This is a genomic window from Pseudomonas siliginis, assembly GCF_024072275.1.
Lineage (GTDB): Bacteria > Pseudomonadota > Gammaproteobacteria > Pseudomonadales > Pseudomonadaceae > Aquipseudomonas > Aquipseudomonas siliginis.
This window is the reverse complement of sequence record NZ_CP099598.1, coordinates 3,100,806-3,158,476: the sequence shown is the minus strand read 5'-3', so window position 1 is coordinate 3,158,476 and position 57,671 is coordinate 3,100,806. Positions and strand designations below refer to the sequence as shown.

39 protein-coding genes and 1 tRNA gene (2 of these 40 cut by a window edge) are annotated in these 57,671 nt (G+C 60.8%); 27 read left to right on the top strand and 13 right to left on the bottom strand.

Features of this window, described 5'->3' with window-relative positions; all coding sequences use genetic code 11:
- Both NF676_RS14545 and pgm read left to right on the top strand, forming a co-directional pair.
- Positions 1-486 carry the 3' end of an aminotransferase-like domain-containing protein gene (locus tag NF676_RS14545; RefSeq protein ID WP_252886269.1) on the top strand. The gene continues 915 nt to the left of window position 1, outside the view, so 486 of the gene's 1,401 nt are visible here — the last part of the coding sequence; its start codon lies off the left edge, out of view; the stop codon is at positions 484-486.
- 108 nt (positions 487-594) lie between these two features.
- On the top strand, positions 595-2,241 hold the full coding sequence (gene pgm / locus NF676_RS14540; protein WP_252886268.1) for a phosphoglucomutase (alpha-D-glucose-1,6-bisphosphate-dependent): 1,647 nt from the start codon (positions 595-597) through the stop codon (positions 2,239-2,241).
- Between the two features lie 55 nt (positions 2,242-2,296).
- On the opposite strand, the gene NF676_RS14535 is transcribed toward pgm, so the two are convergent.
- On the bottom strand, positions 2,297-2,992 hold the full coding sequence (locus NF676_RS14535) for a pirin family protein (RefSeq protein WP_016774845.1): 696 nt from the start codon (positions 2,990-2,992) through the stop codon (positions 2,297-2,299).
- Positions 2,993-3,251: 259 nt separating this feature from the next.
- On the opposite strand from NF676_RS14535, the gene NF676_RS14530 reads away from it, so the two are divergent.
- Entirely contained in the window at positions 3,252-5,726 is a 2,475-nt protein-coding gene (locus NF676_RS14530; RefSeq protein WP_252886267.1) for a UvrD-helicase domain-containing protein, read from the top strand.
- Positions 5,727-5,776: 50 nt separating this feature from the next.
- On the opposite strand, the gene NF676_RS14525 is transcribed toward NF676_RS14530, so the two are convergent.
- Entirely contained in the window at positions 5,777-6,049 is a 273-nt protein-coding gene (locus NF676_RS14525; RefSeq protein ID WP_041480416.1) for a DUF1652 domain-containing protein, read from the bottom strand.
- 265 nt (positions 6,050-6,314) lie between these two features.
- On the opposite strand from NF676_RS14525, the gene NF676_RS14520 reads away from it, so the two are divergent.
- The 13 genes from NF676_RS14520 to NF676_RS14460 all read left to right on the top strand — a co-directional run bounded on the left by NF676_RS14520 (position 6,315) and on the right by NF676_RS14460 (position 27,972).
- Positions 6,315-7,127 (top strand): AraC family transcriptional regulator, encoded by an 813-nt coding sequence (locus NF676_RS14520; RefSeq protein ID WP_056789824.1) that lies wholly within the window; start codon positions 6,315-6,317, stop codon positions 7,125-7,127.
- 52 nt (positions 7,128-7,179) lie between these two features.
- Positions 7,180-8,586 carry an NAD(P)/FAD-dependent oxidoreductase gene (locus NF676_RS14515; RefSeq protein ID WP_252886266.1) on the top strand — a complete coding sequence of 469 codons (1,407 nt, stop codon included), beginning with the start codon at positions 7,180-7,182 and terminating at the stop codon, positions 8,584-8,586.
- 31 nt (positions 8,587-8,617) lie between these two features.
- Complete coding sequence (locus NF676_RS14510) at positions 8,618-8,962, top strand: cupin domain-containing protein (protein WP_095180089.1); 345 nt, start codon at positions 8,618-8,620, stop codon at positions 8,960-8,962.
- A 55-nt stretch (positions 8,963-9,017) separates the two neighbouring features.
- Positions 9,018-10,103: a polyamine ABC transporter substrate-binding protein gene (locus NF676_RS14505; RefSeq protein WP_150740902.1), complete on the top strand. Its 1,086-nt coding sequence runs from the start codon at positions 9,018-9,020 to the stop codon at positions 10,101-10,103.
- A gap of 463 nt (positions 10,104-10,566) precedes the next feature.
- Positions 10,567-12,012 carry a serralysin family metalloprotease gene (locus NF676_RS14500; protein ID WP_056789836.1) on the top strand — a complete coding sequence of 482 codons (1,446 nt, stop codon included), beginning with the start codon at positions 10,567-10,569 and terminating at the stop codon, positions 12,010-12,012.
- A gap of 91 nt (positions 12,013-12,103) precedes the next feature.
- Entirely contained in the window at positions 12,104-12,526 is a 423-nt protein-coding gene (locus tag NF676_RS14495) for an AprI/Inh family metalloprotease inhibitor (RefSeq protein ID WP_159894617.1), read from the top strand.
- A 179-nt stretch (positions 12,527-12,705) separates the two neighbouring features.
- On the top strand, positions 12,706-14,478 hold the full coding sequence (locus NF676_RS14490) for a type I secretion system permease/ATPase (RefSeq protein ID WP_252867671.1): 1,773 nt from the start codon (positions 12,706-12,708) through the stop codon (positions 14,476-14,478).
- Positions 14,475-15,824 carry an HlyD family type I secretion periplasmic adaptor subunit gene (locus NF676_RS14485; RefSeq protein WP_150635184.1) on the top strand — a complete coding sequence of 450 codons (1,350 nt, stop codon included), beginning with the start codon at positions 14,475-14,477 and terminating at the stop codon, positions 15,822-15,824. Before NF676_RS14490 ends, NF676_RS14485 begins: the two co-directional genes overlap by 4 nt.
- Before the next feature lie 2 nt (positions 15,825-15,826).
- Positions 15,827-17,197, top strand: a complete 1,371-nt coding sequence (locus NF676_RS14480; protein WP_252886265.1) for a TolC family outer membrane protein — start codon at positions 15,827-15,829, stop codon at positions 17,195-17,197.
- 602 nt (positions 17,198-17,799) lie between these two features.
- A complete protein-coding gene (gene eprS / locus NF676_RS14475; protein ID WP_431078006.1) occupies positions 17,800-20,745 on the top strand; it encodes an autotransporter serine peptidase EprS in 2,946 nt (981 codons plus the stop codon).
- 245 nt (positions 20,746-20,990) lie between these two features.
- Positions 20,991-24,068, top strand: a complete 3,078-nt coding sequence (locus NF676_RS14470) for an autotransporter serine protease (protein WP_252886263.1) — start codon at positions 20,991-20,993, stop codon at positions 24,066-24,068.
- Positions 24,069-24,126: 58 nt separating this feature from the next.
- Positions 24,127-25,815 (top strand): polyurethane esterase, encoded by a 1,689-nt coding sequence (locus tag NF676_RS14465; RefSeq protein WP_252886262.1) that lies wholly within the window; start codon positions 24,127-24,129, stop codon positions 25,813-25,815.
- A gap of 303 nt (positions 25,816-26,118) precedes the next feature.
- On the top strand, positions 26,119-27,972 hold the full coding sequence (locus NF676_RS14460) for a polyurethane esterase (RefSeq protein WP_252887968.1): 1,854 nt from the start codon (positions 26,119-26,121) through the stop codon (positions 27,970-27,972).
- 122 nt (positions 27,973-28,094) lie between these two features.
- Here NF676_RS14460 and NF676_RS14455 read toward each other — a convergent pair whose 3' ends face one another.
- Positions 28,095-28,319: a YgdI/YgdR family lipoprotein gene (locus tag NF676_RS14455; protein ID WP_016774830.1), complete on the bottom strand. Its 225-nt coding sequence runs from the start codon at positions 28,317-28,319 to the stop codon at positions 28,095-28,097.
- A 195-nt stretch (positions 28,320-28,514) separates the two neighbouring features.
- On the opposite strand from NF676_RS14455, the gene NF676_RS14450 reads away from it, so the two are divergent.
- The 4 genes from NF676_RS14450 to NF676_RS14435 all read left to right on the top strand — a co-directional run bounded on the left by NF676_RS14450 (position 28,515) and on the right by NF676_RS14435 (position 35,018).
- A complete protein-coding gene (locus NF676_RS14450) occupies positions 28,515-30,167 on the top strand; it encodes a VRR-NUC domain-containing protein (protein ID WP_252886261.1) in 1,653 nt (550 codons plus the stop codon).
- The gene (locus tag NF676_RS14445) at positions 30,164-32,494 is read left to right on the top strand and encodes an ATP-dependent DNA helicase (RefSeq protein ID WP_252886260.1); all 2,331 of its coding nucleotides are present in this window, start codon (positions 30,164-30,166) and stop codon (positions 32,492-32,494) included. The genes NF676_RS14450 and NF676_RS14445 overlap by 4 nt, the downstream gene beginning before the upstream one ends.
- Positions 32,487-34,406 (top strand): hybrid sensor histidine kinase/response regulator, encoded by a 1,920-nt coding sequence (locus NF676_RS14440; protein WP_252886259.1) that lies wholly within the window; start codon positions 32,487-32,489, stop codon positions 34,404-34,406. Before NF676_RS14445 ends, NF676_RS14440 begins: the two co-directional genes overlap by 8 nt.
- Positions 34,407-34,484: 78 nt before the next feature.
- The gene (locus NF676_RS14435; protein ID WP_016774826.1) at positions 34,485-35,018 is read left to right on the top strand and encodes a hypothetical protein; all 534 of its coding nucleotides are present in this window, start codon (positions 34,485-34,487) and stop codon (positions 35,016-35,018) included.
- Between the two features lie 234 nt (positions 35,019-35,252).
- On the opposite strand, the gene NF676_RS14430 is transcribed toward NF676_RS14435, so the two are convergent.
- The 5 genes from NF676_RS14430 to NF676_RS14410 form a co-directional block, all read right to left on the bottom strand.
- Complete coding sequence (locus NF676_RS14430) at positions 35,253-35,546, bottom strand: hypothetical protein (RefSeq protein WP_039761510.1); 294 nt, start codon at positions 35,544-35,546, stop codon at positions 35,253-35,255.
- 184 nt (positions 35,547-35,730) lie between these two features.
- Positions 35,731-37,074 (bottom strand): cation:proton antiporter, encoded by a 1,344-nt coding sequence (locus tag NF676_RS14425; RefSeq protein ID WP_252886258.1) that lies wholly within the window; start codon positions 37,072-37,074, stop codon positions 35,731-35,733.
- A 42-nt stretch (positions 37,075-37,116) separates the two neighbouring features.
- Positions 37,117-37,728, bottom strand: a complete 612-nt coding sequence (locus NF676_RS14420; protein WP_056786193.1) for a Yip1 family protein — start codon at positions 37,726-37,728, stop codon at positions 37,117-37,119.
- Between the two features lie 87 nt (positions 37,729-37,815).
- Positions 37,816-38,673, bottom strand: coding sequence for a glucose 1-dehydrogenase (locus NF676_RS14415; protein ID WP_016774822.1), 858 nt, complete (start codon positions 38,671-38,673; stop codon positions 37,816-37,818).
- Positions 38,674-38,901: 228 nt separating this feature from the next.
- Positions 38,902-40,056, bottom strand: a complete 1,155-nt coding sequence (locus tag NF676_RS14410) for a MalY/PatB family protein (RefSeq protein WP_252886257.1) — start codon at positions 40,054-40,056, stop codon at positions 38,902-38,904.
- Positions 40,057-40,376: 320 nt separating this feature from the next.
- Here NF676_RS14410 and fdnG point away from each other — a divergent pair, with 320 nt between their 5' ends.
- The 7 genes from fdnG (at position 40,377) to NF676_RS14375 (ending at position 50,045) form a co-directional block, all read left to right on the top strand.
- Complete coding sequence (fdnG, locus tag NF676_RS14405) at positions 40,377-43,442, top strand: formate dehydrogenase-N subunit alpha (protein ID WP_252886256.1); 3,066 nt, start codon at positions 40,377-40,379, stop codon at positions 43,440-43,442.
- A complete protein-coding gene (gene fdxH, locus NF676_RS14400) occupies positions 43,443-44,378 on the top strand; it encodes a formate dehydrogenase subunit beta (RefSeq protein ID WP_252886255.1) in 936 nt (311 codons plus the stop codon).
- Positions 44,375-45,040 carry a formate dehydrogenase subunit gamma gene (locus tag NF676_RS14395; protein ID WP_041480299.1) on the top strand — a complete coding sequence of 222 codons (666 nt, stop codon included), beginning with the start codon at positions 44,375-44,377 and terminating at the stop codon, positions 45,038-45,040. Before fdxH ends, NF676_RS14395 begins: the two co-directional genes overlap by 4 nt.
- Positions 45,041-45,043: 3 nt before the next feature.
- Positions 45,044-45,970 (top strand): formate dehydrogenase accessory protein FdhE, encoded by a 927-nt coding sequence (gene fdhE / locus NF676_RS14390; RefSeq protein ID WP_056786186.1) that lies wholly within the window; start codon positions 45,044-45,046, stop codon positions 45,968-45,970.
- Positions 45,971-46,618: 648 nt separating this feature from the next.
- Positions 46,619-48,031 carry an L-seryl-tRNA(Sec) selenium transferase gene (selA, locus tag NF676_RS14385; protein ID WP_252886254.1) on the top strand — a complete coding sequence of 471 codons (1,413 nt, stop codon included), beginning with the start codon at positions 46,619-46,621 and terminating at the stop codon, positions 48,029-48,031.
- Positions 48,028-49,944: a selenocysteine-specific translation elongation factor gene (selB, locus tag NF676_RS14380; protein ID WP_252887967.1), complete on the top strand. Its 1,917-nt coding sequence runs from the start codon at positions 48,028-48,030 to the stop codon at positions 49,942-49,944. Before selA ends, selB begins: the two co-directional genes overlap by 4 nt.
- A 5-nt stretch (positions 49,945-49,949) precedes the next feature.
- Positions 49,950-50,045 (top strand) — tRNA-Sec (locus NF676_RS14375).
- 330 nt (positions 50,046-50,375) lie between these two features.
- Here the strand turns inward: NF676_RS14375 and NF676_RS14370 are convergent.
- From NF676_RS14370 to NF676_RS14350, 5 genes are all read right to left on the bottom strand, one after another.
- Positions 50,376-50,735, bottom strand: coding sequence for a DUF6124 family protein (locus NF676_RS14370; protein ID WP_252886253.1), 360 nt, complete (start codon positions 50,733-50,735; stop codon positions 50,376-50,378).
- A gap of 508 nt (positions 50,736-51,243) precedes the next feature.
- Complete coding sequence (locus NF676_RS14365) at positions 51,244-53,589, bottom strand: hypothetical protein (RefSeq protein WP_252886252.1); 2,346 nt, start codon at positions 53,587-53,589, stop codon at positions 51,244-51,246.
- A 447-nt stretch (positions 53,590-54,036) separates the two neighbouring features.
- On the bottom strand, positions 54,037-54,396 hold the full coding sequence (locus NF676_RS14360) for a DUF6124 family protein (protein WP_056786177.1): 360 nt from the start codon (positions 54,394-54,396) through the stop codon (positions 54,037-54,039).
- 423 nt (positions 54,397-54,819) lie between these two features.
- On the bottom strand, positions 54,820-56,115 hold the full coding sequence (locus NF676_RS14355) for an OprD family porin (RefSeq protein ID WP_252886251.1): 1,296 nt from the start codon (positions 56,113-56,115) through the stop codon (positions 54,820-54,822).
- 200 nt (positions 56,116-56,315) lie between these two features.
- On the bottom strand, positions 56,316-57,671 hold the 3' portion of the coding sequence (locus NF676_RS14350; RefSeq protein WP_252886250.1) for an amidase. The gene runs 348 nt beyond the window's last position; only the last 1,356 of its 1,704 coding nucleotides appear in the window; the start codon falls outside the window, past its right edge; its stop codon occupies positions 56,316-56,318.

Sequence of the window (57,671 nt, the reverse complement as noted above, 5' to 3'; positions counted from 1 at the left end):
TTCGAGAAATTCATCGGCGCCGAAGCACCATTCGGCTTTGTCTTGTCGCGTCACTGGCGCGAGGAATTGCAGCGCCATTTTCTGCTGCGGGCGTTTCGCTTGTCGCCCATTCGCCAAAAGGCGATTGCGCGGCTGTTGAATGGCGGACGGCTTGATCAGCATTTATTCGTGTTGCGGCGAATGCTGGGTGAGCGGCGAGCCGTGTTGATCCAGACACTGCGCGAACGCCTGGGCGATACCCTGCAGATTGGCGAGCCGCCGGGCGGGGCGACGGTGTGGGTGCGTTCGTTACGCCCGGTCGACATGGCAAGCGTGTTTCATCGCCTGCTCAAGCAACAGATCATCGTGGCGCCGGGCGAGCTGTTCAGTCTGCAGGGCTTGCATGCGGATCATCTGCGTTTGAGCGCGCTGAACCATGGCGAGCGGGATTTGCCGAGTGTCATCGGCTTGCTCGGCGATGCCTTGCGCCTGTCGCCCGGCCAATAACGTTAAAAAACATCGGGCGAGTTTCGGATACATCCCGTCGCACAGTGGTCAAACTGCCAGTAAACTGCGCTGCATTTCCTGAACCACTCCGATTTCAGAGGTTTTTGCATGACACTCAGTCCTTTTGCGGGCAAACCGGCACCGGCAGAACTGTTGGTCGACATCCCGCGACTGGTTACGGCCTATTACACCGGCCAGCCTGATGCATCGATTTCTACCCAGCGAGTGGCGTTCGGCACGTCCGGCCACCGCGGCAGTTCGTTCGATTTGAGTTTCAACGAATGGCACGTTCTGGCCATCAGCCAGGCGATCTGCCTGTATCGCGAAGCCCAGGGCATCACCGGCCCGCTGTTCGTCGGCATCGACACCCATGCATTGTCGACCCCGGCCGGCGCCAGCGCACTGGAAGTCCTCGCCGCCAACGGCGTCACCGTGATGATCGCCGAAGGCGATGAGTACACGCCGACCCCGGCAGTTTCCCACGCCATTCTCTGCTACAACCGCGGTCGTACCTCCGGCCTGGCAGACGGTATCGTCATCACGCCGTCGCACAACCCGCCACAAAGCGGTGGCTACAAATACAACCCAACCAACGGTGGCCCGGCCGATACCCACATCACCAAGTGGATCGAAGCCAAGGCCAACGAGCTGCTGGCGAACAAACTGGCCGGGGTCAAACGCATCAGCTACGAGCAGGCGCTCAAGGCCAGCACCACCCATCGTCACGATTACCTGAACACCTATGTCGCCGACCTGATCAACGTCATCGACTTTGACGCCATCCGTGATGCCAAGCTGCGTCTCGGTGTCGATCCGCTGGGCGGAGCAGGGGTGCGCTACTGGTCGGCCATCGCCGAACACTACCGTCTCGACCTGGAAGTGGTGAATAAACAGGTCGATTCAACGTTCCGTTTCATGACCGTCGACTGGGACGGTCAGATCCGCATGGACCCATCGTCCAGCCACGCGATGCAGGGCCTGATCGGCCTGAAAGAGCGTTTCGACGTGGCGTTTGCCTGCGACCCGGATCACGACCGCCACGGCATCGTCACGCCGTCCGGTGGTTTGCTCGCGCCGAACAACTATCTGGCGGTATCCATCGACTACCTGTTCCAGAACCGTCCGCAATGGCGCGCTGATGCCGCCGTGGGCAAAACCGTGGTCAGCAGCGGCCTGATCGACCGCGTGGCCAAGCGCCTGGGCCGTCGCCTGTACGAAGTGCCGGTCGGTTTCAAGTGGTTTGCTGAAGGTCTGTTCGATGGTTCGCTGGGTTTTGGCGGTGAAGAGAGTGCTGGCGCCTCGTTCCTGCGCAAGGATGGCGGTGTATGGAGCACCGACAAGGACGGTCTGATTCCTGCCTTGCTCGCCGCTGAAATGACGGCGCGCACCGGGCGCGATCCAAGTCAGGCCTACCGCGCGCTGACCGACGAACTGGGCGAACCGTTCTCGGTACGCGTCGACGCCAAGGCCAACCCTGAGCAGAAGGCACTGCTGAGCAAGCTGGCGCCGGAGCAGGTCACCTCGACCGAGCTGGCAGGCGAGAAGATCCAGAGCATCCTCAGCCATGCACCGGGCAACGATCAGGCCATTGGTGGTCTGAAAGTCATGACCGAAAACGGCTGGTTCGCCGCGCGCCCTTCGGGCACTGAAGACATCTACAAGATCTACGCCGAAAGCTTCCTCGGCGACGACCACCTCAAGCAACTGGTGGCCGAGGCGCAAACTTTGGTAGATGGCGCCATTTCCAGCAAATGATGCGCACATGAAAAAGGGCAACCGTAATGGTTGCCCTTTTTTATTGCCTTGCCGATCAAGCCAGGTCGACCAGTACGATCTCGCTGTCCTCGATCGCCGTGACCGTCAGCACTTGCTCATGGGCTACCGCCACACCGTCACGCGCTTGGGCACGCAAGCCATTGACCTCGATCACGCCGGTGGCCGGAACCAGATAGGCGCGACGCCCTTCGTCGAGCCGGTATTCGGCGGTTTCACCGGCCTTGATGTTCGCCGCCACCAGGCGCGCATTGGCGCGAATGTGCAGGCTTTCATCGTCACCGTCCTTGCCGCTGGCCAAGGTGACAAAACCTTCGCGCTCGCCTTTGGGAAACGGCTTGGCTCCCCACGACGGCGGCGCACCGGTTTCGGTCGGCAGAATCCAGATCTGGAAGATCTTGGTTTCCTTGTCTTCGAGGTTGTACTCGCTGTGGGCGATGCCGGTGCCGGCACTCATCACTTGTACATCACCAGCTTCGGTGCGGCCCTTGTTGCCCAAATTGTCCTGGTGCGTGATGGCACCTTCTCGCACGTAAGTGATGATTTCCATGTCGCGGTGCGGATGCTGCGGAAAACCTGTGCCTGCAGCGATGATGTCGTCGTTCCACACGCGCAGATTGCCCCAGCTCATCCGCTGCGGGTCGTAGTATTCGGCAAACGAAAAGTGGTGATGCGCGTCCAGCCAGCCATGATGGGCGCCGCCCAGCGAGCTGAAGGGTCTGAGTTCAAGCATGATCGTCTCCTTAAATTAGGTTCGTCAGGGGGCGGGCCCCGTGGTTGATGACGACGATCATCTATCAGGTAAACATCGATAAAAAGCGCAAAAACTGCCGCATCATGATCAGTTTATTTGATGGGAATGTGCCTCGAAATCGTCTTATCCGACTTTCAATTCGTCGCCTAAACCGATGACCTGTAAGCATTTCGCTAGAACTCATCAGCAAATCCAGACACCATAGCCGCCACAGCCTCACACCCTGGAGTCCGTCAGCGTGGCGCAACACACCCCCGATCTTCCCCCTGAACTTCGTCCACTGGCCGAGATGCCTTGGTTCAAGCGTCTGGCCGCGCGATTCTTTGGTCACGGTCTGACCAAGCTGCGCGCGCAGCACCGGGCATCGTGGCTGCACGGGCAAGCTGACGGATTTCGCAGTGGCCACACAGCAGGCGTCGAGTACGGCTTCAAGGAAGGCAAGCTCGAGGGGCTGGAAGAGGGCCGCCAGGTTCTGCTGATTCGCGACAGCCGCAACACCGAGCATCGGCCGCCCAGCGTCGATAACAACCTGTTCGATGACTGGCGCCTGCCGCTCACCGCCGAATTGAAAAAACGCATCAAGGCTGACGTCGCTCGTTTGCTCCCGGCCCACGCCCAGCCCAGCGCCGCGCAATGGAAAATGATCTTCAGCGATACGCCGTCCACCTCGGTGGTCGCCGGTGCGGGCGCCGGCAAGTCGACCACATTGGTGCTGCGCATACTGTTGCTCAGCCATTATCTGGGTTTTGAGCTGGATTCGATGACTGTGGTGACCTTCACCCGTGAATCGCGCAAGGACTTCATCAACAAGCTCATCGAAATATTCACGCTGTGGGGTCAGCCGTTGAACCTCAAGCAGGCGCGCGAACTGGTGCGAACCTTCCACTCGCGCATCCTGCCGATGGTGCGCAGCCTGCCGGGTTTCGAGCGCTTGCAGGCCTTCGAAAACCTCAGCGACCGCCCGCAAAGTGGCGCAGAGGAGGTCGACAGCAATCCGTTTGACCTGCGGATCAACGACGCGCAACGGCAGCAACTCAATGCCTGCTACCACCGCTTGTTCAACGAGGATGAGCGTTTCCGTCAATTGATCCTGCCGCTGTCCCGTGCGGGTTTGCAATTAAAGGAACTGGAACGCGACCACCCCGATGTGCAGAAACGCATGGCGGTCACCGAACTGGCGGCCAAGCGCGATGAAGAGCTCTGCGATGTGATTGAAGATTTATGGTTTCGTGCAGGGGCGTGGCCCATTAAAGGCATCGAGCCGAATCGGCAGGCCTTCGAAATCAATGGCTCGAAGTTCCACGCTCACGGCTATATTCCCAGCCTCGATGCCTGGGTGGTGCTCGGCTTTGATCCCAGGGAAAACGCCCAGCTAACCCGACCCAACGCCAAGCTGAGTGTCCGCGCAGAATGGGCGGTCAAGCGCACCCTGTTTCAAGCTTTCTGCCGTAAGCCACTGATATGGCTGGATAGTTACGAGTCATCGAGGCGCGTTCTTGCGACGTTGGCCGGAGATGCCAGCGCCGGTCCCGGATTTGATTACAAGGTCAAGGGCGAGCTGGCATCGGCGCCATTGCTGGACTGTTTTGTCGCCGCGGCGGGCTTCATCGAAAACCTCGGCCTGGATGTGCCGGACGCGGTCAGCCGGATGAGCTTCGCCAAGGACGATCCTGATCGTTTTTTCTTTGAGGCCCTGAGCCTGTTCTGGCGCGCATTTGAAGATCACCTGCTGGATCAGAAACCGCCAGTGATGACCTACAACCGCATGTTCGCGTTGTTCAGCGAACACTCGCCGGACAACCTCAAGCTGCTCAGCGATGAGTTGCTGCGGCCGATGGCGCATTTGATGATCGACGAATTCCAGGACGTATCGCCGCAGATCGTTTCGTGGATTCGCGCCAGCCTCAATGAAATCCGCAGCCGTGGCCCGGCCATGCACGTTGGGCGAGGGGCGCAGCGGTCGTCGCTATTGTGCGTCGGTGATGACTGGCAGTCGATTTACGGCTGGCGCGGCAGTTCTCCGAGTTACTTCATGGAGTTCAACAAGGAATTTCCGTCGCCGAGCACCACGCGGGTCATGCTCAGTGACAACTACCGCAGCCACCAGCACATCATCGACGCCGCTGAACACATTGTCCGTGCAGCGCCGGCGATCGCAGGCAAGAAGGCCAAGGCCAGTGGTGAGCCCAAGCCGCTTCACCCGGTCAACGTGCTTGAGCGTGACGATGAAGCGTTGGGGCAGCGTCTGGCCGAGCATTACCGGCGGGGTGATTCAATCCTGATGCTTTATCGAAAAAGCAGCGATAAGGTATTGATTGAGCAGCATATTCAGCCTGTACTTAATGTGGATTCGAGCTTGCCCTATGATGCGCGGCGGCTGAAACAGCTGACCTATCACAGCGCCAAAGGCTTGCAGGCTGATGCGGTATTCCTGCTGGGTGATTGCCAGCATCTGACCAGTTCTCCGTACAAGAACCAGGTGTATCGCATGGCGGGATTGGGCAAAAGTGGCGATAGCGAGCCGTACGACAATGCGCAAAAAGACGAAATCCTGCGCCTTGCCTACGTTGGTATCACGCGCGCCGTCAGCCATTGCTACTGGTACGTCGAACCGCAGGAAACCCAAGCGGTAAACATGCCGAGGGCATCGGATCGAGTTGCCAAGGGCAAGCCGTTCTTCGTCGATCATCGAACCGAGAAGGCCAGCGCCTGATCAATAAAAAAGCCCGCATCGCTGCGGGCTTTTTGTTTTAAATCAGGTGGTTATGCGTAGTTCTTGAGAGATTCCGGAGGAGTGAAAGCTTCCAGCTCATCTTCGATGGCTTCGATGATGCGCTCGACGTCTGCCGCGTTCATCACCGTTGCGCAGGGAATGCCAGCAATGGCGATCATGGTTTCGCCGCTGGCACGATCAAACAGACGGGCGATCAGGCTGCCCGGCGCATCCATCGTCGCCTCGAAACCCATGGGATGAAAATGCCAGCGCATCAGCTGGCAAGCATTTGGAAAGGTGACTTTGCTGAACCCTTTATTCATGGTGTTGCCCGCCTGCTTCATCGAGCGCTTCCTTTTGCTCATGTTAGGTGGGAAGAGCCTTCATTGGCTCAACCAGTGCTTGAGCTTTAAAAGTAGCATCCGTGTGTGAAAAAACTGTGAGTTTTTTCAGTCCGTTTAGCGATTGATTCGCATTTTTTGATGTAAGTCACTGGCTCATCGATTATCGCCAAAACGCCACCATGGATTTTTCATTGAAGCGGCAGACGAAGTTGGGCAAGCTCGGTTCTTTTTCGCCGAGCCGCTTATGCACGCCGATGACGACGGCCCAGAACAGACCCAGGCCACGGCCGCCACGGTCATGCGCTATCACCTGAGCTGGAAACACCGGGATCTGGACAGCGTCATGGCGCTTTATCACGCCGATATCCAGTACAACGATTTCTTTCAGAATCGCGTACTCAGACTGGATGAGTTACGCGAGTACGTGCGCGTGAGCATGCCGCGAGAATCCGACGAACTGCTCGAGCATTGCGACCGCATTCGGGTGGATGGCAATACCGCGTTCATTCAGTACGAAGTGACCTTGCGTGGCGGCGATGGTTTGGTGTCGTTCCGTTCCAGCGAAGCGATCACGGTCAAGGACGGCCTGATATGGCGCGTCAATGAATACGCCTCGCTGGTGCGTACCCAAACCAACGGCAGTTCGGCACCGAGCCGTCCGGCGGTCAGTCGTCTCGGTCTGTCACCGCGCCAACTGAGCTTCATGGCCGAAGACCTGCAGCAGTATTTCGAGAAGCAGCAGCCTTATCTGGACCCTGAGCTTGACCTGCAAAGGGTGGCGAAGGAGTGCGGGTACAGCCGCAATCAGATTTCCTATCTGCTCAATCAGGTACTCGGGCAAAGCTTTTATCGCTACGTCAACCAGGCGCGCCTGCAGCATTTGCTGCGTGCACTGGACAGCGCCGCACCGCCATTGCGCGTCGACGAGCTGGCGTTTGCCGCCGGTTTCAATTCGCTGTCGGCGTTTTACAAATGCTTTCGCGAGCACACCGGCCAGTCGCCCAAGGCCTACGCCAAACAAATTTCTCTGCGGGCACGCGCGCAAGACATCCACTGAAGGCAGCCACTAGGATCGACGCCATCGAAGGTTTTCAGTGGCGGAGTCTGGCATGTCGGCGTGGCGCACGATCAGTTTGTGGATGGATCAGCTCGATGAACCGCTGCTGGCGCGCCCTGCGCTTGAGCGGGATCTAGATGTCGACGTGGCGATCATCGGCGCCGGTTACACCGGACTGTGGACGGCGTACTACCTGAAAAAACAGGCGCCCGGCCTGGATATCGCCATCATCGAGGCGCAAACCGCCGGGTTCGGTGCGTCCGGACGCAATGGCGGCTGGCTGATGGGTAACTTGCTGGGTGAGGATCGCTTGCTCGCAGGCTTATCGCCGCAGCAACGGCGGGCGTCGTTTGATCTGCTGCACAGCATTCCTGATGAAGTAGAGATCGTCGTTGAACGCGAAGGCATCGACTGCGATTACCGCAAGGGCGGGGTGCTGTATTGTGCCGCGCGCTACCCAGAGCAGGAAACCGTTCTGCGCGGTTACTTGAGCAAGCTGCATGCCCAAGGCCTGACTGACGACGATTACCGCTGGCTGAGTCCCGAGCAACTGGCCCAGCAGATCCGCGTAGCCAAGCCCTACGGCGGCATCTTCGCCCCCCATGTCGCGACCATTCACCCAGCGAAACTGGTCCGTGGCCTGGCGCGTACCGTGCAGAACATGGGCGTGAAAATCTACGAAAACAGCCCGGTTACCCACTGGCAATCCGGCAGTTTGCGCACTGCCAAGGCCAGCGTACGCAGCCGCTGGATCGTCCCGGCCGTGGAAGGCTATTCGGTGACGTTGCCGCCGCTGGGCCGCTATCAGCTGCCGGTGCAAAGCCTGATCGTCGCCACCGAGCCACTGTCCGCCGCGACCTGGGACGAAATCGGCCTCAATCGCGGCCAGGCCTTCAGTGAATTCAGCCGTCAGGTCACCTATGGCCAGCGCAGTGCCGACAACCGCCTGATTTTCGGCGCCCGTGGCGGCTATCAGTTCGCCGGCAAGCTGCGCCATGACTTCAACCTCACTCGCGATGAAGTCGAGTTGCGCCGCTATCTGTTCGGCGAACTGTTCCCGCAGCTGAAAAATGTGCAGATCACCCAAGCCTGGGGCGGCAACCTCGGCATGTCGCGGCATTTCAAACCGCACATGCTCTGCGACCGCGCCAACGGCATCGCGCTATCGGGCGGTTACGGCGGCGAGGGCGTCGGCGCCAGCAACCTTGGCGGGCGCACCCTGGCCGATCTGATTCTCGAGCGCGACAGCGAGCTGACCCAACAACCGTGGGTCCTGCCCGACGGTGGCATTCACGCGCTGCGTGCCTGGGAGCCAGAGCCATGCCGCTGGCTCGGCTACAACGCGATCATCAAAAGTTTCGTGCATGAAGACCAGACGCTGGCCAATCCGGCGACCGCGCCCTGGCGGCGCAAGCTCGCCAGCCAAGTCGCCGGGTTCATGGAAGGTTTCATGCACTAAACGCCGGTTCCCTCAATAAACAGGTCACGCCATGAGCATCACCCAATTCAAGAACACCGCCACGCTCGAACTCGATGAATCCAGCCCGGTCGCCGTGCCCCTCGGCGAGCGCGTCGCAATTGCCTCGACCACCAGCGTCGAGCGCGATGACGGCGTTGAAACCGGCGTCTGGGAATGCACCCCGGGCCGCTGGCGGCGGCAGATCACCGCGCAGGAGTTCTGCCATTTCATTTCCGGGCGCTGCACCTTCACCCCCGACGGTGGCGGCGAAACCCTGCACATACAAGGCGGCGACGCACTGATGTTGCCAGCCAACACGCTCGGGATCTGGGATATCCAGGAAACCGTGCGCAAGAGCTACGTGCTGATTTTCTGATTGTTCGATCCTTTGATTGCCTGCCAACAAAAAAAGCCCATACAGGAATCGCCCCATGATCCAGAAAACCCTCGCATTGGCGCCGCTGCTGCTGGCCGCTTCCGTCAGTCACGCGGCCGAGACGGTCAAGGTCTACAACTGGTCCGACTACATCGCCCCGGACACCACGAAGAATTTCCAGAAAGACACGGGCATCGGCGTCACATACGACGTCTACGACAGCAACGAAACCCTCGACGGCAAATTGATGACCGGCAAATCCGGTTACGACGTGGTCTTCCCTTCCAACCACTTCATGGCGCGGCAGATTCAGGGTGGGGCGCTGAAGAAACTCGACAAGAGTCAGTTGCCGAACTGGAAGAACCTCAACCCGGCACTGCTCAAAGCCTTGCAGACCAACGACCCGAACAACGAGCACGGTTTCCCTTATCTGTGGGGCAGCACCGGCATCGGCTACAACATCGCCAAGGTCAAAGCGGTGCTGGGCGACGACGCGCCGGTGGATTCCTGGGATCTGATCTTCAAACCCGAATACATGGAAAAACTGCAAAAGTGCGGCGTGGCGATCCTCGACAACGGCCCGGAACTGCTCCCGGCGGCACTTAACTACCTCGGCCTGCCGCACCACAGCAAGAATCCCGAAGACTACAAGAAGGCCGAAGCCCTGTTGATGAAAGTGCGGCCCTATGTCAGCTACTTCCATTCTTCCAAGTACACCAGTGACCTGGCCAACGGCGACATCTGCGTAGCAGTCGGCTTTTCCGGCGACATCCTGCAAGCGGAGAACCGCGCCAAGGAGGCCAAGAACGGCGTCGAGATCGGTTATGCGATTCCCAAGGAAGGCGCGGCCATCTGGTTCGACATGGTCGCCATGCCCGCCGACGCACCGGACGAAAAGGCCGGCTACGCCTTCATGAATTACCTGCTGCGCCCCGATGTCATGGCCGGCATCACCAACTACGTGCACTACGCCAATGGCAACGAACAGGCGGACACGCTCATCGATCCGGCGATCAAGAACGACACCAAGGTTTACCCGAGCGCGGAAATGATGGGCAAGCTGTTTGCGCTGGAAGCGATGCCGCTGAATATCGACCGGATCCGGACGCGGGTTTGGAACAAGATTCGCACCGGTAGCTGAGTTTTTTCAGGCCAACGTACAAGACCCCTGTGGGAGCGAGCCTGCTCGCGAAGCGGTTTGTCATTCGACACTTATGTTGACTGGCTTGGCGCCTTCGCGAGCAGGCTCGCTCCCACATTTGTTATTCAATGAATCAGCATAGTTGATATCAAAGCACTGGCACCGCTGACTGAAAGTGTGACTTGCCCAACAAATTCAAACTTAGCGATATTTAATATTTAAATAGAAAATCGTCAGACAATTTGCGCCCTCGCTACAACTAAAAACAATCTTTCCTCCCCGCACGCTTTGTTTACGGCAGTTTCCTGATACCACCAAATTGGATCGCAAAAAAATCCTTTACGACAGATTTCCAATTGTGTCAGGTTCGTTACGCCTTCATTGGGCGAGTGATAGGACGATCTCGCCAAAGATCGTCCTGTCGGACAAAAACTGTTCCATTGCTAAACAAGGAAGTGTGTTTATGTCGAAAGTTAAAACCAATGCTGTTGATTCCGCCGAACAAGCTTTCCAGCTGGCTGCCTTCAGCTCGGCGTACAACCAGATCAATAGCTTCAGCCATCAGTATGACCGTGGCGGCAACCTCACGGTCAATGGCAAACCCTCGTACACCGTCGATCAGGCGGCTACGCAATTGCTGCGTGACGGCGCTGCCTATCAGGACAAGGACAGCAGCGGCAAGATCGAACTCACCTATACGTTCCTGACCTCGGCCTCGAACAGCACGATGAACAAGCACGGGATCACCGGGTTCAGTCAGTTCAGCGCGCAGCAACAGGCGCAGGCCAAGCTCGCCATGCAGTCCTGGGCCGATGTGGCCAATGTCACCTTCACCGAGAGAGCCTCGGGCGGCGACGGGCACATGACCTTCGGTAACTACAGCGGTGGCCAGGATGGCGCTGCGGCGTTTGCCTATCTGCCGGGGACCGGCGCCGGTTATGACGGCACCTCGTGGTACTTGATCAACAGCGGTTACACGCAGAACAAGAACCCGGATCTGAACAACTACGGTCGTCAGACCCTGACCCACGAAATCGGCCATACCCTGGGCCTTGCTCACCCTGGCGACTACAACGCCGGCAACGGCAACCCGACCTACAACGACGCGACCTACGGCCAGGACACCCGTGGCTACAGCGTCATGAGTTACTGGAGCGAGAGCAACACCAACCAGAACTTCAGCAAGGGCGGCGTCGAAGCCTATTCGTCCGGCCCGCTGATGGACGACATCGCAGCCATCCAGAAACTCTACGGCGCCAACACCACCACCCGCACCGGCGACACCACCTACGGCTTCAACTCCAATACCGGCCGCGATTTCCTCAGCGCGTCGTCGTCGAGCGACAAAGTGGTGTTCTCGGTGTGGGATGCCGGCGGCAAGGACACCCTGGATTTCTCCGGTTTCACCCAGAACCAGAAGATCAACCTCAACAGCGCTTCGTTCTCCGACGTTGGCGGCATGGTCGGTAACGTGTCGATCGCCAAGGGCGCGGTCATCGAGAACGCGATTGGCGGTTCGGGCAGCGATCTGTTGATCGGCAACAGCGTGGCCAACGAGCTCAAGGGCGGTGCCGGTAACGACATCCTGTACGGCGCTGGCGGTGCCGACAAGCTGTGGGGCGGCGCCGGTTCGGACACTTTCGTGTTCGCCGCCAGCTCGGACTCCAAGCCAGGTGCGATCGATCAGATCCTCGATTTCGTCAGCGGTCTGGACAAAATCGACCTGACCGGCATCACCAACGGTGCGGGCCTGCACTTCGTCAACAGCTTCACCGGTTCGGCCGGCGACGCAGTGTTGACCTCGTCGGGCGGCAATAGCCTGTTGTCGGTGGATTTCTCCGGGCATGGCGTGGCTGACTTCATCGTCAGCACCGTTGGCCAGGCAGCGACCAGCGACATCGTGGCGTGATGTGAAAGGAAAGCGGCGCCTCGTGCGTCGCTTTCTTCGCTTGCATCGGCCTGATCCCCGAGCAAGGCTACGAGCGGAAGTGAAATTTCCTATGACTCGATACGTTTTAACTGACACGACGATGGCATGGCTGATGGCAGTCACGCTGATGATGACCGGAGCGACAAGCATGGCAAGCAGCCTCAGACTCGAAGAACCCTCGGCATTCGCCGGGCGCTGGCAGGCCACATTGACCGGTCACAACGACACACCCGAAACGCGGTCGTTGCAAGACAAGCCGTCGAACACATGCGTTGTCGATCTTGCGCCAGACAAGACCTTGGGCGAGGGCGCCGATTGTCTGGGCGCGTGGTTGAGCGAAGCCCCGATTGGTTGGTTTCCAGAACCCGATGGCATTGCCATCACTGGCAAGGATGGTTCGAAAATCGCCTTTTTCAGCCGCCGGGGGGATGGCTCTTACACAAGCAGGTTGAGTTCGCAATTGCTTATCTTGCTCGAACGCGTCGGGCACTAAGCGGTGGCTGGGTAGTTGCGCGAAGTTGATGTACTGCAATAACTGAGCGTTATAACCGCGAAGCCGATCAACTTGTTATGAAATTGTAAGCACTACTTGCAAATGATCTTTGGCAGGTACGCGAAATATCAATGGAATGCTCGTCCGCACCGACGAGACTATGAACTCAGGAAGAATCAATGAAGATGGCGAAGTCTCCGGCCGCTCCGTTAATCAAGGCATTGGGCGACTATAAAAGCATTCTGATCAGCGTCGGTTGTTTCACTGCGTTGATCAACGTGCTGATGCTGGTGCCGTCGATCTACATGCTGCAAGTTTACGACCGGGTGCTGTCGTCACAGAACGAAACCACTCTGGCGATGCTGTCGTTGATGGTGGTCGGGTTCTTCGCCTTCATCGGCCTGCTGGAAGTGATCCGCAGCTTTATCGTCATCCGCATCGGCAGCCAATTGGAGCGGCGCTTCAATCTGCGCGTCTATCAGGCCGCGTTCGAGCGCAACCTGTTCAAGGGTGAGGGTAACGCCGGGCAGTCGCTGGGCGACCTGACCCACATCCGCCAGTTCGTCACCGGCCCGGCGCTGTTCGCCTTCTTCGATGCGCCGTGGTTCCCGGTCTATCTGTTTGTCATTTACCTGTTCAACGTCTGGCTTGGCGTGCTGGCCACGGCAGGCGCGTTGCTGCTGATCGCACTGGCCTGCCTCAACGAATACATGACCAAAAAACCGCTGGGCGAAGCCGCCGGTTTTTCCCAGCAGTCCAGTCAGTTGGCTACCAGTCACTTGCACAACGCCGAAACCATTCAGGCGATGGGTATGCTCGGCTCGCTGCGCAAGCGCTGGTTCGGGGTGCATTCGCGCTTTCTCGGCTTGCAGAACCAGGCCAGCGACACCGGCGCGGTGATCAGTTCGCTGAGCAAGACCTTGCGTCTATGCCTGCAATCCCTGGTGCTGGGCCTGGGCGCGTTGCTGGTGATCAAGGGCGACATGACTGCGGGGATGATGATCGCCGGTTCGATCCTGATGGGGCGCGTACTGAGCCCGATCGATCAGTTGATCGCCGTTTGGAAGCAGTGGAGTGGGGCGAAGCTGGCTTACCGGCGCCTTGATGCGTTGTTGCAGGCGTTTCCGCCTAGCGACGAGGCGATGGCACTGCCGGCACCGAAAGGCCAGATCAGCTTCGAACAAGTCAGCGCCGGCCCGCCGGGGCAGCGTGCGGCCACTTTGCACATGGTCAATTTCAATCTGAGTGCTGGCGAAGTGCTCGGCGTGCTCGGCGCGTCTGGTTCCGGCAAGTCGACGCTGGCTCGAGTGCTGGTCGGCGTGTGGCCGGTTCTGGGCGGCACGGTGCGCCTCGACGGTGCCGATATTCACCGCTGGAACCGCGACCAGCTTGGTCCCTACATCGGTTACCTGCCGCAAGACATCGAATTGTTCAGCGGCAGCATCGCGGAGAACATCGCGCGCTTCAGCGAAGCCGACCCGCAAAAAGTCGTCACCGCCGCGCAACAGGCCGGTGTCCACGAGATGATCCTGCGCCTGCCGCAAGGTTACGACACGCAACTGGGCGAGGACGGCAGCGGCTTGTCCGGTGGCCAGAAACAGCGCGTGGCCCTGGCCCGCGCGCTATATGGCACGCCGAGTCTGGTGGTGCTCGATGAACCCAATTCCAACCTCGACACCGTCGGCGAAGCCGCACTGGCCAGCGCCATCGCGCAACTCAAGGCGCAAGGCACCACGGTGATTCTGGTCACGCACCGTTCTTCGGTGCTGGCTCAGGCTGACAAATTGCTCGTGCTCAACGATGGCCGCTTGCAGGCGTTCGGCCCGAGTCAGGATGTGCTCAAGGCACTGTCCGGCCAGCACGAACAGCAACGCGAAAAAGCCGCACAAACACCGGGCGGGCTCAGCATGAGCCGGCAGTATCAGCCCTCGACAAGGAATTCGGGTGTATGAGCAGCGCCAGCATGAACACTGAAAACGAAGCGAACATGGAACACGCCTACCTCACCGAGCGCCCGGAGCGCGATGCGAAATTCTTCGCGCGCATGGGCTGGATTCTGGCCATCGTCGGCGCTGGCAGTTTCTTCACCTGGGCGGCACTGGCGCCGCTGGATCAGGGCATTCCGGTGCAGGGCACGGTGGTGGTCTCGGGCAAGCGCAAGGCCGTGCAGTCGATGAGCAGCGGCGTGGTCAGCCGGATTCTGGTGCGCGAAGGCGAGATCGTGAAGCAGGGCCAGCCGCTGTTCCGCCTCGATCAGACGCAGGTTGCCGCCGATGTGCAATCGCTGCAGGCGCAGTACCGCATGGCTTGGGCCAGCCTCGCGCGTTGGCAAGCTGAGCGCGACAACCTCAAGCAAGTCAGCTTTCCGGCCGAGCTGAGCAACGACCCGGACCCGCGCCTGGCGCTGGTGCTGGAAGGCCAGCGGCAACTGTTCAGCAGCCGCCGCGAAGCGTTCTCCCGGGAACAAGCGGCACTGCGCGCCAATATCGAAGGCGCCACCGCACAACTGGCCGGCATGCGCCGCGCCCGCAGCGACCTCAATGCCCAGGCCAGTTCCCTGCAACAACAATTGAGCAACTTGCAACCGCTGGCCGACAACGGCTACATCCCGCGCAACCGCTTGATGGACTACCAACGGCAACTGTCGCAAGTGCAGCAGCAACTGGCGGAAAACACCGGTGAAAGCGGGCGCGTGGAGCAGGGCATCCTTGAGTCACGCCTGAAGTTGCAGCAGCACGGCGAGGAATACCAGAAGGAGGTTCGCACGCAACTGGCCGATGCCCAGCTCAAAAGCGTGACGTTGTCCGAACAGCTGACCTCCGCCGGTTTCGACCTGCAACACAGCGAGATCCTCGCCACCGCCGATGGCGTGGCAGTCAACCTCGGTGTGCACACTGAAGGCGCTGTGGTGCGTCAGGGCGAAACCCTGCTGGAGATCGTTCCGCAAGGCACCACCCTGGAAGTAGAGGGGCACTTGCCGATCAACCTGATCGACAAGGTCGGCACGCATTTGCCGGTGGACATTCTGTTTACCGCCTTCAACCAGAGCAAAACCCCGCGCGTGCCCGGCGCAGTCAGCCTGATCTCCGCTGACCAGATGGTCGATGAGAAAACCGGCGTGCCGTATTACGTGTTGCGCAGCAGCGTCAGCGATCAGGCCATGGAAAAGCTCAACGGTCTGGTGATCAAGCCCGGCATGCCGGCGGAAATGTTCGTGCGCACCGGTGAGCGTTCACTCCTCAACTATTTGTTCAAACCGCTGCTCGATCGCGCCGGTTCTGCGTTGACCGAGGAATAAGGATGTTCGGCTGTATGAAAAAGCTTTGCATACTGGGGGCCGCAATGACGCTGCTCGCGAGTCACTCGGCAATCGCGGCCATGGGGCCATTCGAGATTTACGAACAGGCGTTGCGCAACGATCCGGTGTTCCTCGGTGCAATCAAGGAGCGCGATGCTGGCTTGGAAAACCGCGCGATTGGCCGCGCCGGGTTGCTGCCACGGATCGGCTACACCTACAACAAGGGCCGCAACTCGTCCAAGGCTACGTCTCTGGATGATCGCGCGCGCAACCGCACCGATGAGCGCAACTACAACAGTTACGGCTCGGCGCTGACGGTGCAGCAACCGCTGCTTGATTACGAAGCTTACGCGGCGTATCGCAAAGGCGTGGCGCAGTCGTTATTTGCCGACGAAGCCTTTCGCGGCAAGAGTCAGGAACTGTTGGTGCGAGTGCTGGATAACTACACCAAAGCCTTGTTCGCCCAGGACCAGATCGACATCGCCCAGGCGAAGAAAAAGGCCTACGAGCAGCAGTTCCAGCAGAACGAACACATGTTCAAGCAGGGCGAGGGCACGCGCACCGATATTCTCGAAGCCGAGTCGCGCTATGAGCTGGCGACTGCCGAGGAAATCGAAGCGCGCAACGAGCAGGATGCCGCCTTGCGTGAGCTGGGCGCGCTGGTGGGCGTGCCGGCAGTGGACATCGGCGATCTGGCGCCGCTTGGTCAGCAATTTCAGACCTTCACGCTGCAACCGGCCAACTTCGACACTTGGCATGAACTGGCGATCAGCAACAACCCGAACCTCGCTTCGCAGCGTCAGGCCGTGGAAGTGGCGCGCTATGAAGTCGAACGCAACCGCGCCGGGCATCTGCCGAAAGTCAGTGCTTATGCCTCGATGCGCGACAACGAGTCCGAAAGCGGCAACACCTATAACCAGCGCTACGAAACCAACACCATCGGCCTGGAAGTCAGCGTGCCGCTGTACGCCGGCGGCGGGGTGTCGGCCTCCACACGTCAGGCCAGCCGCACCATGGAACAGGCCGAATACGAACTGGATGGCAAAACCCGCGAAACCTTGATCGAACTGCGCCGACAGTTCAGCGCCTGCCTCTCGGGCGTGAACAAATTGCGTGCTTATCAGAAGGCTTTGAAGTCGGCGGAAGCACTGGTGGTCTCGACCCGACAAAGCATTCTGGGCGGCGAACGCACCAATCTCGATGCGTTGAATGCCGAGCAGCAACTGTTCACCACCCGCCGCGACCTGGCCCAGGCGCGCTACGACTATCTGATGGCCTGGACCAAATTGCATTACTACGCCGGGACTTTGAACGAACAGGATCTGGCGCGGGTGGACGAAGCATTTATGGTCGCGCAACAGCCCTCACCCTAACCCTCTCCCAGGGGGAGAGGGGACCGATCCGGGGAGATTGGCGAGATGCACCGACTTGAACGAGCTGTGCTGAATCCGTAATCGACTGGTTTTCCAGGTCGCTGAATAACTGAAGACAACACGGTCGGCTCCCTCCCCCTTTGGGAGAGGGCTGGGGAGAGGGGACCGATCCGGGGAGATTGGCGAGATGCACCGACTTGAACGAGCTGTGCTGAATCCTTAATCGACTGGTTTTCCAGGTCGCTGAATAACTGAAGACAGCACGGTCGGCTCCCTCTCCCTTTGGGAGAGGGCTGGGGTGAGGGTAACGGGCGACACCGCAGGATCTGAGGCTTTGCACCGAGACGTTAATGAGCAGGATCTGGTGCGGGTGGACGAAGCATTTGTGGTCGCGCAACAGCCCTCACCCTGACCCTCCCAGAGGGAGAGGGGACTGACCGAGTGGCCTGCGATAGCTGCATCGACTTGAGCGACCGAGCAGACCGCAGGTTTTGACATCAACACAAATCGGCTCCCTCTCCTCGGGGAGAGGGCTGGGGTGAGGGGAACAGGCGACATCGCTATCAGCCCTGAACAAAACAACAAAAACGAGAATGATGACCATGGACGTACGCATCAAGCCGATTTCGCTCGGCACGCTATTGCTGGTGACCTCGGCAACGCAGGCGCAATACCTGGAACCCGGCCAGCCCGGCAATCCGGCCAGTTGGCGCAGCGCCGAGTTCTTGCGCGACTGGGGCCTGGAACGCATGCAGGCCGATCAGGCCTACGCAGCCGGCATCACCGGCAAGGGCGTGAAAATCGGCGCGCTCGATTCCGGTTTCGATGCCGCCCACCCCGAATTCTCCGCCGACCGTTATCACCCGGTAACCGCCAGCGGCAGCTACGTCGATGGCTCCGCGTTCAACGTCGACGGCACGCTCAACCCCAACAACGATTCCCACGGCACCCACGTGGTCGGCACCATGGGCGCCGCCCGTGATGGCAGCGGCATGCACGGGGTGGCGTACAACGCGCAAATCTACGTCGGCAACACCAACAAGAACGACAGTTTCCTCTTCGGCCCCAGCCCTGATCCGCGTTATTTCAAAGCGGTCTACGACAGCCTCGCCAATGCCGGGGTGCGGGCGATCAACAACAGTTGGGGCAGTCAGCCGCCGGATGTCAGTTACCGCACTCTCGCGGATCTGCACGCCGCCTACGCGCAACACTGGAACAAGGGCACTTGGCTCGACGCCGCTGCCGATGTTTCCCGGCGCGGCGTGATCAATGTCTTCAGCGCCGGCAACAGCGGCTACCCGAATGCCAGCGTACGTTCGGCGCTGCCGTACTTTCAGCCGGATCTGGAAGGTCACTGGCTGGCGGTGTCCGGGCTCGATCAGAGCAATCAGCAGAAATACAACCAGTGCGGCATCGCCAAATACTGGTGCATCACCACACCGGGGGCGAAGATCGACAGCACCATTCCCGGTGGCGGTTATGCGATCAAGTCCGGTACCTCGATGGCGGCGCCGCACGCGACCGGCGCCCTGGCGCTGGTGATGGAACGTTATCCGTACATGAACAATCAGCAGGCGCTCGAGGTGCTGCTGACCACCGCCACCCAGCTCGATGGCGCGGTCACCGACGCACCGAACGAGCGCGTCGGTTGGGGCGTCGCCAATCTCAATCGGGCGATGCGCGGGCCGGGGCAATTGCTCGGTACGTTCGACGCGAATCTGGGGGCAGGGCAGCGCGATGTCTGGAGCAATGACATCTCTGACAAGGCGCTGCTCCAGCGCCAGCGCGAAGACCTCGCCGAGCACAGCGCCTGGCAGCAAACCCTGCAGGACAAAGGCTGGGAGAACGGTGTCCCGGCCGGCGCCAGTCAGCAGGACCAGACCGATTACGCCATCGGCATGCTGCGTGATGCGGCAGCGGCAAACCGGGTGTATGAGGGCAGCCTGATCAAGTCCGGCGCCGGGCAATTGCTGCTCAGTGGCGCTAACACCTATCGCGGCCCGACCACCGTCAACGGCGGTCTGCTGACCGTGAACGGTTCGCTGACCTCAGCGGTCACCGTCAACGACAGCGGCACCCTCGGCGGCTCCGGACGCATCGGCGCGTTGACCGCCAACAGCGGCGGCCGGGTCGCACCGGGCAATTCCATCGGCACATTGAACGTCGCTGGTGATGTGACACTCGCCCCGGGCTCGACTTACGCCGTCGAGCTATCGCCCACAAGCAGTGACCGCATCGTTGCCGGTGGCACGGCAACCGTCAGCGGCGCCAGCGTCAGCCTGGCGCTGGAAAACAGCCCGACCTTGCTCAGCAGCGCCGAAGCGCAAAGCCTGCTTGGTCGCCAGTACAACATCCTGCAAGCGGCCGGCGGCGTGCAGGGGCAGTTCGCTGCAGTAGTGCCGAACTACCTGTTCATCGGCGGCGCCCTCGACTACGCCGCAACCGGCATCCAGCTGAATATCCAGCGCAATGCCACAAGCTTCGCCAGCGTCGGGCAAACGCCGAACCAGCGTTCGGTGGCCGCTGCAGTTGAAGGTCTGGGCGCCGGCAATTCGGTTTACGAAAGTGTGCTTCGTGCACCGACTCAGGCCTCGGCGCAGCAAGCCTTCCAGCAACTGAGCGGCGAGATTTATCCGGCGCTGGGGACGATGCTGATCAATGACAGCCGCCAGTTGCGTGATGCGGTTGGCGAGCGGCTGCACGATGAATCGGCGACACGCAGCAATGGCTGGATCAAAGCACTCGGCGCCTGGGGCAGTACCGATTCGGGCCACGACACGGCGGGCTACAACACCTCGATCGGCGGCCTGCTGGCGGGGGTCGACGGCGCGCTGGACGAGCAGACCCGCATCGGTCTGGTCACTGGCTACAGCGACAGCTCCTTGAACATGGGCTCGGGCACGCATTCTTCGGCGAAAGTCGACAGCTATCACCTCGGCACTTACGCCGCACACGATCTCGGCGCCTGGCGCTTGAGCACTGGCGCGGCCTACAGCTGGCATCGCGGCGATGTGAAGCGCGATCTGCAATACGACGAGGTCAGCGCCAAGCAGAAAGCCAAAGTTGACGCGACCACCACCCAAGTCTTCGGCGAAGCGGCGTATCGCTTGCAGCTGCAAGCGCTGGCGCTGGAACCGTTCGCCAACCTGACCTACCTGCATCTGGACACCGAAGGCTTCACCGAAAAGGGCGATGCCGCTGCGCTCAAAAGCTCTGGAGATCGACGCGATGTGGCGCTGAGCACCTTGGGCGTGCGGGCGAGCAAAACCTTCAACCTTTCGAACCAGCAAGCGCTGGACGTCAGCGCGCGTCTCGGCTGGCAGCACAGCCTCAGCGATATCGAATCAGAGCAGCATTTGCGTTTTGCCAGCGGCGGCACGCCGTACTCAGTGGAGAGTTCGGCGCTGGTACGTGATGCCGCACTGGTCGGCGTGCAGGCCAGTCTGGCATTGAGCAAGGACGTGCGGGTCAACCTCGATTACAACGGCCAACTGGCCAGCCGCGAGAAGCTGCATGGCGTAGGGCTGAGTCTGAACTGGCAGTTCTGATTACATGGGTTTGAGCCACAGTGGCGAGGGGATTTATCCCCGCTCGACTGCGCAGCAGTCGCAAAACCTGATCGTTCCCACGTGCAGCAAGGGAATTGATCGTCCCCACGCTCTGCGTGGGAACGCCTCCAGGGACGCTCCGCGTTCCAATGGGACGCAGAGCGTCCCGGGCTGCATTCCCACGCGGAGCGTGGGAACGATCAAGGCAACCGGATTCTTCGCAACATCACTAAGGAAGGTCGTGGATGGATAACAACAATACCCCCGCGCAATCGGGTGGCCGCTTTGCCCTGAAAACCCTGACAGTCGCCATGCTCTGTGCCAGTGCGCTGGCGCAGGCAGCGCCTTACGTTGAGAACGGCCGCAGCGGCGACCCGTCGAGCTGGCGCAGCAATGAATTCAAGGCTGACTGGGGCTTGGGCGCGATCGGCGCGGATTACGCCTACGCCGCCGGCTACACCGGCAAAGGCGTGAAGCTGGGCATCTTCGATCAGCCGGTCTACGCCGCACATCCGGAGTTCTCCGGCAGCAACAAAGTCGTCACCCTGGTCACCAGCGGCATTCGCGAATACACCGACCCTTACATCCCGGTAAAGGCCGGCGATGCGTTCCTCTATGACGGTTCACCCTCGGTCGGCTCCAACGGCAAGCTCGGCGCCCATGGCACGCACGTCGGCGGCATCGCGGCGGGCAGTCGCGACGGCGGGGTGATGCACGGTGTTGCATTCGGTGCGCAGATCATCAGCGCCGATAACGGCGACCCAGGCCCGGAAGACGGCATCGTGCGCGGCAACGACGGCGCGGTGTACAAGGCCGGTTGGGATGCGCTGATCGCCAGCGGGGCGCGGATCATCAACAACAGCTGGGGCATCGGCATCACCGACCGCTTCGACCTCGGCGGCCGCGATCCGGCGTATCCGCACTTCACCGTCAACGACGCGCAATTGCAATTCAACGAAATCCGCACGCTGCTCGGCACCAAACCCGGCGGCGCTTACGACGGCGCCATCGCCGCCGCTCGCAGCGGCATCGTCACCATTTTTGCCGCCGGCAACGATTACAACCTGAACAATCCCGACGCCATTGCCGGCCTGGGTTATTTCGTCCCGGACATCGCGCCGAACTGGATCACCGTCGCCGCGTTGCAGCAGAACCCGGACACCGCCAGCGCCAATCCGTACGTGATCAGCACGTTCTCCTCGCGCTGCGGCTATACGGCGAGTTACTGCGTCTCGGCGCCGGGCACCAAGATTTATAGCTCGATCATCGAAGGCACCAACGCCGGCAACCTGACCACCAGCTACGCCAACTACAACGGCACCTCGATGGCGGCGCCGCATGTCGCTGGTTCCATCGCCGTGCTGATGGAGCGCTTCCCGTATATGTCCGGCGACCAGGTCGCCAGCGTGTTGCGCACCACTGCGACCGACCTCGGCGCACCGGGCATCGACGCCTTGTACGGTTGGGGCATGATCAACCTGCGCAAGGCCATCGACGGCCCGGCGATGTTCGTCACCGAGCAGGACATTCCCGAGGAGTTTCGCGTGCAGGGCGCTTACGGCTCCGGCCAGTTCGTGGCTGACTTGCCGGGCATCGGTGCGATCATCGATCAGGGCAAACCCACCAAACGCGTGTGCATCGATATCACGTGCGGCCTCGACACCTGGCGCAACGACATCGGCGGCCACGGCGGTCTGACCAAGCAAGGCATCGGCACCCTGGTGCTGACCGGCAATAACACTTACAGCGGCCCGACCCTGGTCAATCAGGGTCGACTGGCCATCAACGGTTCGCTGCAATCGGCGGTCACTGTCAACAATGGCGGCATCCTCGGCGGCAATGGCCGCATCGGCGCGCTGGCAGTGAACAGCGGCGGTACGGTGGCGCCGGGCAACTCCATCGGCACCTTGAACGTCGCCGGTGACGTGACCTTCGCGCCGGGTTCGACCTACGCCGTAGAGCTGTCGCCAACCAGCAGCGATCAGATCGTTGCGGGCGGCAAAGCCATCATCGACGGTGCCACGGTGAGCCTGTCGCTGGAAAACAGCCCGACCTTGCTCAGCACCGGCGAAGTGCAAAGCCTGCTCGGCACCCGCTACAACATCCTGCAAGCGGCAGGTGGCATTGAAGGGCGCTTCGGTCAGGTCTTGCCGAATTACGCCTTCCTTGGCGGAACACTGGATTACTCGGCGGGCGGCATTCAGCTGGCGGTGGGACGCAATGAGGCATCGTTCGCCAGCGTCGGTCTGACGCCGAACCAGCGCGCCGTCGGTGCCGCCGCCGAACGTCTGGGGGCGGGCAATGCGCTGTTCGAAACCCTGTTGCTGTCGCCCAACCCGGCGTCGGCGCAGCAGGCCTTTCAACAGTTGTCCGGCGAGATTCACCCGGCCATCGGCACGCTGCTGATCAACGACAGCCGCTACCTGCGCGAAGCCGTCGGCGAGCGCCTGCGTGAGCGTGATCTGTTCAACGCCGATGCGCCGACTGATGATCGCAGCAACGTCTGGGTCAAGGTCCTCGGCTCGTGGGGCGAGAGTGACGGCGGACACGACAATGCCGATTCCAACAGCTCCATCGGTGGGCTGCTGGCCGGTGTCGACGGTCTGATTGCTGAAGATACCCGTCTCGGTTTCGTCACAGGTTACAGCGACAGTTCGTTGAGCATGGGCAGCGGCACGCATTCGTCGGCGTCGGTCGACAGCTACCACTTGGGTGCGTATCTGGGCCATGAAATCGACGCGTTGCGCCTGACCGTCGGCGGCGCCTACAGCTGGCATCGCATCGACGTCAAACGTGATCTGCAGTTCGGCGACGTCAGCGGCAAACAGAAAACCAAACGTGACGCGACCACCGCGCAAGTGTTCACCGAGGCCGCATACGATCTGGGCCTGCAACCGATGAACCTGGAGCCGTTCGCCAATCTGTCCTACGTGCACCTCAACACCGACAGCTTCACCGAAAAGGGTGACGCTGCCGCGCTCAAGGGTGGTGAAGACAATCGCGACGTGGTGCTGTCGACCCTCGGCGTGCGCGCCAAGCGCAGCTTCGCTGTGTCGGACAAGCATCAGCTGGAACTGGGCGCAAGCCTCGGCTGGCAGCACAACCTGAGCAGCGTCGATGCCGACAGCCATCTGGCCTTCGCCAACGGCAACAGCGCGTTCACCGTGCAGAGCGTGTCGATGGATCGTGACGCCGCTGTGGTGGGCGTGCGCGCCGGGCTGGCGCTCAATCGCGACGTGCGGGTCAACCTCGACTACAACGGCCTGATCGGCTCGAACGAGAAAGATCACGGCGTCGGTCTGACTCTCGACTGGCAGTTCTGAGGCGTAACCGGCAGCGCTTCTCGGGCTGCCGGTTTTTCAAGGAAAAGGAGCGCTGCACATGGGATTGTTCGATTACAAAAATGCCGACGGCAAAGGGTTGTACAGCGACGCCATCGCACTGACGCTGTATGCCTACACGCCCACCGGCAAACCGTTGCCGGCCACCGCGTGGGCACCGGTCGCCGCGACGGCGCTGGGCTATCAGGGCAAGGTCGGCGTGCAAGGCACGTTCTTCGGGGAACAGGATGGCTTCACCAGCGCCGAGGCGGAAGTGCTCGGCAAGTACGACGCCGCTGGCAAATTGATCGGCCTCGGCATTGCCTTTCGCGGCACCGGCGGGCTGGGTTACAGCGACACTTTCGGTGATCTGAAAAACAATCTGCTCGCGGCGGTCGGGCCGTCGGATTACGCGAGCAATTACGCGAAAAACGCGTTCGACAATCTGCTCAAGGCCGTCGCCGCTTTCGCGATTGCCAACGGTGTTGCTGCCAAGGACGTATTGATCAGCGGCCACAGCCTCGGCGGGCTTGGGGTAAATAGTGTTGCTGAATTGAGCGGGGACAACTGGGGCGGCTTCTACAAGGATGCCAATTACATCGCCTTCGCGTCGCCGACCCAGAGCAGCACCGGCCCCCAGGTGCTCAACATCGGTTTCGAAAATGATCCGGTGTTTCGCGTACTCGATGGCACCACGTTCAGCACGGCGTCGATGGGCAAGCACGACAAGCCTCACGAATCGACCACCGACAACCTCGTCAATTTCACCGACAACTACGCCTCCACGGCGCAGAACCTGGTGCCGTTCAGCATCGCCAATCCGCTGAACTGGTCGGCGCACAGTTCACTGGGCTACGCCGATGGCTTGAATCGGGTAATCGATTCGGCGTTCTACGATCTGACCGAGCGCGACTCGACGATCATCGTCGCCAATCTCGAAGAGGCATCGCGGAGCAAGACCTGGGTCGAGGACCTGGGCCGCAGCGGCGAGCCGCACAGCGGCAGCACCTTCATCATCGGCACGCAGAGCAGCGACTGGCTCAAGGGCGGGGCGGGTAACGACTTTCTTGAAGGACTGGGCGGCGACGACCGTTTTCGTGATGACGGCGGCTACAACGTCATTTTCGGCGGGCAGGGCCATAACACCTTCGAACTGCAGAAACCGTTGCAGAACTTCAGCTTCGCCAACGACGGCGACGGCACGCTGTACGTGCGCGACGCCTACGGCGGCGTCAGCCTGACCCGCGACATCGGCGCGCTGGTCAGTAAAGAGGCCGGTTCGTGGTGGGGCAGCAAGGAGATCACCTGGGGCGTCACCGCCAAGGGCCTGAGCAACGGCAGCGAACTGACCCAGTACAACCATTCGCTCAGCGGTGATGGCTACGGCAATGCCTTGCATGCCACGGCCGATGGCGACTGGCTGTTTGGCCTTGGTGGCGATGATCAACTGATCAGCGACAAGTCGCAGGTGACTTTTGTGGGTGGCGCCGGCAACGACGTGATGACGGCGGTGGGTGGCGGCAACACCTTCCTGTTCAGCGGTGCGTTCGGTTTCGATGCGATCAATGGTTATCAAGGCAGCGACAAACTGCTGTTCATGGGCGTCGCGGGCGCGGGACAGGGTTATGACTACAAGCAGCATGCCGCGCAGTCCGGCGCTGATACCGTGCTGAAGGTCGGCGATTTTGCCGTGACGCTGATTGGCGTCGGCGTGACTGACCTGACGGACTCGAGTTTCGTCTTTGCCTGATTCCGAAGTTGCAGGAGATCTCATTGTGGGAGCGAACCTGCTCGCGAAAGCGGTGGGTCAGGCGATTGTGATGTTGAATGTGCTGCCGCCTTCGCGAGCAGGCTCGCTCCCACAGGTACGGCGTACACATGAACGTTCCCACGCTCTGTGTGGGAATGCAGCCGGGGACGCTCTGCGTCCCACAAGATCGCAGCCTTCGGCAGCTCCTACAGAGGATGTGCAAGATGTAACGAATGCTCCAGAGCCCCGCGCTCTGGCTGTGAGCTATCTCTGACAATTCCAACAACAAGAGAGGCAATGGCAATGGGTGTATACGACTACAAGAACTTCGGCACAGCCGATTCCGCGGCGCTGTTCAGCGATGCCATGGCGATCACGCTGTATTCCTATCACAACCTCGATAACGGCTTCGCCGCCGGTTATCAGCACAACGGCTTCGGCCTGGGCCTGCCGGCAACGCTGGTCACCGCACTGATTGGCGGCACCGATTCGCAAGGGGTGATCCCCGGTATCCCGTGGAATCCCGACTCGGAAAAACTCGCCCTCGATGCCGTGCAAAAGGCCGGCTGGACGCCCATCACCGCTGCGCAATTGGGCTACGACGGCAAGACCGATGCACGCGGGACGTTCTTCGGCGAGAAGGCCGGCTACACCAGCGCGCAAGTGGAAATCCTCGGCAAGTACGATGTCCAGGGTCACCTCACCGAACTGGGTATCGCCTTTCGCGGCACCAGCGGCCCGCGCGAAATCCTCATTGGTGATTCGATTGGCGACGTGATCAACGATCTGCTCGCGGCGTTCGGCCCGGCCGATTACGCAAAAAACTACGTCGGCGAAGCTTTCGGCAATCTGCTCAACGATGTCGTCGCATTCGCCCGGGCCAACGGCCTCAGCGGCAAGGACGTGCTGGTCAGCGGTCATAGCCTGGGCGGCCTGGCGGTGAACAGCATGGCTGACTTGAGCGCTGGCAAGTGGGGCGGTTTCTTCGCCGATTCCAACTACATCGCCTACGCCTCGCCGACCCAGAGCAGCGGCGACAAGGTGCTGAATATCGGCTACGAAAACGACCCGGTGTTTCGCGCCCTCGACGGTTCGACCTTCAGCAGTGCCTCGGTGGGTGTGCACGATGCGCCGCACACATCCACCACCGACAACCTCGTCAGCTTCAACGATCACTACGCCTCGAACGCCTGGAACGTGCTGCCGTATTCGATCCTGAATATCCCGACCTGGATTTCGCACCTGCCCACTGGCTACGGCGACGGCATGACCCGCGTGCTGGAATCGAAGTTCTACGACCTTACCAGCCGCGACTCGACGATCATCGTCGCCAACCTCTCCGACCCGGCGCGGGCAAACACTTGGGTACAGGACCTCAACCGCAACGCCGAAACCCACAAGGGCAGCACGTTCATTATTGGCAGTGACGGCAATGACCTGATCCAGGGCGGCAGCGGCAACGACTATCTGGAGGGCGGCGCCGGCAACGACAGCTTCCGCGACAACGGTGGCTACAACGTTATTCTGGGCGGGCAGGGCAACAACATGCTCGACTTGCAGCAAACAGTGAAGAACTTTGATTTCGCCAACGACGGTGCCGGCAACCTGTACATCCGCGATGCCAACGGCGGGATCAGCATTACCCGCGACATCGGCAGTATTGTCAGCAAAGAGCCGGGTTTTCTCTGGGGCATGTTCAAGGACGACGTGTTGCACAGCGTCACGGCCACGGGGCTGAAAGTCGGCAGTAATCTCACCGTTTATGAGTCGAGCATGAAAGGCACGGCTGCCAATGACATGCTCAAGGCGCATGCGGGCGGCGATTGGCTGTTTGGCCTTGAGGGCAATGATCATTTGCTCGGCGGCGCGGGCAATGATGTGTTTGTCGGCGGCGCTGGCAATGACCTGCTGGAATCGGGCGGCGGGGCGGATACGTTTCTGTTCCACGGCGCGTTCGGCCAGGATCGGGTCGTTGGCTATACGGCCGATGACAAACTGGTGTTTCTCGGCGTACAGGGTGTGTTGCCGGGGGATGATTTGCGCGCCCATGCGTCGGCGGTCGGGCAGGATACCGTACTGACATTTGGTGGGGATTCGGTGACGTTGGTGGGGGTGGCGCTGGGGAGTTTGAGCGACGACGGGGTGGTTATCGCCTGAGGTTGATGCGGGGCCTGTGCCGGCCCCTTCGCGAGCAGGCTCGCTCCCACAGGGGATTTGTGAACGACGCAGATCCAGTGTGGGAGCGAGCCTGCTCGCGAAAAACGATCATTCAAGCAAAGTCAGTCTTCCTTGCGCACGGTCGCGACTTCATCGGCGCGAACCTTGACCTTGGCGCCGGAAATATCCTCGAACTCATAGAAACCATCTTCGGTCTCGGTCTTCGGCATGTCCTCAGTCAGGTACTGGGTGCCGTTCTGCAGCGTCACCACGGTCTGGGTCGAACAGCCGCCCAACGCCAACAGGGCTGCGACTGCTACAGGAATACCCAGCATCTTGATTTTCATACCCACCTCTGACTCCTTGCTTGAATGTGATTGCGGGCATTGTCGGCCCTGTAACGCGGTTGGTGCCAGCAGCGGCGGAAAAGTTCGATGGAGGCACGAAAAAATGCCATTGATCTTTTTCCATTTGCGCCGGGCGGGGCTGAGCTGTTATCTGTACGCATAACCAGTGTTCGCTTGCCGTGGCTTAGAATTCCCGTGACCTCCAACCCTCTCGACGATCCGTTCTATTACCTCAACAACTTCCAGCAAGTGCTTGATTGGCTTGGGCTTCGCTATGCCGATGTGATGAGCGCAAGCGAACACGGCTTCATCCGCGACTTCAATACGCTGCCGCAAGCCTCGCAGGGATTGCTGGTGCGCATGGTCATGCGCAAGGGCATTCACTTTCGCGCGAGCAAACTCAATTATCTGGAAATCGGCGACATCGCTGAGGCGGCGCAGCCGTTGCTTGATCGCGGCTGGCTCGATGAACACGCTGCGCTGACCCTGGCAGAGCTGTTTGATGTCCTGCTCAAGGCCGAGCTGCTGCAAGCGTTCGGCACCTTTATCGATCAACCGAAAGGGCGCAAGGACGAATGGCTGCCCGTGCTGGCCGAACAGTTCAGCGAGGCGCAAACCCTGCGCGCCTGGGCGCCGCAATTGGCTGACCGGCTGTTCAGCCTGACCCTGATGGACCTGTGCGATCGCCTGCGGCTGATGTTCTTCGGCAACCTTTATCAAGACTGGTCGGAGTTCGTGCTGGCCGACCTCGGCATCTTCACTTATGAAAAAGTCGAGTTCTGCGCTGACTCCCGAGGCCTGCGCAGTCGCGAAGACGTCGATGCCTGCCTGTTTCTGCATCAGTGCCAACTGCGTTTCGAGGCCGGTGAGCCGCTGGCGGAAATCGTCGAACAGATCAACGCCGTGCAGTTCGACAACCCGTGGCTGCGCCGCCGGCAAGCCAAGGCGTTGTTCCAGATCGGCCAATATGGCGAGCGCATCGGCGACTTTGCCCTGGCCCTGAGTGTTTACCGCGACTGCGCTTATCCGGGCGCACGGCTGCGCATGATCCGTGTGCTTGAACGTTGCGGCGAACATGCATTGGCGCTGGAACTCGGCACGCTGGCCGAACAGGCGCCGCAAAGTGCCGCCGAGCAGCAAGGCTTGCAGCGCATCGTCCCGCGTCTGCGGCGTAAACTCGGTGGCCCGCCGCTCAAGCGTGCCAAGGCCAGAGAGGTCGAACGCCTCGATTTGCATTTGCCGCGCAGCGATCCGGCGCGGTCGGTGGAATTTCACGTACAAGCGCACTTGCATGCCGATGACGGCCCGGTGCATTACGTCGAGAACAGCCTGATCAATTCGCTGTTTGGCCTGTTGTGCTGGCCGGCGATCTTCGCGCCGTTGCCGGGCGCGTTCTTCCACCCGTTCCAGCGCGGCCCGGTGGATCTGCTCAGCGAAGAGTTCCTCGAGCGCCGCGCCGAGCTGTTCCAGGCCTGCCTGGGCGAACTCGATGACGGCCGCTACGCCGAGACCATTCGCCAGCGCTTCGTCGACAAGTGGGGCATTCAGTCGCCGTTCGTGTTCTGGGGTGCGCTCAATGAAGCCTTGCTGGAGCAGGCGCTGGCCTGTCTGCCCGCCGAACACCTGAAACACTGGTTCAATCGCCTGCTGCTCGACATCAAGGCCAACCGCGCCGGCATGCCGGACCTGATCCAGTTCTGGCCGCAGCACAAGACCTACCGGATGATCGAAGTCAAAGGCCCCGGCGACCGCTTGCAGGACAATCAACTGCGCTGGCTGGAGTTCTGCCACGAGCACCAGATGCCGGTGGCGGTGTGTTACGTGCAATGGGCGGAGCAGAGCGCTTGAGTTACAGCGTTGCCGTGCGTGCACTGTGCGAGTTCACCGCCAAGACCGGCGACCTCGACCTGCGCTTCACCCCGTCACCAACGGCGCTGGAAGGCATCGTCGGCCATCGCACCGTGGCGTCGCGGCGCAGCGAGCAGTACCAGAGCGAAGTGGCGCTGCAAGGCGAATTCGGCGAGCTGAAGGTCAAGGGCAGGGCGGATGGCTACGACCCGGCGCAAAACTGCCTGGAAGAAGTCAAAACCTATCGCGGCGACCTCAGCAAGCAACCGGCCAATCACCGCCAGTTGCACTGGGCGCAGGCGAAGATCTACGGCTGGTTGATGTGTCAGAAACTGCAACTGCAGCAAATCAATCTGGCGCTGGTGTATTTCGACGTCGTCAGCGAAAAGGAAACCTGCCTGGTCGAATCCCACAGCGCCGAGTCACTCCAGACGTTTTTCACGCAGCAGTGCGGCTTGTTCCTGCAATGGGCCGAGCAGGAAATGGCCCATCGCGAAGCGCGCAATCTGGCCGCGCAGCAACTGGCGTTCCCGCACGCGGACTTTCGTCCCGGCCAACGACATCTGGCCGAGTCGGTGTTCAAAGCCGTCAGCACCGGCCGCTGTCTGATGGCCCAGGCACCGACCGGGATTGGCAAAACCCTTGGCACGCTATTCCCAATGCTCAAGGCCCTGGCGCCGCAGCAACTGGACAAGGTGTTCTTTCTCACCGCCAAGACTCCCGGACGCAAACTGGCGCTCGATGCCAGTCAGGTGTTGTTCAGGCAAGCGCCGGACTTGCCGCTGCGGGTGATGGAAATGGTTGCTCGCGACAAGGCCTGCGAACATCCGGACAAAGCCTGCCACGGTGAATCCTGTCCGTTGGCCCAGGGTTTTTATGATCGCCTGCCGGCTGCCCGCGAATCTGCCAGCCATATCAATCTGCTGGATCAGGCGGCAATGCGTGAAGTTGCCGCGCAGCACAGCGTATGCCCGTATTACCTCAGTCAGGAAATGGCCCGTTGGGCGGATGTGGTGGTTGCCGACTACAACTATTACTTCGACTTCAGCGCGCTGCTGTTCGGCCTGGCCCAGCTCAATCAATGGAAAGTCGCGGTGCTGGCCGACGAGGCGCACAACCTGGTCGAACGCGGCCGGCAAATGTACAGCGCCAGTCTCGACCAGTTCACCCTCGCCAGCGTGCGCAAAACCGCGCCGGCAGCGCTGAAGAATTCCCTGCAACGGGTCAACCGCGAATGGAACGCGCTGCATGCGCCGCAACTGGCGGCCTATCAGGCCTACGACAAGGCGCCGGACAAGCTCCTGCAAGCCATCTCGCTGTGTTGCGCGGCCATTGGCGATTACCTCAACGAGCATCCGCAAGGCCTCGACAGCGGCCTGCAGAACTTCTATTTCGACCTGCTGCAATTCGCCCGGGTCGCCGAGCTGTACGACGAGCATTACCTGTTCGATATCAGCAAACGCGATCTCGACCGCAAACGTCCGTTGTCGCAACTGTGCCTGCGCAACGTGGTGCCGGCTTCGTTCATCGGCCCGCGCCTGACAGCGGCGCGCAGTAGCGTGCTGTTCTCGGCCACGCTGAGCCCGCGCAATTATTACGCCGACCTGCTCGGCACGCCCGCCGACACGGTGTGCATCGACGTCGAATCGCCGTTCAGCGCCGAGCAGTTGCAGGTGCACATCGTCAGCCAGATCTCCACGCGTTTTAACCATCGCCAGGCCTCGCTGGAGCCTATCGTCGAGCTGATCGCGCGCCAGTTCAGCGAGCGCCCGGGCAATTACCTGGCGTTCTTCAGCAGTTTCGATTACCTGCAACAGGTCGCGACCTTATTGGCCGAGCGCCATCCGCACATCACCCAGTGGCTGCAATCGCGGGGCATGGCCGAGGGCGCGCGGCAGGCGTTTCTCGACCAGTTCAGCGCCGACAGCCAGGGCGTCGGGTTTGCGGTGCTGGGCGGGGCGTTTGGCGAGGGCATCGATTTGCCCGGCGCGCGGCTGATCGGTGCGTTCATCGCCACGCTGGGGCTGGCGCAGCTCAACCCGGTCAACGAGCAGATGAAGCGGCGCATGGCGGCGATTTTTGGCACCGGCTACGACTACACCTATCTGTATCCGGGCATGCAAAAAGTCGTACAAGCCGCCGGGCGGGTGATTCGCACCCGTGAGGATCGCGGCACGGTCATGCTCATTGATGACCGCTTTGCCGAAAGCCGCATCCAGCAACTGCTGCCGCGCTGGTGGGCGATCAAAAGCGAACCGGCGCTTTCCAAATCAGTGGATTCACGCATACTTCAGCCCATGACAGTGGCTGGTGAGTGTGATGAGTGAAAACAACAGTACCGCAGCGATCGAAGACAGCCGTTTCCGGCTATTGATCGACGCGGTTGTCGACTATGCGATCTACATGATCGACCCCGACGGTACCATCACCAGTTGGAACTCCGGCGCCAAACGCTTCAAGGGCTACGAAGAAGCGGAAATCATCGGCGAGCATTTCTCGCGCTTCTATACCCCGGAAGACCGCGCCAACGGCATGCCGCAACGGGCGCTGGACACAGCGATCCGTGAAGGTCGCTTCGAAGGCGAGGGCTGGCGCGTGCGCAAGGACGGCACGCACTTCTGGTCGCACGTGGTGATCGACCCGATCATCGACCCCAACGGCAAGCTGCTGGGGTTCGCCAAGATCACCCGCGACCTCACCGACCGCAAAATGGCCGAGGAAACCCTCAAGCAAAGCGAACAGCAGTTCCGCCTGCTGGTGCAGGGCGTCACCGACTACGCGATCTACATGCTCAGCCCCGAAGGCTGCGTCAGCAACTGGAACCAGGGCGCGCAGCGCATCAAGGGTTACCTGCCGGAAGAAATCATCGGCCAGCATTTTTCGATTTTCTACACCCCCGAAGACCGCGAACTCGGCGAGCCGCAGCGCTCGCTGGAGATTGCCACCCGCGAAGGCCGGTTCGAGAGCCGCAGTTGGCGGATGCGCAAGGACGGCACGCGGTTTCTTGCCCACGTGGTCGTCGATGCGATTCGCGGCGACACCGGCACGCTGCTCGGCTTTGCCAAGATCACCCGTGATGTGACCGAGGCGCACGAGGCGCAGCAGGCCCTGGAAAAGACCCGCGAGGCGTTGTTCCAGGCGCAGAAGATGCAGGCGATCGGCCAACTCAGCGGCGGCATCGCCCATGACTTCAACAACCTGCTGACGGTGATTCTCGGCAATCTCGAGATCGTGCAGAAACGCATCGGCGACGCGCCGAAAATCGCTCGACTGCTGGAGAACGCCACCCAAGGGGCCTTGCGCGGTGTCTCGCTGACCCAGCGCATGCTGGCCTTCGCCCGGCGTCAGGAACTGAAGACCGAATCGGTGGATATCCCGCAATTGGTGCAAGGCATCACCGGGCTGCTGCGCAGTTCGCTCGGACCGGGCATTCGTATCGAAACACGCTTTCCCGACGACCTGCAGCCAGTGCTGGCCGATAGCAATCAGCTGGAACTGGCGATCCTCAATCTCGCCACCAATGCCCGCGATGCCATGCCCGAGGGCGGCACGGTGATCATTCAGGCGCAAGCCGAAGTGGTGCTGGAACAAACTCATTCGACCCTGGCGGCGGGGCGTTACGTGTGCCTGAGCCTGATCGACAGTGGCGAAGGCATGGACGAAGCCACGCTGGCCTGCGCCCGCGACCCGTTCTTCACCACCAAGGGCCTGGGCAAAGGCACCGGGCTGGGCTTGTCGATGGTGCACGGCTTTATCGAGCAGTTGGGCGGGCGCTTTACTCTCAAAAGCGAGAAGGGCCACGGCACGGCGGCCGAACTGTGGATTCCGGTGGCGTTAGAGCAAACGGCCAGTCGCCCGGCGTACAGCAACGCTGCGCCCATTGCGGTCCCAAGGCTCAGCGTGCTGGTGGTCGATGACGATTCGCTGGTGCTGACCAGCACCAGTCTGTTGCTCGAAGACCTCGGTCATCGCGTCATCGGAGCGACTTCCGGCGCTCAGGCGCTGGCGCTGTTCGATCAGGGCGAGGTCATCGATCTGGTGATCACCGACATGGCCATGCCGCACATGAGTGGCGCGCAACTGGCCCATGCCGTGCGGATGCTCAAGCCGGATTTGCCGATCATTCTCGCCACTGGATACGCCGAACGTTTGGAAGGCTTCGCCGCCGATCTGCCGCGTCTGCCGAAACCGTTCACCCAGTTGAATCTGGTCCAGATCATCGCCCAGTCGATGAAGTGACGCGCTGGTCGATCCGGCTGAACTAGTGCTGACGCGTGCCTTTCCAAAAGTCTTGTTCACTTTTGGAGGGCACGTCTCTTGTCACGCATATTGACCCAGCCAAGCGCTGTTGAAGAAGCCTTGGCTGAACACGACGCCAAGATGTTTGGCTCACCCAAGGAGCGGCTGGATTTCTACCGCCGGGAAATCCAGTACGAAACCAGCATCCTCGCCAACCGTACCGACGCCTATCTGGCGGCGCAGTCGTTTCTGGTGATCGCTTTCGCCTCGTGCATGGCCAACCTCAATCCGGAGTGGGGCAAGATGTTCACCCTTGTCGTGCCGCCTTTTCTGGCGCTGCTTGGTGTGCTCAGTTCGCTGAATGCCTGGCCGGGGATTCGTGCGGCGTACGACATCATCGATCACTGGCACTTCAAACAGAGCCAGTTGCTGCACAGCGAGCCGGTGATGGGCGCGGCGTATGACGAGTCTCCACTGTTCAGCGAAATGGAATCGAGCCACAAGGGCTATCGCAAGTCGCTGCTGTTCTCAGTGCGCACGCCTTGGATTTTTGCGACGTTCTGGGTGATGTTGGGGGTGTATGCGGTGTTTATTCAGGTGACCAATCCTTGAGGTGGATTGGTCGGGGGCAGGGGACAGGTGCTGGATTTTGTGGTGTCTGTGAGATCTTACCCCCTCACCCCAGCCCTCTCCCCCAAGGGGGCGAGGGGGAAAGGGAGCAGATCTTCATGCTTTTCAAAATCTACATTCGGCGCGGTATGCCAGGTCGGTGTAGCACGTGAGAACACCTCGGTCAGTCCCCTCTCCCTCGGGGAGAGGGCTAGGGTGAGGGGCTTTTGACTTTTATCACGCGGTTTCCAGCTCACGCCGCGGCGTAACAGCATTCTGCACCGCTGCCGGAATCGGCGGAAAATCCTCATTCAGCACACACAGATGATCAATCGCATCTTCAAATTTCGCATCGGCTTTCTTGCGCAGTGCCCGGTATTGCTCAAAGCGTTCGAAGTCGGTCGGGGTCTGTTCCAGCAGCGCGTTGGCCGCTCGGTTCAGTTCGTGGGCTTCTTCGAACAGTTGACGATTGCGTTCCAGAGCCAGTGCTCTGCAAGCCTTGATTTGCGCAGGAGTCGAGCATTCGTTCATGACTGTGACCTTGTTTGTGTCGGGGTTCCGTTTGATAGGCTGTTCACCGCAGGGGAACCGAACCTGCCGGGTCGCGCTGGATGGTTGGCGCGGTTAAAGGTGTGACCCTTGGGTCGCGCCCGGCGATCCATTTTTTTGTAGAAAAATCTTCGATGATTTTCGTCAAAGCGCAGCGGTTGAAGAATCAGCTTTTTCGTTGCTTCAGACTTTCATAGCGCGCCAGCATCGGCTGTGTGCTGATGCCATGCAGCAGGATACTCAGGGCCACCACCGACAACGTGATGTCGGTACAGACCTTGGCCACGTCGGAATCGAGGCCATGGTTCAGGGCGAAGAACAGATAGAACAGGCTGCCGATGCCACGAATGCCAAACCAGCCGATCAACAAACGCTGCGGCCCGCTGAGCAGATTGCCCCACGGCATCAGCGCCACGCTCAGCGGTCGGATCAGACAGAACAGCACGGCGCCGATCCACAACGCCCGCCAGTCCCAATGCGCAATCAGCACGACGCCGAGCAGGGTCACCAGAAACACTTCCATCGCCCGCTCGACCAGACTGCCGAATGCGAGCATGTCGCCCATCATGATTCCCGCCGCGACCTGGCTGTCTTCCAACTGCTCCGTGTCGCCGTGCACGGCGTTCTGTGGTTCGACGTTCTGATGACCGACCACCGGCTGCACCAGATGCTCGGCAGGTGCCTGGGTGATGCCCGTGGATTTGACTTCCTCCTGACGCAGACCCAGGCCAGCAGCGAAGACCGCAAGAAAGCCGTAGCCGCCAATGGCGTCGGCCACCACGTAGGACAGTGCGATCAGCGCGAGGGTCAGGTAATCGTTCGGGCCGAGGGTGCTGTCCTCGTTGTGAATGCGTAGTAACAGAGCGATGCGGCCAATGCCGCGCCCCATCCAGTAACCGGTGAGCAAACCCGCCGGCACCGCCCACAACAGACTGCGAAGCACCCAGTGCTGCCATTCGCCAGCGCTGCCGTCACCGTGCAGCAACAGCAGACCGAGAATCACGAAAGGGAAAGCCACGCCATCATTGAGCCCGGCTTCACCGGAGAGGCCGAAGCGCACGCTGTCGACGTCCTGCGCATCATTGACCTGCACCAGTGCGGCGAGCACCGGGTCGGTCGGGGCCAGAATCGCGCCGATCAGCAACGACGGTCCCCACGGCAATTGCAGGCCCCAATGCAATAGCAGGCACACGCCGATAATCGTCAGAATCATTACCGGCCCGGCCAGACCAAAAGCGATACGCCAGGTCTTGTGGGCCAACGGCAACCGCAGCTTCAGACCGCAGACGAACAAGGAAAAGAGCACCGCGACTTCAGTCAGGTGCTCCATCCACAATGATGATTCTTCCAGCGGCAATTGCAGCAGGTCGAGGCCGCTGGGGCCGATGGCGATGCCGAGCAGCAGGCACACCGCCGAGGTGGTGACCGGCATCCAGCGCAACCAAGACGACGTCAGGGCCAGCGTCAGCAGCACGGCGCCGAGCACCGCGACCCATACGCCGAAACTCATGACCGCTCACTTCGGTGAATTCTCAAGGACAGGCGCACCGGGTCAGCTCACGGTCGTGCGCAGGTACTCGGGGATGAGCACGTTGAACCACAGCAGAATCATCGACACCAGCATGGTCACCAGCACCAGCAGGCCGACGCCCCACACGCACGCCGAATACAACAGGCCTTGCTCCTTGCGCTCATGCATGAAGGTCGGCAGGCCGACGAACAGCAAAAACGTCGAATAAATTGACGCCGCGCCGAGCACCAGAATCGCCAGCCAGCGGCTCGGGTACAGCCCGGCGATCCCGGCGAGGAAAAACGGCGTCACCGTGTAAGCGGCAAAACCGATGCATTGATTCAGCGTTGGCCGCGCGTCAAATGAACGCGACATCCATCTGATAAACCCGCCGATAACCGCCACACCGGCGACAATCGTCACGTACAGCAGCACGCTCAACTGCAGGGCGCTGGCCGTGCTCAGGCGCACGTTCTCACCCGCGGCGAGGCTCCAACCGACTTGAGTGGTGCCGATGAACAGGCACACGGCCGGAATCAACGCGAGCAGCAGCAAATGCGCGAGGTAGTGGCGGGGATGGGTTTCTTCTTCGCGGCGGATATCGGTCCAGGCGAAGTTGGGTTGGGTGAAGAGTCTGACGAGGGGGGCGGACATGACAACCTCCTGTTCCAGTTGGCCCGTAGGCGCTTAAAGGTATGGAGAGATGCCATGCCGCTCGGGTTCAGTTTTTCTGCTGCACGGTTACAGCATCGGTTTGCCGCCGGTCACGCCGTAGCGCTGGCCGGTGATATAGCTGGCTTCGTCGGAGGCCAGCAGCACGTAAATCGGTGCGACTTCCACCGGTTGGCCCGGACGGCCGAGCGGGGTGCTGCCGCCGAAGTTCTGTACTTCTTCGTCGGGCATGGTCGAGACGATCAGCGGCGTCCAGATCGGGCCAGGGGCGACGCTGTTGACGCGAATTTCCTTCGGCCCGAGCATCTGCGCCAGGCCACCGGTGAAATTGGCGATTGCGCCTTTGGTGGTGGCGTACGCCAGCAGAGTCGGCTTGGGCATGTCCGAGTTGACCGAGCTGGTGTTGATAATCGACGAACCGGGGCGCATGTGTTTGATCGCCGCCTGGCAGATCCTGAACATGGCAGTGATATTCACGTCGAAGGTCATCACCCATTCGTCATCGGGGATTTCTTCGAAGTTTTCGTGGGTCATCTGGAACGCGGCGTTGTTGACCAGAATGTCGATGCGGCCAAAGCGCTCGACGGTCTTGTCGACCAGCGCCTGGCACTGAGCCTTCTCGGCGATATCGCCCGGCAGCAGGATGCACTGACGCCCGGCCTGCTCGACCCAGCGTGCGGTTTCCTTGGCGTCTTCGTGTTCATTCAGGTAAGCCACGGCGACGTCGGCGCCTTCACGGGCGAAGGCAATCGCCACCGCGCGACCGATGCCGCTGTCGGCACCGGTGATCAGCGCGATCTTGCCGGCGAGGCGGCCGGAACCGACGTAACTTTGCTCGCCGCAGTCTGGATACGGTTCCATCTTGCGTTGCGAGCCGGGCACCGGTTGGGCTTGTTTCGGGAAGGGTGGTTTTGGATAGTCAGTCATCGCAGGGTCTCCTGATTTCAAGTCCAGTGTTCCGGGTTGACCCGGTGGCTTTGCCTTGAGTTCGATCGGATTTGCGCTGGATTTAGTTGGCTATGCAAAACCAATGTGGGAGCGAGCCTGCTCGCGAAAGCGGTCTGTCAGACGATAGATGTGTCGACTGACACTGCGCTTTCGCGAGCAGGCTCGCTCCCACAGGGATCATTTACACAAGGGAATCTCGGGGCAGGATCAGAGATTGCGGTTTGCCAAAGCCCGCTCCATCCGCGCAATCCCTTCTTCGAGCAACGCCCTCGGGCAACCGAAGTTCAAGCGCACGAACTGCTGATGCCGGTCACCAAAATCGAGCCCGGCACTCAGCCCGACCTTGCCCTGTTCGAGGAAGAACCGCTGCGGATCCGGCAGGTCCAGCGCGGTGCAATCGAGCCACGCCAGATACGTGCCCTGCGGCACAGTGATGGTCACGCCCGGCAGCCGCGTGCGTACGGCGTTCACCAGCCAGTCGCGGTTGGCCTGCAGGTAGATTTTCAATTCCGCGAGCCAAGGCCCGGCTTCGCTGTAGGCGACGCGGGTGGCTTCCATGCCCAGCGGGTTGACGCTGTCGACCATGCCGCAGCGGGCGTGGTTGACGCGTTCGCGCAGGGCGGCGTCCTGGATGATCATGAACGAGGTCTTCAGACCGGCGATGTTGTAGGCCTTGCTCGCCGACATCAGGGTGATCGTGCGCTTGGAAATCTCGGGGCTCAGCGATGCGGTGGGAATGTGCACGCGGCCGTCGAAGCACAGTTCGGCGTGAATCTCGTCGGAGATGATCCACGCGTCCTGCGCTGCACAGATATCCGCCACTGCCTGCAACTCTTCGCGATCGAAGACCTTGCCGATCGGGTTGTGCGGGTTGCTCAGCAGCAGGGCGCCGCCGCCTTCGAGCGACTCACGCAAAGATTCCAGCGGCGTGGCGTAAGTGCCATCGGCCTGGGCGTTGAATTCCAGCTCGACCTTGTTCAGGCCCCAATGCCCAGGCGCATGGCGCAGCGGCGGATAGTTCGGTACTTGCACGACGACATTCTGCTGCGCCTGGACCAAAGCCTTGAGGGCCATGTTGAATCCCGATTCCACGCCCGGCAGGAAAATCAGCTCCTGCGGTTTGACCTGCCATGCGTACTTGTTCCACAGGTCGGCGACGATGGCGTCGCGCAGGTTGTCCTGGGCCACGCTGTAACCGAGCAGCGGGTGCAGCAGGCGCTGTTGCAAGGCTTGAACGATGACCGGCGGCGCGGCGAAATCCATGTCAGCGACCCACATCGGCAACACATCCGTCGGGTAACGGCTCCACTTGGTGCTGCCAGTGTGGTGGCGGTCGAACAGCTGATCAAAATCGAAAGTCATGCATGGTCTCGTCGAGGCGGAGTTGGTTCTGCCGGACATTCTATGCGCAACGCGACCTGTGTGGGAGCGAGCCTGCTCGCGAATACGTCGGGTCAGGCAGCATCGAGTTGGATGACCCAGCGCTTTCGCGAGCAGGCTCGCTCCCACAGGGGGGGGTGTGTACTGGCTGGAAATCCGGGCCAGACACCCGACGGTCGGTTTTCACACAATCGGCAAGGTCTTTGTCTACAGTGAAAAAGTCGGCGTCAAGGCGTCGCAACCGTGATTGTCCAGATAAAGCCCGGCACAAGTACCGGGTTCCACCTGATCAGGAGTGCACGATGGATCTCAGCCGTCGTCAGTTCTTCAAGGTCGCCGGTATCGGCCTTGCAGGCTCAAGCCTGGGCGCGTTGGGCATGGCCCCGACGGCGGCCTTCGCCGAGCAGGTGCGTCACTTCAAGCTCGCCCACACCCGTGAAACCCGCAACACCTGCCCGTATTGCTCGGTCGGTTGCGGTTTGATCATGTACAGCCAGGGCGATGCCGGCAAGAACGTGGCGCAAAACATCATTCACATCGAAGGCGATGCCGACCACCCGGTCAATCGCGGCACGCTGTGCCCGAAAGGCGCGGGCCTGCTCGACTTCATTCACAGCCCCGGCCGCTTGCAGTACCCGCAAGTGCGCAAGCCCGGCAGCAATGAATGGACGCGCATCGGCTGGGACGAAGCCCTCGATCGCATCGCCGACCTGATGAAGGCCGACCGCGACGCCAACTTCATCGAGAAAAATGTTAACGGGCAAACGGTGAATCGCTGGCTGACCACCGGTTTTCTCGCGGCATCGGCGGCATCCAACGAAGCCGGCTACATCACTCAGAAGGTGATTCGCAGCCTCGGTCTGCTGGGGTTCGATAACCAGGCGCGTGTCTGACACGGCCCGACGGTGGCAAGTCTTGCCCCGACGTACGGCCGTGGTGCCATGACCAACACCTGGACCGATATCGCCAACGCGAATCTGATCCTGGTGATGGGTGGCAACGCAGCAGAAGCGCATCCGTGCGGCTTCAAATGGGTGACCGAGGCCAAGGCGCACAACGCCGCGCGGCTGATCGTGGTCGATCCGCGTTTTACCCGGACCGCTTCGGTGGCCGACTATTACGCGCCGATCCGCACCGGCACCGACATCGCCTTCATGGGCGGGTTGATCAATTACCTGCTGACCGAGGACAAGATCCAGCACGAATACGTGCGCAATTACACCGACGTGTCGTTCATCGTCAAAGCCGGCTATGGCTTCGAAGACGGCCTGTTCAGCGGCTATGACGCGGAAAAACGCAGCTACACCGACAAGTCCGGCTGGGGTTACGAATTCGCCGAGGACGGTTTCGTCCGCGTTGACCCGACCCTGCAAGACCCGCGCTGCGTATATCAATTGATGAGGCAGCATTACAGCCGCTACAACATCGACCTGGCCAGCCAGATCTGCGGCATGCCGGTCGACGCCATGCAGAAAATCTGGGAAGAGATCGCCACCTGCTCGACACCGGGCAAGACCATGACGATTCTCTACGCGCTCGGCTGGACGCAGCACTCGATCGGCGCGCAGATCATCCGCAGCGCCGCGATGGTGCAGTTGTTGTTGGGCAACGTCGGCATGCCCGGCGGTGGCGTCAACGCTTTGCGCGGGCACTCGAACATCCAGGGCCTGACCGACCTCGGTCTGCTGTCCAACGCCTTGCCCGGCTACCTCACGCTGCCCAGCGACAGCGAGCAGGATTACGGTCAGTTCATCTTCAAACGCACGCAGGTTCCGCTCAGACCAGGGCAGCTTTCGTACTGGCAGAACTACAGCAAGTTCCACGTCAGCCTGATGAAATCCTGGTACGGCGCCAACGCCACCGCCGAGAACAACTGGCTGTTCGACCATTTGCCGAAGCTCGACATCCCCAACTACGACGTGCTGAAAATGTTCGACCTGATGAGCCAGGGCAAGGTCAACGGCTACTTCTGCCAAGGCTTCAATCCGATCGCCGCGTTGCCGGACAAGAACCGCGTGATGGGCGCATTGGCCAAGCTCAAGTGGCTGGTGGTAATGGACCCGCTGGCCACGGAGACCTCGGAGTTCTGGCAGAACGTCGGGCCGTACAACGATGTGAAAACCGCCGAAATCCAGACCGAAGTCATTCGCCTGCCAACTACCTGTTTTGCCGAGGAAGACGGCTCGCTGGTCAACAGCAGCCGCTGGCTGCAATGGCACTGGAAAGGCGCCGACGGCCCCGGCGAAGCGCAGACCGACATTCGCATCATGAGCGAACTGTTCCTGCGCCTGCGCCAGCGCTATCAGAGCGAGGGCGGCAAGTTTCCCGATCCGCTGCTCAAGCTGTCGTGGCCATACAAGATCCCCGACGAGCCTTCGCCGGAAGAACTGGCGCGGGAAATCAACGGCACCGCTGTCAGCGATTTCACCGATGCCAGCGGCGTCACGGTCAAGGCCGGTACGCAACTGGCCGGCTTCGGTTTGCTCAAGGATGACGGCAGCACCGCGTCCGGTTGCTGGATTTTCGCCGGCAGCTGGACCGAGGCCGGCAACCAGATGGCCCGGCGCGATAACGCCGACCCATTCGGCATGCACCAGCATCAGGGCTGGGCGTGGGCGTGGCCGGCGAATCGGCGGATTCTCTACAACCGCGCTTCGTCAGATCCGGCGGGCAAACCGTGGGACCCGAAAAAGCGGCTGGTGTGGTGGAACGGCAAGACCTGGACCGGCACCGATGTGCCGGACTACAAGGCCGACGTGCCGCCGGAAGCCGGGATGAATCCGTTCATCATGAACCCCGAAGGCGTGGCCCGGTTCTTCGCCGTCGACAAGATGAACGAAGGCCCATTCCCCGAACACTACGAGCCGTTCGAAACGCCGATCGGCATCAACCCGCTGCACCCGCAAAACAAGAAGGCCACCAGCAACCCGGCGGCGCGGATCTTCGATTCGGTCTGGGAAACCCTCGGCGAAGCCAAGGACTTCCCGTACGCCGGCACCAGTTATCGGCTTACCGAGCATTTCCACTTCTGGAGCAAGCACTGCAAGTTGAACGCGATTGCCCAGCCTGAGCAGTTCGTTGAAATCGGCGAGGTGCTGGCGAACGAGAAGGGCATTGCTGCCGGTGATCGGGTGCGGGTCAGCTGCAAGCGCGGGTTTATCGAAGCGGTGGCGGTGGTGACCAAACGGATCCGGCCGCTGCAGGTCAACGGCCAGGTCGTGCATCAGATCGGCATCCCGCTGCACTGGGGTTTCACCGGCCTGACGCGCCACGGTTACCTGACCAACACCCTGGTGCCGTTCCTCGGCGATGGCAACACTCAGACCCCGGAATCCAAGTCATTCCTGGTCAACGTGGAGAAACTGTAAATGGCCAGCCAAGACATCATTGCCCGCTCGGCCACCACCACCGTGCCGCCGTCGGTAAGGACTCAGCAGGGCGTTGCCAAGCTGATCGACACGACCAAATGCATCGGTTGCAAGGCCTGCCAGGTCGCCTGCTCGGAATGGAACGAGCTGCGCGACGAGGTCGGTCACAACCACGGCACCTACGACAATCCGCAGGATCTGACGGCGGATTCGTGGACGCTGATGCGCTTCACCGAGCACGAAACCGACGCCGGCAACCTCGAATGGCTGATCCGCAAGGACGGCTGCATGCACTGCGCCGAGCCCGGTTGTCTGGCCGCGTGCCCAAGCCCCGGGGCGATCATTCAGCATGCCAACGGCATCGTCGATTTCGATCAGGACCACTGCATCGGTTGCGGCTATTGCATCACCGGTTGCCCGTTCAACATTCCGCGCATCTCGCAGAAGGATCACAAGGCCTACAAATGCACACTGTGTTCCGACCGGGTGGCGGTGGGGCTGGAGCCGGCCTGCGTGAAAACCTGCCCGACCGGCGCGATCGTCTTCGGCACCAAGGAAGACATGAAAGAACACGCCGCCGAACGCATCGTCGACCTGAAAAGCCGTGGTTTTGAAAACGCCGGTCTGTACGACCCCGTTGGCGTGGGTGGCACCCACGTGATGTACGTGCTGCATCACGCCGACACGCCAAAAATCTATGCAGGTTTGCCGGACCATCCGGCAATCAGTCCGCTGGTGGGTTTGTGGAAAGGCATCAGCAAACCCCTCGGCCTGCTGGCGATGGGCGCGGCGGTGCTGGCCGGGTTCTTCCACTACGTGCGCATCGGGCCGAATCGCGTCGAGGAGGATGAACATCCGACGCCACCCGACAACTCGGTGCACGTGGTCGATCCGGCGGTGCACACCTTCGATCCACGCGGGGAGGAGCGGCCATGAGCAACAAGACGATCCTGCGTTACAGCGCCAACCAGCGTACCAATCACTGGCTGGTGGCGATCCTGTTTTTCATGGCCGGGTTGTCCGGGCTGGCGTTGTTTCATCCGTCGCTGTTCTGGCTCAGTAATCTGTTCGGCGGCGGCACCTGGACGCGGATTCTGCACCCGTACATGGGCATCGCCATGTTCGTGCTGTTTCTCGGCCTGGTGTTCAGCTTCTGGCGTACCAATTTCTTCATCGCCAATGACCGCCAGTGGCTGCGGCGGATCAACCGGGTGATGGTCAACGACGAAGAAAGCGTGCCGCCGGTAGGCAAATACAACGCCGGGCAGAAGTTGCTGTTCTGGACTTTACTGCTGTGCATGCTCGCGTTGCTGTTCACCGGGCTGGTGATCTGGCGCGCGTGGTTCAGCGCGTATTTCGGCATTACCACCATCCGCTGGGCCATGCTGCTGCATGCGCTGGCCGGGTTCGTGCTGGTGCTGAGCATCATCGTGCACATCTACGCCGGTTTGTGGATCAAGGGTTCGGTCGACGCCATGTTGCATGGCTGGGTCAGCCGGCCGTGGGCGAGAAAACACCATGAACTGTGGTACCGCGAGGTGACCCGCGACGAACAGCCTCGGGACGTGCCCGAGCGACCGCTGACAAAAAAGGGCTGACTTTTGCCAAGCATTCTTGAACCTGGGGAAATCGAGGCGGCGGCCAGTTCGCCGCCGTTTCTGTATCTGCCGCCACGTAACCTGTTTGCCCTGCGCGCTGAACGCCTCGAGCGTCTGGCCGAGGGCAATGGGTTGGCGGATTACCTGCGGCTGATGGCCGGGTTGTGCCGGGCGCAGCAGCAGGTCTTCGACGATCCGCCGCTCACCGCGCCGTTTGATGCGCAGCGTTTCGAAGCCTGTCAGCAACACGGTCTGCCACCATTCGCGGCAGATACCTTGGTGCGCGAAGATGCCTGGCAGCCGTGGCTGGACGCCTTGCTGCAGCGCTGTGCGCCAGCGGATCAACCTGCAGTGATCGACGCGCTGGACACTCTGCGCGGGGCCAGTTCCGGCCAGTTGCGCGCGTGGGCGGTGGCGCTGGTCAGTGGGCAGTATTCGCTGGTGCCGGCGGCGCTGGTGCCGTTTCTCGGCGCCGCGCTGCAAACCGCCTGGAGCCACTGGCTGCTCAGTGTGCCAAATCTGCAACTCAAGCCTGGCGACAGCCTCAGCCAATGCCCGGCCTGTGGTTCGCCGGCCATGGCCGGGGTGATTCGCCATCGCGGCAAGCACAACGGTTTGCGCTATCTGGTGTGTTCGCTGTGCGCCTGCGAATGGCATGTGGTGCGGGTCAAGTGCGTGTATTGCGAGCAGAGCAAGGGCCTTGAATATCTGAGCCAGGAAGACGACCGGCACAGCGCCGAGCAGGCACCGCTGCGCGCCGAAGTCTGCCCGAGCTGCAATAGCTACCTGAAATTGCTCTATCTGGAGAACGACGCCGAAGCCGAGGCGTTGTCGGCGGATCTCGGCAGTTTGCTGCTGGACATGCGTCTGGCCCAGGACGGCTATCAGCGTCTGGCGCCCAATCTGTTGCTGGCGCCGGGGGACGAATGACCAGAGCGAAACTGTGGAAGGGGGTGTGCTCCCACAGGTTTTTGTGGTGACCAACAATGTCCATTCCACCCCGAATCCCTGTGGGAGCTGCCTTGCCAGCGATTGGTCGGCACATCCACCACCTTCTTTGACGGACCCACCGCAATCGCTGGCAAGCCAGCTCCCACAAGTCTATGTGCCGAATCACAAAGCCCGGTCAGCCCCGGATTTCCCTGTGGGAGCGAGCCTGCTCGCGAAGGCGTCGTTTCAGACACATCATCTTTGACTGACTTACCGCATTCGCGAGCAGGCTCGCTCCCACAGGTTTTGTGGTGACCAACAATGTTCATTCCACCCCGAATCCCTGTGGGAGCTGGCTTGCCAGCGATTCAATCGGCACATCCACCACCTTCTTTGACGGACCCACCGCAATCGCTGGCAAGCCAGCTCCCACAAGTCTATGTGCCGAATCACAAAGCCCGGTCAGCCCCGGATTTCTCTGTGGGAGCGAGCCTGCTCGCGAAGGCGTAAGGTCAGCCACATCCACACCAACTGACACACCGCATTCGCGAGCAGGCTAGCTCCGGCAGTGCGTCTACACTTCTGAAACCCTTTTGGGAGCAAGCTTGCTCCCAAAAGGGATTGTTTCAGTGAAATCAGGAGTGGCTGATGTCTTCCAGCGTTGCCCTGCGGTTGCCGTCCATTGATGGGTTGTTGCGTCATCCGGCGTGCGCGCCGTTGGCCGAACGTTACGGCCGGGATTCGTTGCTGACTGGCCTGCGTCAGTTGCTCGATGAGCTAAGGCCTGACGTGTTGAGCGGGCAATTGGCGGCCGTGGAAATTGGCCCCGAAGTGCTCGCCGGCCGCGTCGGCGAACGCTTGGCGCAACAGCAGCGCAGTCAGGTGCGCCGGGTGTTCAACCTGACCGGCACGGTGCTGCACACCAATCTCGGCCGCGCCTTGCTGCCCGAAGAAGCCATCGAAGCGGTGCAAATGGCCGCACGCTATCCGCTCAATCTCGAGTTCGATCTGGCGAGCGGCAAGCGCGGTGATCGTGACGACCTGATCGAAGGCCTGATCCGCGAACTGACCGGCGCCGAAGCCGTCACCGTGGTCAACAACAATGCCGCTGCCGTGCTGCTCACGCTCAACAGCCTCGGCGCGCGCAAGGAAGGCATCATCTCCCGTGGCGAGCTGATCGAAATCGGCGGCGCCTTCCGCATCCCCGACATCATGGCCCGGGCCGGCGTGCGCCTGCACGAAGTCGGCACCACCAACCGCACCCATGCCCGGGATTACCAAGCGGCAATCGGTCCGCGCAGCGGGTTGATCATGCGCGTGCATGCCAGCAACTACAGCATCGAAGGCTTCACCGCGCGAGTGGCGACTGCGGAACTGGCCGAGTTGGCACACGCTCATGGCTTGCCGTTGCTGGAAGATCTGGGCAGCGGCAGTCTGCTCGACCTGACGCGCTGGGGCCTGCCGGCGGAACCGACGGTGCGTCAGGCATTGCTCGATGGCGCCGACATCGTCACCTTCAGCGGCGACAAATTGCTCGGCGGGCCGCAGGCCGGGTTGATCGTCGGGCGCAAAGAACTGATCGCGAAGATCAAGAAGAATCCACTGAAGCGCGCACTGCGGGTCGATAAATTGACCTTGGCCGCGCTGGAAGCGGTGCTCGGTCTGTACCGCGATCCGGATCGCCTCGCCGAGCGTCTGCCGAGCCTGCGCCTGCTGACCCGGCCCCAGGCCGACATTCATGCTCAGGCTCTGCGTTTGCAACCGTTGCTCGCCGATGTGTTGGGCGAGGTCTGGCAGGTCAGCGCGGTCGAGGCGTTGGGCATGATCGGCAGCGGCAGCCAACCGGTGGCGCGCTTGCCGAGTGCAGCGCTGTGTTGCCGCCCGCAAGTGTCCAAGCGCTGGCGCGGGCGTTATCTGCTCAATCTCGAAGCAGCGTTGCGCGGTTTGCCGATCCCGGTGCTCGGGCGAATCGGCGACGATGCGCTGTGGCTGGATTTACGCCAGCTCGACGATGAGCCAGCGTGGCTGGCGCAGTTGCCGCAATTGCAGGTCGACCGGTGATCGTCGGCACGGCGGGGCACATCGACCACGGCAAGACTTCGCTGTTGCAAGCGCTGACCGGGCAAACCGGCGACCGCCGCCCGCAGGAGCGCGAACGCGGCATGACCATCGACCTCGGTTATCTCTACGCCGAACTCGCAGCGGGCGCCGGGCTGACCGGCTTCATCGACGTGCCCGGCCACGAAAAATTCACCCACAACATGCTCGCTGGTGCGCAGGGCATCGATCTGGTGTTGCTGGTGGTCGCGGCCGACGACGGCGTGATGCCGCAGACCCGCGAGCATCTGGCAATCGTCGAACTGCTCGGCATTCCCCGCGCCCTGGTGGCGATCACCAAATGCGACCGGGCGGGAGCGGGCAGGGTGGAAGAGGTGCAGCGCCAGGTCCTGGACCTGCTCGCGCCCGGACCATTTGCTGATGCGCCGATTTTTACCGTGTCGAGTGTGAGCGGGCAGGGCGTCGATGGATTGCGCGCGGCGTTGTTGCAGGTGCGGAGCGAGGTGCAGGCGCGCGGTTGCGAAGGCGGCTTTCGTCTGGCGATTGATCGGGCGTTCAGCGTCGCGGGTGCGGGGATTGTGGTCACAGGCACGGCACTGTCGGGCACGGTTGCAGTGGGTGACAAACTGGTTCTGGCGCCTGCCGGCAAATCGGTACGCATCCGTGGCCTGCACGCGCAAAACCAGGCCGCCGAACAGGCCTTCGCCGGTCAGCGCGTGGCGCTGAACCTCAGCGGCGAACGTCTGGAACTGACGCAGATCCACCGTGGCCAATGGCTGCTGGCGGACTGGCTGCATGCCCCGACCCAGCGCGTCGACATCGACTTTCAGCTGTTGCCCGGCGAGCGCACCTTTGAGCATTTTCACCCAGTGCATCTGCACCTTGGCACCCAGGATGTCATCGCCCGCGTCGCTTTATTGCAAGGCCCGCGTCTGAGTCCCGGCGAGCGCATGTTCGCGCAATTGCTGATCAACGCGCCGGTGCACGCGGTGAAGGGTGATCGGTTGATCCTGCGTGACTCCAGCGCCCAGCGCACATTGGGCGGCGGTGTTGTGCTCGACCCATTCGCTCCGGCACGCCAACGCCGCAGCCCGGAACGCCTCGCGCAACTGCAAACCCTCGGCCTCAGCGTCAGCCTCGAACAGGCCCTGCCGGCACTGCTCAACCACAGCCCCGGCGGCCTCGACCCGCAACGCCTCGAGCGCCAGTTCAACCGCCCGCGCGCGCAGTGGACGCTGGCGGACAACATCCGTCTGATCGACACCCGCCAAGGCCCGCTGCTGTTCAACGTGCAGCGCTGGGGCCAGTTGAAATTCACTTTGCTCGAACAACTGGCGCGATTTCACGAACAGGAACCCGACCAGATGGGGCCGGACCGCGATCGCCTGCGCCGCTTCAGCGCTCTGACGCTGGAACGCTCGACTTTCATCAGCCTGCTCGACGAACTGCTCTATGCCGGCTCGATCCTCGCCAGCGGCCCTTGGCTGCACCTGCCCGACCATCAGGTGCGCCTGAATGCCGACGACGAAATCCTCTGGCAGCAATTACAGCCGTTGTTCGAACAGGCCGGCTTCGACCCGCCGTGGGTACGCGACGCGGCGAAAATGCTCGGCGAAGACGATGCCAGCGTCCGCCTGCTGCTGCGCAAACTCGCACGCTTGGGCCTCATGCACCAGGTGGTGCGCGACCTGTTCATCAGCGACATCGTCCTGCGACAAATGGCGGCGCTACTGCTGAAACTCGCCGAAGAAAATCCGTCGATTCAAGTGACAACCTTCCGCGATGCGCTAGGCTTGGGACGCAAACGCTGTATTCAGTATCTGGAATATTTCGACCGACTCGGCCTGACCCGCCGCCTCGGCGAATCCCGCCAGATCCGCCCCGACAACGCGCTGGCTGACGCCTGCGCACCCTGAGTTCAGGAAGACAATCGCGCCCGGTGGCGCGGCCGGGCTTCAAACCCGGTTGGGGACGGCATCCGTTCCCGGGCAGGTTCGACTCCGGCTGTCTTCCGCCAGTCTCCTAAGAGCAAAGATCGCAGCCTTCCGCAGCCCCTACAAATCGATGTAGGAGCTGCCGAAGGCTGCGTTGATTCTGAATGCAGGAGAAACGTAGTCTGGCCCGTTTGGTTCGCCAGTTATTCAGAGGCAGCCGCGAACTTATGTGGGAGCGAGCCTGCTCGCGAAAACGGTATATCAGTCGACATCTCAGAGATTGACCCACCGCATTCGCGAGCAGGCTCGCTCCCACAAAGTTGGCGGCGTGAACGAAGCCATGTGATTGACAGAAAACCCTGTGTAGGCTTGCCCGCGAAGGCGCCTCACTCAGCATCCTTTAGCGAGGCCCGCTACTGTGGCAACTCCAGATTATCCAGCACCCGATTCACCGCCAACTCTCCGAGCATGATCAACTGCGCGATCCCCATCAGCGTTCGGCGTTGCGATGGCTTGACCAGCCCGGCGAATTCCTGGGCGATGGTTTTGGCGGAGGCGAGGGTTTCACAGGCATTGGCCAGCAAGTCTTCGTTTTTGGTGTCGGCGGTGACGGCGTACATGGCGCGGGGGCTGAGGGGGGGTGGGGTTGAGCCGGGAGGGCAGAGGTAGTGGTCGAGGGCGCGGTCGGCGGCTTGGTGAAGTTTTTTCGAATCGAGGGATTCGTAGGGGGAGGTGGGATCGGTTTCGGGTGGGTTGGGTGTTGGTTTGATCATGGTGAGACTCCGTGGTTGATTTAGCCGCCACGGCTCATCGCTAAACAAGTAAAGGTGGCGGCTGTACGCAGGTTAGCGATCCGGGTCACAGAAACCCCGGGTAGACCCGAAGGTCTCCCACGCACAGCCACCATGACATCAAGTGCAGATCGAAAAATGCAATTGAGACTGGGCATTGGTGCGTCTGTAATGAGTCGGATCGCTAAACCCGATCGCTGATTCGTCAGCGACCGCACCACAATAGAACCCGCCCCCAAGGCGCACAAGCCGGCGGATTCTGGCGTAGCTGTAGGTAATGGCGCAAGGATTTGTAGCCTGGAAGGCGTGTCTGGAGGTGTCTTTTAAACAGTTTCGTTTAAATCGAAGCATTGCGCCGAAGCTGGTCGCGAAAGGACCATCCCGGCCAGTGAAAAATAACCTCGATCACGCGTGCTGTTTAAATTACTCTTATATATCTCCGTCACCTTTTCTTTGCTTTTCGTTTGCATTACTACAACGGTTTCGCACCTTAATTGCCGCTAGGAGCCGAATTATTGCTCGTCAATGTGAATGGCTGGGCATTATTTTCAATTTCGATTCGCGGTATTTTCTTTAGTCGAACATTGTCTATTTTAATGGTTGAAGGTGCCTGCAACATTATAAATATTCTTGAATGCGCTGTTGTTTGTGGTGTGCCGAGAAAAAATTTCATGAGGATATTTTTCCAGTTGTTAGTGCCAGATAATATTGGGCCCAATAAAGTTATTCTATTGGGCGCGTTCAAGTGTGGCGTCATAAAGATACTGAAGTTTATGGGATGCGAGCTCATATAGTCGAAGCTGAGAGCACATGATTCCCCGCTCTCAAGGTGGTGATATGATTTTGAAATGTATAAGGATGCGGTATTTTGGCCTGGTTGGGAGTATGCATAGTACTCATCGTTCTCTTTGACTATTGATCCTGCTCCTTGCTCAAATTGCCAGCCATTGCTCTCATAATTAGTAAAAGTAGTCAGATCATCGAGGGCTTTCTTGATCGTATACATTTTCTTCGGCAAGGATATTTGATCATCTTCAGTCCTATCAAAAGAAACCTTCACCTCAATCTCAAGTGTCGAGTCTTCTTCCAACATCAGCAACTTGTCTAGTGGTACTGGATGGCGTATTCCGACCAATTCCTCAGCCGTCACCTCTTTTCCTTTATAAGCCTCTTCAACAATTCCCGTACTGCCATCACTCTTGATTTCGGTATACGTCAGCCAAATCCTTTGCCCCAAGGCAATGAATGGCCAAGCCGCCGTCCGCGTATGATCCGTCGGCAACAAGTCCGCCGGATCCAGCACATCTCCCGTCACCCGATCAATCGCCGGCGTGGGCAATCCGGGATGGCCGTCGGCAATGTCCTGCACGGTCAGTGTCAGCGGCAGGGAATCCCGTGTTTCAGATCCGGTTGTCTTGCTGTAATCCACAGTGACGTTCCTGCCGAAACTGTACGCAAGCACCTTGTTATCCAGCGCAATCTCTTGCGTCCCCAGTGCTCTTACCACGTGAGGCGGCGAGGTATCGGAGCCATCGGCGGGAACGCCCGGGGCGGCGGTCCAACGCACTACGATGACATCATTGAGCTGAATGGAAGGATCGAAGACCAGCGCGGTCAGCGCATCTTTCGCCGCAAACGGATCCAGGCTGTTGCCTGGCGCTTGTTTGATTTTTGGCGATAGCAGATCCGGCGCCGTTTCGCCAATGATCTCGGCCTCAGCCGTTCCGGAATGACCAATGATGTTGCCCGCTGGCCGTTCCAGTTCAAACCGCACCTGCAAGCGTGCGCCGGAAGTCAGCTGATCGTTGGGTAGTTCCAGAATGCACGGTTGCAGTACCCCGAACCTGTCGGTGATCACGCCCGGTTGAATCGATTTCTCGGCCGCTTCGTTCAGTCGATAAAACGCCTTGACCGTGTCGCCCTTTTGAAAATGCGAGGTAGTGGGAGAAATGACGATCAATAGCGGCCGACCGTCGAGTTTTTCGAGGTCCACAAGCGCGGGATCGTCCATGTCATCGTCCGCAATTTCGCGCAAGAGTGGCTTGGGCAGAAATGTGCGCTCAAGATCAATGTTGGCAAAAATGAACTTCGACCAGCGGCTTTGGTGGGTCGGATTTTTCAGTTGATCAATCACGGTGTAGGAGAACGGACAGTTGGTGATACTGCCGATTTCTTTCAGCCTGTCGGAATCAATCAGCACCGAGAACGGCTTGCCGGCTTCTTCCGGCGTCACCCTGTGAGTGAAACGCTGGCGATTGATCTCGTATTCCACCGCATCGTAGGCTCGGCAATAAGGGTAATCGAACTTCAGGAGTACGCCTTTCTCAGCCTGATCTTTGTCAATCACTGCCGGATCCCCGAGCTCTTCCGGCAGGCTGATCAGCAGCCCCGGATGATCGCCGGTGCCAGGCACATCATTGCCGCCGGGCGACGTGTCGTTGTAGAGCGCCCACGCTTCGATGGATTTGTTTTCATTGCCGGCGATGCTTTTCAGCATGTATTGGATTTTGTTGATGACCCCGTCGCGAAACTCCCTCTGGAACACAGAGAAGGTCATTCTCTCGTTGACGACTTGCTGTGGAATGCCGCTCTGCACACCGTTGATGTAGAGCCGGATGTCGACATATTGACCAACGTCCACAGGTGGATCGACCACCACCTGCACACCAGCGGCATTGACTCCATCGCGTGTGAGTTCCCTGAATATCCGCAATGGCAAGCCATACGCGTGTATGGGGGGTATGGCTGGCGGGTCGCTGATCACGCCCTCGATCGCCAGGTATATTTTCACGGGATGCAGTGTCATGACGTCGTTGTCGGGTTGAGCATTGTCCATCGCACACCTTCCTGATGAGACGGCCAGGGAGGGCTGGCCGGGATGGAGATATCAGATACCGGGTGGGGGAAGTTGGCTACTGTCAGATCTGACAGGTGAAGGTGGGTTTGCGACGGGCGGTAGGTCTGCGTTCGGAGATGCGCAGGCCGATGCCGACGCACAACCAGAGGCGCGGCCGGGCTTCAAACCCGGTTGGAGACGGCATCCGTTCCCGGGCAGGTTCGACTCCGGCTTTCTTCCGCCAGTTTCCCAAAGCAAAAGATCGCAGCCTTCGGCAGCTCTTACATCGATTTGTAGGAGCTGCCGAAGGCTGCGATCTTTTATCGTTCCCACGCTCTGCGTGGGAATGCAGCCAGGGACGCTCCGCGTCCCTTCCTAAGCCCCGAACGCGGGGCGTCCGTTGAGGCATTCCTATGCTGCGCGCGGGAACGATCGTCGCAGGAGGCGCTACTGTGGCAACTCCAGATTATCCAGCACCCGATTCACTGCCAATTCCCCGAGCATGATCAACTGCGCGATGCCCATCAGCGTTCGGCGCTGCGATGGCTTGACCAGCCCGGCGAATTCCTGGGCGATGGTTTTGGCCGAGGCGAGGGTTTCGCAGGCGTTGGCCAGCAAGTCTTCGTTTTTGGTGTCGGCGGTGACGGCGTACATGGCGCGGGGGCTGAAGGGTGGTGGGGTCGAGCCGGGTGGGCAGAGGTAGTGGTCGAGGGCGCGGTCGGCGGCTTCGTGGAGTTTTTTTGAGTCGAGGGATTCGTAGGGGGAGGTGGGGTCGGATTCGGGTGGGTTGGGTGTGGGTTTGATCATGGTAAAGCTCCTTGAGAAATGGAGCCGTCAGCCTTCGCTGCTAAACGAAGAGGGTGGCGGCTTTACGCGGGTTAGCAGACCAGGCTCAAGGATCCCGGCGCACCGAAGTGCCCCACGCAAGCCGCCATAAAAAGATAGGCGGAGCCAGCGTGCCTTGAAAATTTGCCGGGCTGCTAAACCCGATCACTGAACAGTCAGCGACCGCACCACAATAGAACCCGCCCCCAAGGCGCACAAGCCGGCGGATTCTGGCTTGGCCGTAGGCAATGGCGCAAGGATTTGTAGCCTTGAGACCGTGTCTGGAGGTGTCTTTTAAACAGCGGCGTTTAAATCTCAGAATTGCGCCGGACATGATGGCCTCTTCGCGAGCAGGCTCGCTCCCACACTTGGGATCATGTTTTCAGCAAGAGCTGAGTGGGTAGTTCAGAAACCCAACGGGTACTGAATGACCACGTAAAGCCGGTCAATATCATCGCCAGCCTGCGCCTCGTTGGCGCGGTGGGTGACGTGCGATAGCTGCACCGACAGATCCTTCGCGGCGCCGGATTGCACGACATATTTCAGGTCGATGTCGCGTTCCCAGTGTTTACCACCATTGCCTTGTTGCGGTTGATAGTCGCCGCTGTCGGCGTCGAACGAGTTGTAGGCGCCGCCCTTCGGCGCGTGCGTACCGTCGATGTGGCTGCCGCTGACGTAGCGGGTCATGAAGTTCAGGCCGGGGATGCCGAAGGCGCCGAGGTCGAGGTCGTAGCGGGCTTGCCAGGAGCGTTCGTTGGCGCCGTTGAAGTCGGCGTATTTGATCGAGTTGGCGAGGTAGATCGAGTCGCCGCCGACGAAATCGAACGGCGTGTCGCCATTGATCCGCTGCCAGCCGAGCATCACCGCATGCGGGCCGAAGCTGTATTTGCCGGAGAGGCTGAAGGCGGTGTTGTCGATCTCGCCGGCCACTGCGCGGCCGGTGTCGCGGGTGTGGTAGAGGTTGGCGTCGAGCAGCACGCCGGACTGTTTGAAATGCAGGTTGCCGTAATACTGATGCCAGGTGTCGCTCAGTTCTGAGGCGTAGAGTGCGCCGCCGATCGGGCTTGAGCTGAACAGATCGGCACCGACGAAGCTGATGCCACCCGCTTCGGTGTTGGCGCCGTAACCGTAGAAATCGCCTTTGCCGGAAGAGCTGTCCTGGTTCTTGAATGCGGTGAAGTGTCCGGCGACCAGATTGACGTTGTCGAGCTCGGCGCTGTTGAGCAAAAAGCCGGTGGCGTATTCCGGTTGCAGGCGTTTGTCGGAGGTGTCGAAGACCGGGGTTTCTACGGTCATTTCACCGAAGGCCAGAGTGGTGCGTGAGATTCTGAGCTTGAACGCACCGCCGGCGCTGGAATAGTCGTTTTCGCTGCGACCATCGCTGTCGACGGGTAGCAGACCGGTGCCTGAGTGGCCCTTGCCGCCGTCGAGTTTCAGGCCGGCGAAGGCGTGGGCGTCAATGCCGAAGCCGATCGTGCCTTCGGTGAAACCGGATGAGAAGTTACCGATAAAGCCCTGTGCCCATTCCTGTTTGTAGTTTTTCCCGAAGGGCGTGGGCGAGCGGTAGTCGTTGCTGAGGTAGAAGTTGCGCAGCAGGACATCGCTTTTGGCATCGTCGAAAAATCCGCTGGCATGGGCGGTGCCGGTCAGACCGCAGAGCATGGCAAGCAGGGTGAGGCGGGAGGGCGCGCGGTTGATCATGGTCAGGGCCGGTGGTAATTCGAATGGCGCTGATGATCGAAGATTGGGAACAAAGAGGATTGGGTTGATGTGCTGAGTTGGCAGCTTTCACCACAAAACCTGTGGGAGTCGGGGGTAGTCAATTAGAACTTTGGCGGCCGTCAGGCCTCCATCGCTGGCAAGCCAGCTCCCACAGGGTTTGTGGGAGCTGACACAGTGTATTAAGCCAGCGGCGGTGTGCGCGGTGGGATCTGGCGTTTGCTGCCGGTGGATTCGAAAGCGGCGGCGAAGCGCAGCAGGTTCGAGTCGTCATAAGCGCGGCCGGCGAAGGTCAGGCCGACGGGCATGCCGATGTCGGCCATCACGCCCATGGGCACGGTGACGGTCGGAACGCCGAGGTGGCGGATCGCGAGGTTGCCGTTGGCCACCCAGACGCCGTTGCTCCAGGCGATGTCGGCCGAAGCAGGATTGACATCCGCATCGGCCGGGCCGACGTCAGCGACGGTCGGGAACAGCACGGCGTCAAGGCCGAGGTTGTCCATCCAGTCTTCGAGGTCGATGCGTCGGGTTCGCTCCAGACCGCGCAAGCCATCAGGCACGGTAGGGATTTCATTCCACGGCGTGATGCCGCGTTCGGCCATGCGCACGTATTCGTCCATGCCGGCGGCCAGATCGCCCTCGCGGTTGGGCAGGGTGCCGGGGTCGTGCGGGAAGATCTTCGGCCCGTCGACATCCACCAGACGATTAAGCTTCGGGTCACCGTTGGCCTGCAGGAAGTCGTCGAACGCCCAGGCTGTCAGATCCCACAGTTCATGGTGGAGGAATTCTTTCGACACCAGCCCACGGGTGAACACGGTTGGCGCGCCAGGGCGGTCACCTTCGCAATTGGAGACCAGCGGAAAGTCGGTTTCGACGACTTCGGCGCCAGCGGCCTCGAGGGCTTGGCGCGCCTGCTTCCACAAATCAATCACGGACGCGCGGGTGTTGATGCGCTGGCCGGTCGGGCCGCCTATGCCGGGGGCTTCGCTGGTGCCGGCGTCGGGGTCGGCGTTGATGTACATGCGCGGGATGGCGAAGCGTTTGCCGGCCAGGGCTTTGGCATCGGCGGCCAGTTCACTGTACGCAGCCGGGCGCACTTCGCTGACGCGCGGGATCGGCACCCACGGTTGCAGGCGCCAGAGGTCGCCACGGGTGTCCGGGTCTTCGGCGACGACCACGTCGAGCACTTCGAGCAGGTCGGCCATGGTCCGCGCGAACGGCACGACGACGTCCATGGTCGGGGTCAACGGCCAGTTGCCGCGCACCGAAATCACCCCGCGCGACGGGGTGTAGGCGCACAGGCCGTTGTTCGACGCAGGGCCACGGCCGCTCGACCAGGTTTCCTCAGCCAGGCCGAAGGCAGCGAAACTCGCAGCGGTCGCGGTGCCGGCACCGTTGGACGAGCCGGAGGCGAACGGGGCGGTGAGGTAAGCGGCGTTGTACGGACTTTCGGCGCGGCCATAGACGCCGCGTTGCATGCCGCCATTGGCCATCGGCGGCATGTTGGTCTTGCCCAGGCAGATCGCCCCGGCAGCGCG

Bases quoted from the DNA above. Each gene is read 5' to 3' on its own strand.
- fdxH (WP_252886255.1), top strand. From the start codon at position 43,443: ATGGCCAGCCAAGACATCATTGCCCGCTCGGCCACCACCACCGTGCCG.
- NF676_RS14485 (WP_150635184.1), top strand. From the start codon at position 14,475: ATGAGCAGCGCCAGCATGAACACTGAAAACGAAGCGAACATGGAACAC.
- NF676_RS14535 (WP_016774845.1), bottom strand. From the start codon at position 2,992: ATGCTTGAACTCAGACCCTTCAGCTCGCTGGGCGGCGCCCATCATGGC.
- NF676_RS14460 (WP_252887968.1), top strand. From the start codon at position 26,119: ATGGGTGTATACGACTACAAGAACTTCGGCACAGCCGATTCCGCGGCG.
- NF676_RS14500 (WP_056789836.1), top strand. From the start codon at position 10,567: ATGTCGAAAGTTAAAACCAATGCTGTTGATTCCGCCGAACAAGCTTTC.
- NF676_RS14525 (WP_041480416.1), bottom strand. From the start codon at position 6,049: ATGAATAAAGGGTTCAGCAAAGTCACCTTTCCAAATGCTTGCCAGCTG.
- NF676_RS14470 (WP_252886263.1), top strand. From the start codon at position 20,991: ATGGATAACAACAATACCCCCGCGCAATCGGGTGGCCGCTTTGCCCTG.
- NF676_RS14430 (WP_039761510.1), bottom strand. From the start codon at position 35,546: ATGAACGAATGCTCGACTCCTGCGCAAATCAAGGCTTGCAGAGCACTG.
- NF676_RS14495 (WP_159894617.1), top strand. From the start codon at position 12,104: ATGACTCGATACGTTTTAACTGACACGACGATGGCATGGCTGATGGCA.
- NF676_RS14455 (WP_016774830.1), bottom strand. From the start codon at position 28,319: ATGAAAATCAAGATGCTGGGTATTCCTGTAGCAGTCGCAGCCCTGTTG.
- NF676_RS14355 (WP_252886251.1), bottom strand. From the start codon at position 56,115: ATGATCAACCGCGCGCCCTCCCGCCTCACCCTGCTTGCCATGCTCTGC.
- NF676_RS14510 (WP_095180089.1), top strand. From the start codon at position 8,618: ATGAGCATCACCCAATTCAAGAACACCGCCACGCTCGAACTCGATGAA.
- NF676_RS14520 (WP_056789824.1), top strand. From the start codon at position 6,315: ATGCACGCCGATGACGACGGCCCAGAACAGACCCAGGCCACGGCCGCC.
- NF676_RS14465 (WP_252886262.1), top strand. From the start codon at position 24,127: ATGGGATTGTTCGATTACAAAAATGCCGACGGCAAAGGGTTGTACAGC.
- NF676_RS14365 (WP_252886252.1), bottom strand. From the start codon at position 53,589: ATGGACAATGCTCAACCCGACAACGACGTCATGACACTGCATCCCGTG.
- pgm (WP_252886268.1), top strand. From the start codon at position 595: ATGACACTCAGTCCTTTTGCGGGCAAACCGGCACCGGCAGAACTGTTG.
- NF676_RS14505 (WP_150740902.1), top strand. From the start codon at position 9,018: ATGATCCAGAAAACCCTCGCATTGGCGCCGCTGCTGCTGGCCGCTTCC.
- NF676_RS14420 (WP_056786193.1), bottom strand. From the start codon at position 37,728: ATGTCCGCCCCCCTCGTCAGACTCTTCACCCAACCCAACTTCGCCTGG.
- NF676_RS14480 (WP_252886265.1), top strand. From the start codon at position 15,827: ATGTTCGGCTGTATGAAAAAGCTTTGCATACTGGGGGCCGCAATGACG.
- NF676_RS14370 (WP_252886253.1), bottom strand. From the start codon at position 50,735: ATGATCAAACCAACACCCAACCCACCCGAAACCGATCCCACCTCCCCC.
- NF676_RS14415 (WP_016774822.1), bottom strand. From the start codon at position 38,673: ATGACTGACTATCCAAAACCACCCTTCCCGAAACAAGCCCAACCGGTG.
- NF676_RS14490 (WP_252867671.1), top strand. From the start codon at position 12,706: ATGAAGATGGCGAAGTCTCCGGCCGCTCCGTTAATCAAGGCATTGGGC.
- selA (WP_252886254.1), top strand. From the start codon at position 46,619: ATGTCTTCCAGCGTTGCCCTGCGGTTGCCGTCCATTGATGGGTTGTTG.
- NF676_RS14410 (WP_252886257.1), bottom strand. From the start codon at position 40,056: ATGACTTTCGATTTTGATCAGCTGTTCGACCGCCACCACACTGGCAGC.
- NF676_RS14515 (WP_252886266.1), top strand. From the start codon at position 7,180: ATGTCGGCGTGGCGCACGATCAGTTTGTGGATGGATCAGCTCGATGAA.
- NF676_RS14360 (WP_056786177.1), bottom strand. From the start codon at position 54,396: ATGATCAAACCCACACCCAACCCACCCGAATCCGACCCCACCTCCCCC.
- eprS (WP_431078006.1), top strand. From the start codon at position 17,800: ATGGACGTACGCATCAAGCCGATTTCGCTCGGCACGCTATTGCTGGTG.
- NF676_RS14395 (WP_041480299.1), top strand. From the start codon at position 44,375: ATGAGCAACAAGACGATCCTGCGTTACAGCGCCAACCAGCGTACCAAT.
- NF676_RS14440 (WP_252886259.1), top strand. From the start codon at position 32,487: ATGAGTGAAAACAACAGTACCGCAGCGATCGAAGACAGCCGTTTCCGG.
- NF676_RS14425 (WP_252886258.1), bottom strand. From the start codon at position 37,074: ATGAGTTTCGGCGTATGGGTCGCGGTGCTCGGCGCCGTGCTGCTGACG.